Source organism: Bacillus sp. RIT 809, from assembly GCF_016892495.1.
Classification (GTDB): domain Bacteria; phylum Bacillota; class Bacilli; order Bacillales; family Bacillaceae_G; genus Bacillus_A; species Bacillus_A cereus_U.
This window is the reverse complement of the sequence record NZ_JAFEMR010000011.1, coordinates 1-57,671: the sequence shown is the minus strand read 5'-3', so window position 1 is coordinate 57,671 and position 57,671 is coordinate 1. Positions and strand designations below refer to the sequence as shown.

Genomic DNA, 57,671 nt, shown 5'->3' with positions numbered 1-57,671 from the left:
TAAATTGAAGTCCCGGTGAAATCACATGACCAAACAAAAGACTGGTTAAGCTTTAATACTCAAGATTTCAAGGTGAAGACAAAGGTAAGATATAATCACCATTTTATATTTGACGTAAATGTAAAAATGAAAATTGGAATTACAGAAAGACTTTTCCCATTCGATGTAAGACAGGACAGAGTACAACTGCAAAAAAACATTGAAACGAAACTAAACAGCGATTTCAGGCGCCTAATAAAGAAAATACAGGCCGCTAAAATTGACCCTATTGGACTTGGTGTGTATGCAAGAGCCTATACGTATCCAGAGTGGAAAAAGGCCCGAGATCAATGGGGGAAAACCTTTTCTAAAGCTGATGTAAACGTTAAGGTAAGTGTGACAATTGAAGGGATGGGGACGATTAAGTAATGTTAAGCCAATGATATTCTATTTTGAAAAGAGGTTAATTTATTTTGCACAAAATAAAACCCTAGTTTCCTAGGATAATGGGTATAACATCCCGATTTAATCGAGCGTGTATATAATTAATCAAAACAGTTAAATAGTAAATATTTACCGAAAATAGAGCAGCTAACAAAAGCTAACTGCTCATTCATAATAAATTTAGGGTTCTGTTGCAAAGTTTTCTAATTGAAGCTACACTCTAGAAATAAGTAGCGAGGAGAATCACAAATGCGATATTTTAAAGGGAAACAGTTCAAACAAGATATTATTTTGGTAGCGGTCGGCTACTATTGTCGTTTTGCTTTAAGCTATCGTGATGTCTCTGAAATTCTGAAAGAACGTGGTGTTTCGACCATCTCACAACCATTATGTGCTGGGTTCATGAATATGGGAGCCTGATTTATCAAATTTGGAAGAAGAAAACGAAAAATACCCACATGTCTTGGAAACTAGATGAAACCTATATAAAAGTCAAAGGGAAATGGTGTTATTTATATCGTGCGATTGATATAGAAGGGCACACATTGGATATTCAACTTCGTAAAAAACGAGATTATCAGGCCGCTTATGCTTTTATGAAAAGACTAGTGAAAATGTTTGGAGAACCAACGGTTCTCACTACAAATAAGGCGCCCGTATTACTTTGTACGTTCAAGAAATTACGATAAAAGGAATCGAAACCGTTCATGTACTATACAAACAAAGGCGAAGTCTTCAAACAGACTCCGCCTTTTCGGTGTATCATGAATTACAACAATTACTAGTATCCTCATAATATTTCCTCATACATTCATGCCTCTGTTTATTTCTTGAAAAACTTTGCAACAGAACCTTTATAAAATATGTATTTATTTTTATTAGATAATAATATTAAATGATAATATTTCACATTGTTAAAAAATATATCTTATTACACTATGATTCCCCTCGATTCTCATGCAATTATGCATATGCAAATATAGGGAAACGGTATGTGAAATATTATTATGTTATAGTATTAAAGCTTTTTATGTGTCTAATTTTCCCATTAAATTAGAATAATTACATTTTGAAGATAAATATTAAATTATAATTTTTATATTTGAGAAGAATAAATTATATTAAAATAATTACATACCAATCTAATTATTTTAATATAAGGTAATGATTATATAATTATCGAAATGTTGTGATTTACTTTGCGAAAACATAATGTTTTAATAAGGGCACAAGATGTTAGTTACATTTTAGGACATATAAAATCAAGATTACCTTCGTATATGTCTTTTATGTAACTGCTTAGGGAATACGTTTATAGTAGGGCAATATGTACAAATATTTCTAATCTATATTTAGATTCCTATAATATTCATCTTTGAAACGATATATAACGATTAATAGTTGTAAGGCTGGATTTCATATAAATAAAAATTAAACCTTTAAAATTTAGTCCAACTATTTTATCAAAAAACACCAATTAATAGGAGGAGTTACCATGAAAAAAACGTTAGTCGCAGGGTTATTAGTTACAGCAGTATCTACAAGTTGCTTCTTACCTGTAAATACTTTTGCAGAAAGTAAAACAACTTATTCACAACTAACAAGTAGTCAAAATCAAGTTGCTATGAATAGGTTATCAGATTCGATTAAGACATTAGGATCACAGACGCCATTAATTCAAGGATATGGGCTAATCATATTAAAGCAACCAAACCTTGAAGTAACTGCTATACCTGGAATAACAACTGATCAAGGTACTGCAAGAAACCATGTTAAAGAATGGCTGGATAAATATAATCCAAAACTATTCAATGTAAATCAAGATCTGCAGGATTTTGGGACAAGATTTACAAATTATTATGATATATTGGTTGAACTAGCTGGAAAAGTGAATGACGATTCGCAAACAAAAGAAGACTTTGTAAGTATTTTTAATGCACTTCAAGATCAAATGCAAGCAATTCAGTATGATATGAAAGGAACTTCAGTAGACTTAAACAATTATAAAAATGACTTGGTTGAAGATAGTAAGAGCTTTTCTAGTAAAGTTAGCAGAGCGATTGAACTGTATAAGAGTTCAGGCGGAGACATTGAAAAATTCAGAACGGAAATTAGACAACTTGATGAAAACATTCAAGATGATTATACAAAACTTCTAGCTCTACCAAAAGAAAATGTAAAAGGTTCTATAAATATTGGAAAGACGGTTATTGATATTTGGATAGACGCAGGTAAGGATCAAACTTTAGACACGTCTAATTTGGAAGTGATTTATAACCAAGTTGGACAAGTCCAAAATGATGAAGTAACAAAACTGAATAATGATGTTCGTCAGAAGCAACAACAAAAAATTCTATTGCTACAAAAATTATCGAAAATTGAAGTGCAAGCAACTCAAATGACACTTATTGATCTACAGTTAAATAACTTTACAAGAGTAGTTAAAAAGCAAATTGAGAGTTTTGACAAGCTAGTAAGTAGTTGGGACATCTTTAATGACACAATGATTCAAATGAAGAGAAGTCTTAGTACTGATGCGAAAATAGATTCTAATGCATTACAAGCACAATTAAAAGAACTCAAAACGTTTACGGATGAATTGAATAAACAAACAACGGAATATGAAAATAGTGTTACAAACATAAAAGTAACAGAGGCAAAATAGTAGAATGAAGAAAAATATTAATAATATAATATAAGGAGATATGAATATTATGAAAAAACCTTATAAAGTAATGGCTTTATCTACATTAATTGCAACAATCGCAGCGGGTAGTATTACGCCATCATATGCCTCGGCAGCGGAAAATACAACAAAATCAGCACCTATTTATGCAGATGCAGAAAATAACTACCCTGAGTATTCACTTGGACCAGAAGGGCTTAAAGATGCGATAGAGAAAACTGGATCCAATATGTTGGTAATGGACCTGTATGCTTTAACTATTGTTAAACAAGCAAATGTTAATTTTGATGGTGTAACTGTAATTAACAATGATTTACAAACAAGCATTAAGGACAACCACGATGCTTCTAGAAAAAATGCAAAGCAATGGTTAGATGGTTTGAAACCGCAAATAATCCAGACGAATCAAAATATTATCAATTATAATACACAATTTCAAAATTATTATGATGTTTTGGTAGAAGCTGCAAATAATAAAGACAAAGAAACACTAAAAGCTGTTCTTACAAGTTTAGATGATAGTATTTCAGAGAATAAAGGTGCAGTTGACAAGTTAGTGCAAGATTTGAAAGCCTTTCGCGGCAAATTAGAACTGGATACACAAAATTTAAAAACTGATGCTAACAAAATCACAGATATTTTATCTGGTCAAGACGCTGGAATTCCATTGATGCAGAAACAAATCGAAACAAATCAAACAGTAATTGATGAAAATAACAAAGTTTATATTGGATCGACGGTTGCAACTACTCTCGGTGCATACTTAACTGCTACAATTGTCTTTGCGCCTATTGGTGCAGGTGCATTAGGAGGAGGGGTATACGGAGTTATTACATCAAAGCAGCAGATACAAGCAGCACAAGAAGAGATTAAAAAGCTAACAGAAAATATTTCAACCGCGAAACAACAGGTAGTTAAGTTAACGGTCTTGAAAAATAATACTAATAATTTAACAGAAACAATTGATGCAGCTATTACTGCCCTTGAAAATGTAAAGAATCAGTGGCAGACAATGGGGGCAAAATATAAATCATTGAATGACAATGTTGACAGAATTAACCCAGACAAGCTTGCTGCTATTATAAAAGCAGATCTGAAGATAGCTAAAGGTAGCTGGGAACAGGTTAACAAGTATGCTGAAAATATTCAAAAGGCTGAGATTTCATTCGTAGAAGAGAAAAAATAATATTACTTCGAGAAATTGCCGAAGTAATGAAAAATATAATATACTGACTTTCCCTTTTGAAGAACACATAATGTGAGTCTCCTGTTCAAGTTTGAGCAGGAGATTTCCTATATAGTTATGAAACTTGATAAAGATTATAGAATAAGAAAGTATGAAAACCCCTATTTTAATATGTTGTTTTATTTGCAATGATCGTAATTCATTTGAAGTAAAGAATAGAAGCTTATGAATTTAATAAAATACGTGATACATTTGAGAGAATAGGTGAAAAGGTGAATAAAAAATTGTATAAGAAAGTTATTTTATCAACAATCATTACTGGAATCGCCGCGAGTAATGTAATCCCTCTCCATACTTTTGCAGCAGAACAAACTGTGAAAAATAGTGTGTCCCAACAGCAAGAAGATAGTAAGAGCTATTCTCTTGGTCCTGATAAATATAAAGAAGTAATGGAGAAAATGGGGGCAAGTATCCTTACAATTGATTCATATGCTCTAACAATCATTAATCAACAACTGACAGATTTAAGTAAAATAAGTTCTATAAATGGTGATTTACAAGCAAACATGATTCAGCATCAAAATGATGCGCAAACGAATGCAATATATTGGTTTGATGATCTAAAGCCTCATATGATGAAAACGAATCAGAATATTGTAAGTTATAATGATACCTTTCAAGCGAGTTATAATCAATTACTAGCTGCTTTGGATCAAAAAGATACAGTGACATTTAAAAATGAACTGGAGAAATTATATAATAATATTTTGAAAGATAGTCAAGAAGTGGATGGACTACTAGAAAAGTTGAAAACATTCCGAAATAAAATGGCCGAAGATACAAGAAGTTTTAAAGCTGATTCAAATCAATTGATCTCTATTTTAGAAAGTACGAACGCCGGTATTCCACTTCTAGAACAACAAATTAGTAATTATAATAATATAATTAAAGAAAACTATGATAAACGTGGTGGCTATATAGCTGCAGCTGTATTAATGCCTCCAGTTGGTATACCATTGATTGTCACTGCTGACAAGAATATCGCATCTGCACAACAAGAAATAGAACAATTAAAGTCCAGAATTTCTGGAGCAGAGGCAGAATTAGTTATTTTGACAGATGCCAAAAATAAAACGGAACTTATGACTGCAACAATTGATACAGCTATTGATGCGCTACAAAATATATCGAATCAGTGGCATACAATAGGATCAAAATATGATTCTTTACTAAAAAATGTTGATAACATTAACCCAGACAGGCTTGCTTTATTAAAAATAGATCTGAAGATAGCGAAGGATAGCTGGCAGGACCTTAAAAATTATGCAGATAAATTATATGAAGGTGCTAAGATTGTACAAAACGGACCGATTGTACAAATAGGACAACCAATAGAAGGTACTGTACAAAAAGGACAGGATTGCTCCTGAATACATGTAAATGATATTAAGAACATACAACCTTGTATTTGTTGGTAAGGTTGTATGTTTCTTTTATAGAGATGTACTACTTCAGGTACCGTCAATATTTTTGTGTAAATAAAGAATTCCTTTTCTTGCAGAGGAGAGGGTTCTTTATTTTTTATCTTCAAACATAGCTGTTAGTTCTAATCGAGCTTGATCTAAACCTAAGTGACAACGAGTTGTGAAACAAGGAATCTTTCTACCAATTCTTCATTAGGAAATTGTTATTTGCGCTTCTTTCCCCTACTTTTTTCTTGTTATATAAAAACTATATAGTAAACATGAAATTGAAAAAGTTAGACGGAACATCCTTTTAGAGGCTGAATTTCCCTTCAATTAATTCCTACATAATATAAGTAAAAAAGAGATAAGAACACTATTATTAGTGCAGTATCTCTTTTCGAATATGTATTGCATATCCCATTTAAAATTACCACATATTTTACTGGGACTTACAGATTGCTCTTCAACAAAAATTATACCTCATTTTTTGTGAAAATAGACTCCATCTTTTCGGCGTACAACGAATTACAGAATATATTAACGGTTTCATAAAATTGGACCTCAATTTTCTCATATCTTTATGTGTTACAAAACTTTGCAACAGAACCTCATTTTTCGCTTTACTGATTTCAAACTTTTTTAGTTGATAGACGTGAGACTACTATTTTAGTAAGGTGACAAAAAATGTCGAAAAATAGCTGAAATTGTCTAATTTCGATTGCTATACGACCTGTTCGATGTTAAGTTCGTAGTAATAAGAAAAAAAGGAAATGGGTTCGTTCCATTCCCATATCCTACCTTTCATAATTATTTAGTATGAACACGGATGGAGATTTCTTTCTTCGGGTATGTTTTATATTTATCAAACTATAGGAAGATTTACGAGCACTTATTTCTTAATTTTCAAAAAATGAAACCGACAGGAAATCGAAGTCAATTACATTCATTCAGCGAAAGGACTTTAATGGAACGAATTGAAAAGGAAAGGATGATTTATATGCAGAAAAGGAATAACTTTATGTTCCAAAAACCGATGAAAGTACTTGCGACATCTGCTATTTTGACAACTACATTATTTTCACCTATCATGACAAATGGCTTGACTGTTCATGCTGAAACAATTGCTGCACAGACTACAAACCAATATGAACAGAGGGAGTTTGAACTTCCGGGTACAGGAAGTTTTAGTAGTGAAGCAAAAAGAGAAAGAAGAAGTGAGCAAAAAACATATATGCCAACAGGAATCTATGTAAAACCGAATGAACAAATTACGATTGAAGTATCGGGAACGCAAAAGGTTAGAGCGATTATTGGGACGCATCAATATGATAAACAATGGGGAAAAGAAGTTAATCTTTCTCCTGGTTCTAATACCATCTCCTCTCCAAACGGTGGTTTATTAGGATTTGATAACTCTCAAGATACAGGAACAGTTAAGGTGAAAGTAACACAAGGCGGAAGCCCTGTTCCATTCTTTGAACTAGGGAAGCATACGAAAGAAGACTGGATTACGATGATGAAAATGTATCCAGATGCACATGCGGTACAATTGAAATCGGAAAAAGCAGTACTTACTGTTACTCGTGATAGTGCTCAGAAATATATTGTGGATCAAGATCCTGTTCCTCTACTAGAAAAATATGATGAAATGATTCGAGCACAAGATAAGATATCAGGGTTATCTGAAACAGACCCGAATCCTTTACATCGTTCGACTCGCCGCATTTGGGCTTTTGTAGAAAATCCTAACAAACCAGATTGGGGCATGTATGCCTCTCTTGATGGAGCCGTATTTACTACTGCTGGTAACGCAATCGAAAGTGCTTTAGATGTAAATAAATTTGGATGGGGACAAATGCATGAGGCGGGACATGCAAGGCAACAATCCCCATGGACGTGGAGCGATTTTAGAGGTATGGGGGAAGTAACTGTTAATCTATATTCTTTAGCTGCACAAAAGCGATTATTCCCAGATCAGCCAACACGTTTAGAAAAAAATAAGGATTACGAAAAAGCCTTTACATACTTAAAACAAACAGATAAAGACTATAAAAATATTGATGACTTATTTGTGAAACTTGTAATGATTTGGCAACTTCAATTAGCATATGGTGAAGATTTTTATCCAAATCTTCATAAACTATATCGAGAGTTACCAGAGGATCTACTTCCAAAAACGGATGAAGAGAAAATACAAGCATTTATTTACAATACATCAAAAGTAGCGAAACAAAATTTACTTCCATTTTTTGATCAATGGGGGCTGAAAGCATCACAAGAAACGAGACAAAAAATAGAAGCTTTGAACTATCCGATATTAACCGCACCTATTTGGCAGGCCACTGATTCTAAACCTGTAATTGTAGAAAAAAACGGAGAAACTCCAGATATGGAACCGAAATTAACAGTACCTGTTGGAGCAACAATGAATGTAAGTGATCAATTCGACCCAATGTCAGGAGTGTCTGCTACTGATAAAGAAGACGGCGACATTACTGATAAAGTAACAGTTGACGGTAAAGTAGATACATCTAAACCAGGTACTTACGAGTTAACTTATACAGCTAAAGACTCTAAAGGTCATAAAGTAACTGCGAAACAAACAGTAACGGTTAAAGAGAAAGAAGAAACAAAAGATGAAGCGCCAGTACTAAAAGTACCTTCAGAAACGACAATTACTGAAGGAGATAAATTCTATCCAATGAAAGATGTAAATGCTACGGATACAGAAGATGGTGATATTACGTCGGAAGTAAAATATGAAGGTAATGTAGATACAAATACACCTGGCACTTACACGATTACATACACAGTTAAAGATTCTGCAGGTCATTTGGCAACTCAAACACAAACTATAACAGTTAAAGAAAAACCTGCTGAAGACAAAGAGCCAGAGTTAACAGTACCGGAGGAAACAGTATTAACAGTTGGTGATCAATTCGACCCAATGAGTGGGGTTAAAGCTATCGATAAAGAAGATGATGATCTTACTTCTAAAGTAACATATAGCGGAGACCAAGGTACTGATAAAGAGGGTACTTACAAAATTAAGTATGTTGTGGAGGATTCTAAAGGTCATCGAGTAATTAAATTACGTACTGTAATTGTTAAAGCGGCAGAAAAACCTTCGGAAGACCAAGCTCCGGTGTTAAAAGTACTATTTACAACTACGTTACATGTAGGAGATACGTTTGACCCAATGTCAGGAGTGTCTGCTACCGATAAAGAAGATGGCAATTTAACAAGCAAAGTCAAATATAAAGGTAATGTAGATACTACTAAACCGGGTAAATACATTGTAGAGTATTCGGTTGTCGATTCTAAAGGGGTTAATGCAATAGCTACACAGACTGTAATTGTAGAAGAAAGCGGAGAAACTCCAGATATGGAACCGAAATTAACCGTACCTGTTGGAGCAACAATGAATGTAGGTGAACAATTCGACCGAATGGCAGGAGTATCCGCTACTGATAAAGAAGACGGAGACCTTACTTCTAAAGTAACAGTTGAAGGTAAAGTAGATACTACTAAACCGGGTACGTATGTTTTAACTTACACAGTTAAAGATTCTGCAGGTCATTTGGCAACTCAAACACAAACTGTAACAGTTAAAGAAAAAGAAAAACCTGTTGAAGATCAAGAGCCTGGGTTAACTGTACCTGCTGAAGTGAATATGAATGTAGGAGACAAATTCGATCCAATGTCTGGGGTTAAAGCTATTGATAAAGAAGATGGCGATATTACTGATAAAGTAATACAATTTGCTGAAGTAGATACATCTAAAACTGGTACTTACGAAGTAAAATTCCTTGTTCGTGACTCCGGTGGTAATGAGGTAACTACAATACAAAAAGTGGTTGTGAAAGATAAAGACAATGGTACTGGTTCTGATAACGGAAGTAATGGTTCAGGCAACAATAACGATTCTGATAATGGTAATAACAATACCAATAACGGTAATAGCCCTGATAATGGCAGTACTGGTACTAACAACAGCAATGGCTCTGATACTGGTAACAGTAATATCTCAATCAATAGTACTTCTGATAAAAAAGAAGATACATATAAAGAGCTTCCAAAAACGGGTGCAAGTACAAATAACAGTGCAGCATTGGGCATATTGATGGTTCTTGCAGGTATGGTAATTACTTTTGGTCGCAAATTTAAAAAGGTACTAAAATAATTGTGACTCAGTGCAGTGAATAAAAAGACATCTTCAAATAATGAAGATGTCTTTTTATCAATTTCAGGTGGGAAAGGAATCTTGGTAAGTATGAGCTATTTCATTAAAATGGAAGAAATTTATCCAAAGTGGAAAAATAGAGAAATAACAGGGGGTACAATTTATCGTTTCCTGACAGAATACTCCTTCCTCAAGCGTGTGAAGGGCGTAAGCCGTATACTGTAGATGTCCTATAACAAAGCGAGGTGCAACCTATGTTAGTAAATAAAGCATATAAATTTCGTATCTATCCAAATAAGAAACAAGAAATAGTAATTGCTAAAACGATTGGTTGCAGTCGGTTTGTATAGCCAGAAATCATGAGTATATAACTTTTTTCCCTTCGATTATCTATGCTTTAAAGGTCTAAAGAAAAATCTAAAATCTTCATTTTCTTTTCAAACAAGGGTAATCTCGCCACACCTTCCTCAATTAACTCTTTGATGCAAATTTCTGTTTTTGATCCGTTTTTTACAGTGAAAATCTTCATTGCCATATACATTCTCATTTGTTATCTTTTTGTTACCTTCAAATGAGTCATCTATATGTTAAAATATTTATATTCCTCCTAATCAATTTATCCGATTAGGCGAGCCCTAAAGAGCCCCTATCTCCTTAGGGCTCTTTTCATTAAACCTATCATTCTATCTCATTTCTTTTCTCTATAAAGCAAATAGAACTCTTATGATAAAACTTCGTACGCTTACATACCCACGGATCATCGTCATCCTCAACATCATTGGCCAAGAATATTTCCACTTTCGCAATCTCTTTAAGTTCTTCTAGATATACCCTCCAAAAAATTACTAATCCTAACAAAGGTAATATTGCTGAAAATATCATTAATTTGGTTCTGTTGCAGTTACAATAGCTCTAACTCGAATATGAAATATCCTTAGGCAGTTCTCATATGGGGGCATTTTCAACGTGACATATAATAATTTCATGTACCGAATTTATTAATAAACAAATCAAAGATCTTCACCAAGGGATTCTTTCCTTCTTTTGAATTGAATATGTAACGATAGTTCTATATTCTTGTTTTGGTATCAATAGGATGCGTGTCTATGAAAAATCATAAAAAAGAAGTTGTCTCTAAAAAATCGTTTTTCAACGAATTTTTGAGACAACTTCTTTTCTCATATATTGTATTAGTAAACACATATTGCAAGTTAAATTTGAGAATAAAATAAAATTAAGAATGTTATTATTTTGTAGAATTTCCTACATACGCTGAAATATCAACATTTAATGCTTCCGCTAGGCGCATACCATATTCGCGGTCTGCGCGGAAGAAATTGCAAATTGCAAGTAATTTCGTTTGCTCATTCACATCTTTTAAATCGCTTGTTAAGTTTGCGATTAAATTATCTTGTTCCTCTTTAGAGAATGAATGGTAACGCTCACCAGCTTGCTGGAAGTCGTTTGGTTTATCAATTTTTTCACGAGATACATAGCCTTCAAGTTTCATATTCGAATCACGGTAAGCTGAATCTTCAACAGGATTTTCAGCATGACGACTTGGCTCGTAGTTAATTGTTGATGGGTTTTGATTGATTTGCATTGCACCATCACGTTGTTGATTACGAACAGCTGCGTATGGGCAGTTTACAGGAATTTGCAAATAATTTGCACCAAGGCGGTAACGCTGTGTATCTGGGTAAGAGAATAAACGACCTTGTAATAGTTTATCTTCAGATGGTTCAATACCAGGTACAGTTGCACTTGGCGTAAATGCCGCTTGCTCTACTTCCGCAAAGAAGTTTTGTGGATTGCGATTTAAAGTCATTGTCCCTACTTCAATTAATGGGAAGAGATCTTCTGACCATACTTTTGTTGGATCTAGTGGATCGAACTCTAAAGAATCCATTTCATCTAATTGCATAACCTGTACGTGTAGATCCCATTTTGGATAGTTTCCTTTTTCAATCGCTTCGAATAAATCACGAGTCGCATGGTTGAAATCTTTACCTTGTACTTCTTCCACTTCTTTTGCACTTAAATTGCGGACATCTTGCTGTGGTTTCCAATGATATTTAATGTAAACAATTTTCCCTTCCGCATTAATCCATTTAAATGAATGTACGCCGAAACCTTCCATTTCACGATAGTTTGCCGGTGTACCATAATCAGAAAATACCCATGTCAGCATATGTGTAGATTCTGGAGTTAACGTCATGAAATCCCAGTAACGATCTGGTGTTTGAATATTTGTATCAGGTGCTGGCTTTAAAGAATGCACCATGTCAGGGAATTTAATTGCATCACGAATGAAGAAAACAGGTAAATGGTTACCTACGATATCGTAGTTTCCTTCTTCTGTATAAAATTTAACAGCGAACCCGCGTGGATCACGAGCTGTTTCTGGAGAACCTTGACCATGAATAACCGTTGAGAAACGAACGAATACAGGTGTTTCAGTTCCTTCATTTTGTAAAAATGCTGCTTTCGTATATTGCTTCATACTGTTTTTTGTTACGAACATACCATGAGCACCTGCACCACGTGCATGTACAACACGCTCTGGAATACGTTCACGATCAAAATGAGCAAGCTTTTCTATTAAATGATAATCTTCTAATAATACTGGTCCACGTTGACCAGCTGTACGAGAATTTTGGTTATCTCCTACAGGAGAACCTTGATTTGTTGTTAAGCGATTATTCGGATTCATAAAGGAAAACCTCCTATTTATATTCAATAATAATTATTTAATTGTAAACATTATAATTTAATATATATTTAGTTTTATTACTTGTCAATAATTTAAAATCGTTTTTTTTTATTTTTTTGAGATAGGGTCCGCGAAACAATCTATAAATATATCTTGTATATTTAGCATAGCCAGTCTAAAATACTCTGCAATAAATCCAATTGGACAATAAACAAAAGAGTCATAACCTACTTTATATATAAACCTCTCGTCAAGTCTTGTACATCTGATCAAATCCATGAATCTGGTGTATTCCCTATACTTCGCCAACCAATTAGTAATCTTCTAAACTTGAGCATACAAATCACACATCTTTTCTGGAATTTTAGTTTCCTTATATTTCCGGATGTTAATCCGTAATGAGCATTCGTTCATCATCTGTAGGATTATTTAAAAATCCCTCTTTTGATAACTATATGTTCAATTAAGTAATTATTACACATTATGTAGTATATCTATTAAGTTATAATCATTATAAAATGATAATTTATAAAAGTAAATATTTTGTCGAAAAATTTCATTAAAAATCCAATATCAATTCTTTTTTTATAAAAATTATAAAAAAAGAATTGATATTGGATTGAGATTATATTAATATCTTTCGAGGATAGTATGTACTATTCACTAACTAATGAAGGATGTAAAAAAGAAGATATTTATTAAAATATACTTTTAAATAAACTTTGAATATATGGCTGTGTTAGGAGTGATTTGTTTGAAAAATAGATTGAAAGAGCTTTATTTATGTTCGTTTACAATTATTGCAATGGGTTTTTTTGAAATAATTTATGATCATACTGCAGCTGAGCTTACTGAAGGGTTTTATTTGGGGAATTTAAAGATACTTACGGGAGTATTGTTTTTAATTTTTGCTTTAGTTTCTCAAACTAAACATAAAACTAATGGCAAACAGTTAGAAAGAGAACTATCAAAGGAATATGATGAAAGGGTTGATTTAATAAATGGAAAAGCTGCACATTTTACCATAAGTATTCTTATGGTTATGATTATTCTTATGATGTTTCTTTCGAAATGGATAATAATTCCGATTAATACTGGGCTATTTCTCATTATGATATGCTGTCTAATTACGAATACATTAGCTAAAAAATATTATAATAGTTTTCTTTAATTAGAAGATTTCTATGAAGAATAGAATAAAAGAGTTACGTTTAAATGAAAAATTCCCTAGCGTACGATATTCGCCTTTAGGTTGGGAAGATATCAATTTCTTAGGAGAATAAAAGTTTGAGGGATTACATTCAACAAGTTTACATTCCTTACGTCCCTTGAATATTAAAGAGCCGATTTACTCTTGACGGGGTAAAATCTGGCTCTTTTCTTGTCTGACTTTTCTTACCGTGGGGTTTTTCTGAAATAAATGTTAATTGTGAGGAGAGGATGGCGGTGTTTGGGAAATGCCGAGATATAGGGAGTTTATTATTAATTCTTTCTTTGCTGATCATAGCTTGTGTATTACAGGCTTTGGAAGAGGATAATGGGGAATGATGGATGCAATTATAGAAATTTGCATAAAATTTATTATGATTTATTGTATAGGCTGTTTTGGTGGTAGTTTGTTATGGAAAATGAAAACAGATTGAAAGGAAAGGAGATTCAATATGAGCCTTTCACCTCAAAAAAAGATGTTGCAGCGGGTTGAAGAAAAGGAAATGCCATACTGTAATGATGATCCATTGGCTATTGCAAAAGGGATTAGAAATGGATTCCTAATGGTAATGCCATTTTGGTTATTTGTATCGTATTTAGTTGTATAAAAACTACATAACTACGAAAAGATGAAAGAAATGATTGTTTCGAATGGAATTACTGATATTCAAACGAAAAATCAGGCACAGGAACTCGCAATGGAAATGACAAAACAAGCGCTTCATGAAGGCGTTTGTTGTACAAGGTGAGAAGAAGGACGGCTTTTTAGAATATATCACTAGCCATTTGGAAAAGGATTATCATTCTTATCATGCTTTTCAAATCATGTTAGCGTGTAAAGAATCGACGCCTGCTCTTTGTTCTTATCCTTTCTGGATTGTGTATGAGAGCAATAGAGAGGTGAGATAACAAAATGAGTTTAATCATTCCACATTATTTACTTGTAGGCGGATGTTCGAAAGACAAAGTGTTACAGACACATAAAAAAGCGAAAGAAATATTTAATCCGAAGGGTAAAACGAATAAATTGGTAAGTCAGTTGAGAAACGTTTCCTTTTTTGTACTTTGTGACGGCAGCCATCATAGATGGAAAAATGAAGATGAATATATGAAAGCGAAAACGGCATATATTCGTTACCTTGTAGAGTCTGATATTCAGTTTGTAGAAATGGCAACACAAGAATTGATTTCTTGAAAGTATGCAAAAGACCCCAAAAAGCTAGAACAACATACTTATCATGTAGAAAGAAAAAAAAAGCGTATCATTAGTCAGCTGATCGATTGCGGATTTTACAAGGATGGAAGAAGACAACTCTATGAATTAGAGCCTTCAGAACTAGAAAAGCATCTAAAAAAAATTAAAAAGGAGCGAGTAATTCTTCATAGTTGATGCAAAGGAAGTGAGGCTGTGGCATCTAATAAGTTTGAAAAAGAACTGGAGAAAGCCACGTTGAAATTAGTAAAAAAACATTGGCGATTCTTTCTCTTACTGGCCGGTATTCTATTTGTTTGGATCGCAAGACAAGAAGTTATAAACAGGTTGCTTCAGATAGAGTCAATTGTGAAAAGGATTGTACATGTGGGTCTTCTCCTACTATTTACCGGGATTGCATTTTGGATAATCAGAAACGTTGCTTTATGCAAGCTTGAAAAGAAAAAATATAAATACGTTTTGATTATTCCTCATATGTCCGATGATACAAAAGTAGATCAATTAGGAGATATGATTCGGCAAGTACATGGTGAGGAGAGAAATCCACTAAAGCAGTTGTGAAAGGGATGCGATTGGTATCGGTTACTTATGTATCAGCCGGAAGATGTAGAAGGAAAGAGTCAAAAGGATCGATTTTATTTAGGCGGACCAGAAGAGAACTTGGAATATCTAGTCAAAGCGTTTCGAAGTGTATATAAAAACGCGGAAATTATAGAACAAACGATGGAAAACATTTCGTTTTCACGTAATAAATTGTTTGGTGGTGCGGTTGACGGGAGAATGAGATTAAAGACGAAAAAGTCCTATCACTTACTTAATATAAAACTGATAAACTAGGGATACCGCCCCATGTCCATCAACTTAAGAATCTTTATTATCCCCACGTTATTCTTTCTAAAAAGCTAAATAGAAAGGATGATGTTTTTTACTAGATTCTTAAGTTGATGGACATATATAGTGACTCCTAGGAGTTGATACATATGGAAAACAAGAGCTCATGTATATGCAATTTCAAAAAAATCAAACTACCAGAAGCTTAAATCTTATATCAAACCCATAGCCGATTATCAACAAGAGTAAAGGAGCGGTGAGTATGACAACAATTTTAGTATTAGAAGATGAGATAACAATTCGTAGTTTTATTACATTAAATATGAAGCGTGCTGGTTTCAATGTTTTAGAAACCGATACAGGTGAAAAAGCTCTTGAACTTTTAGAAAATCATAATGTTGATATTGTAATACTTGATGTTATGTTACCAGGAATAGATGGTTTTGGGGTATGCAAAAGAATACGAAAAAACAATGAAAAGATTGGTATTATTATATTAACGGCACGTGTTCAAGAGAAAGATCAGGTACACGGTTTGACAATTGGAGCAGATGATTATATTAAAAAACCATTTAGTATAATTGAATTAGTAGCACGTGTACAATCATTGCTAAGAAGAGTAAAAGAAAATAAAATGGATATGAAATGGATTCATTCGGGACCATTTCAATTAAATCTTCTGCAAGGAGAATTATATAAGGATGAGATAGTAATTGATTTAACTCCAACAGAGCATATTATTTTACGATGTTTAATGGAAAATTCTATTAAACCCATTTCACGTGATGAACTCTTAAATAAAATATGGGGCATAAGTTGTGTAGGTAACACAAAAGTAATAGATGTGAATATCAGTCGTCTGCGTCAGAAGATTGAACCTAGTCCTTCTGAGCCTCAGTTTCTCCTTACGGTACGAGGTAAAGGATATAAATGGAAAGAAGGCAAACGATGAGGCGGAAAATTAGTTTGTACTTTATCGTTTCCTGACAGAATACTCCTTCCTCAAGCGTGTGAAGGGCGTTAGCCCAACGGTAGGTGGGAGATGAATGCCAATAGGCGTAAGCCTACGTTTTTTTGTATACTGTAGATATCCTATAACAAATCGAGGTGCAACCTATGTTAGTAAATAAAGCATATAAATTTCGTATCTACCCAAATAAGAAACAAGAAATAGTAATTGCTAAAACGATTGGTTGCTAGAGAGATGAAAAAAAGGAAAAAACTATTGAATTTATGGAAAACGATTACATTATTAGTGTGTACAGTTGTAATTTTTTCTTTACTCGTAACAGATATTTTAATTAGCCATAATGTTGAACAGGCGACAGAAGATAGTCAGGCTGAGAAGGCAAAAACGATTGCACGTATTGTGGCGAATGATTCTATTGTAATTGATGGGTTGGCGGGGAAGGTAGATACCTCCTTGATTCAGGTGTATACAAATAAGCTATTAAAGAGTACAGATGTTCAATTTATTGTAGTTATGGATATGAATGGAATCCGGAAATCTCACCCCAATCCTCAAAAAATAGGACAACATTTTATTGGAGGAGATGAAGGGCCTGTATTGAAGGGCGAAGAACATGAATCGTTAGCAAAAGGAACTTTAGGAGTTTCTATGCGAGTATTCGTACCTATTTTTGCTGACACAGGTGAGCAACTTGGTGCGGTCGCTGTTGGCATTTCAGCTGATAATGTGAAAGAGAGAGTGAAAGAAAGTAGACATATCATCTATATCGGTGTTGGTGTTGGAATATTAGTTGGAATTATAGGAGCGATATTGCTAGCTAGACATATAAAGAAAATTTTATTTGGTCTTGAGCCACATAGGATAGCGAAAATTTTAGAAGAAAGAAATACGATGCTACAATCTGTAAAAGAAGGTATTGTTGCTGTAGATACAGAGGCGAGAATAACTTTAATTAATAATGAGGCAAAACGAATACTTAAGAAAATTGGATTTACAGAAGATTTTATCGGTAAAGATGTTGAATTGTATACGCCGAATTCACGTATAAAAGAAGTGTTGCAAACAGGAGAGGTACAATTAAACGAAGAACAAAATATTCTTGGAATCACGATTGTTACAAACCGTGTTCCTTTATACGTAAAAGGAGAAATAGTTGGCGTGATTGCAACATTTCGTGATAAAACAGAGATTAGAAAATTGGCAGAGGAACTAACCGGTATCAGGCTATATGCGGAAGCATTACGGGCACAGTCCCATGAATTTATGAATAAAATGCATGTTGTATTAGGACTTACACATATGAAACAGTATGAAGAATTGCAGAAATATGTAAGTAGTATGGTGTCAGAGCATCAATATGAAATTGGTGGGGTTATGAAAAGTATTAAAAGTCCGGTATTTGCTGGTTTTTTACTAGGTAAGCTTAGTTATGCTAGAGAGAAAAATATAAAGTTAATTATAAGTGAAGGTTCGGACTTACCAGACATATATGATGAGAGGATCATTCATGAACTTATTACGATTGTCGGAAATTTGATTAATAATGCATTAGACGCAGTGATGAATTGTGAGAAGAAGAAGGTTGAAGTTGGAATACAATATGGGGATACATTAATCATTACAGTACAAGATACAGGGAAAGGCATACAAGAAAATGAAATAGCTGCATTATTTATAAAAGGTTATTCCACAAAGGGTGATAATCGGGGGTATGGTTTGCATCTTGTAAAGGAAAGCATACAGCGAATAAATGGGGAAATTCATATTCATTCATTGGTAGGAGAGGGAACAACGATAACAATTGAAATACCTAATAGTAGGGATGAGAGATAAAGATGATTAAAGTTTTAATTGTAGAAGATGATCCGATGGTAGCGATGTTAAATACGCATTACTTAGAGCAAGTGGGAGGGTTTGAACTTATTCATGCAGCTAAATCAGTAAAAGGGGCGATAGAAGTATTAGAGAGATCACGAGTAGATTTAGTATTACTTGATATTTTTATGCCTGAAGAGACTGGATTTGAGCTTATAATGTATATTCGCAATCAAGAGAAAGAAATTGATATTATGATGATTTCAGCTGTACATGATATGGGAAGTATTAAAAAAGCATTACAATATGGCGTAGTAGATTATTTAATTAAACCATTTACATTTGAACGATTTAAAGAGGCTTTAACTGTATATCGAGAAAAACTTACTTTCATGAAAGAACAACAAAAAATTAGTCAATCAGAACTAGATTCACTAATTTTACAAAAAGAAAAAAGAGAGTCCCTTGTTACTAAAGAACTTCCAAAAGGATTAACAAAGCAAACGTTGCAACTCATTTGGCAGAAAATCGAATCGCTTAATGGACAAGCATTTACAACAGATGAAATGGCGCAATTAGTAGGGGTTTCGAGAGTTTCAATTCGAAAGTATGTAATGTTTTTGACTGAAATCGGAGTATTAGAGAATGAAATGATGTATCAACATGTGGGAAGACCTGTGAGTAAATTGAGATGTATTGACCAAAATAAAATAGGTTTTTACGTATAAGCGACTTATTATAAGTCGCTTATATTTTTTTTAAATTACAAAAGTAGTTATAAAACTTACAAATACTATTTTTACTATTGAAATCATTTTAATATTATTGTTCAGATGAATTAAAGGAAGTAGAAATGCAAGCAAAAAAAGAGAATAAGGGTGTCTGGAACATACCGGGTTATATTGACGAAATATAACATAAATTAAATCGAAAAGATGCTGCAGCATAAATTCTGTAAAAGGAGAATATTTAAATTATTAATATAATAAAAATATATCTGTTCACAAGGAGATGTTTAGTTTGTTGAATTATGAAAAAAACGCAGAAGTTTTAAAAGCATTAGCTCATCCAATTCGAATTAAAATTTTGAAAGAATTAATTACAAGAGGGGCATGTAATGTAACTCAAATTGTAGATATTCTTGGTATCCCACAATCTACTGTTTCGCAGCATTTATCGAAGATGAAATCTCAAAAATTAATTATGAATGATAGAAAAGGGTTAGAGGTTTACTATAGTGCTCAAAACAAAACTATTAATTCCATTTTCGAAATATTATTAGATTAGAAACTATTAATTGTAAGTGAAAATTAGTAATCTTTGCACCAGAACCTCTTAAGTCAACCAAGGATTCTTGGCGAGTCGATGAGACGTATGTGAAAGTTAAAGGTCAATGGATGTACCTATATCGTGCTGTTGATTCAAAAGGAAATACAATTGATTTTCATGTTTCAAATCCTCGTGTTATAACCGTCGATAAAAATCCTGCTTTTCCTAATTCACTTAGTGCTCAATAAGTTAGATGTCCACTGTTGCGGGTAAATCGTTTGAGAAACGCCTCCGTTTCAGCTGTACCAAGCCGTAAGGATGTAGCATACTTAATCATTTGATCATATTGTTGTTCAATTAAATTCCAATTGATTGGTCGAGTTAAAACTGGCTGCAAGTTGGAATTTGAGTCTTGCATACCTACATCTGAACGATACAATTTTTGTGCATGAATAGCTTTGAACCTTGGCATCGGTTGGAATCCTAGCAAATGACAAAAAGCAAAAGCAACTTCACTTTGTCCATGTGTATCTACATAATTCTTCTCTACTTCCATATTTGTACAATGCCGTAGCAATCCTTCAATCATAGTATGTCCAAGTTTTATAGACTTTTTGCAACAGAACCCTTTAATTAGTGGTTTAGGAGAAAACGAGTGACTTTTGATAGGTTCAATAAAATAAAGGGAATGGATGTAAATTAATAGTTAAAAGTTTACATTGTAATAAGGAAGAATTCTAAAATATAAATAAGAACTGTTCGTGTTTTAATTAATAATTAAAATTATGTAAAAAAATTGATTATCCTGTCAACCAAATTGAAAGTTAATCGTTATAAATATAGTAGGAGGGAAAAGATGCGAGATGATGTTTTTCAAAAACGATTAAAGCAGTACCTAGCTTTTATTTTTAACTATTTATTAAAACTTGGAATATCTAGAGAGGATGCAGAAGATATTGTACAAGAAACAGCTTTAAAATATATTCAAAACTTAGAAGGTATTCCCGCTGAAAAAGTAAAAAGTTGGCTGTTTAGAGTAGCTATAAACAGAAGTTATGATATTTTGAGAAGGGAAAAAAGAAAAGATAAGTTTTTAATTGAATTATGTATCTTAGAAAATCTTGAACCTGATTTACCTGAGGATTGTCTATTACAGGAAGAACAGAGTGGTGAAATACAAAAAACATTAGATTTGCTTCCTAAAAGGTATAGAGAATTTTTAATTCTAAAATATGTAGTAGGATTACGGTATGAAGATATATCCATTTTATTTGAAGTTACTACTGGAACTGTTAAAACAACGGTATTTCGAGCTAAACAACATTTTATTAATATATATAGGAGGGAACAAAATGAACATAAAGAATGATGAGAATCAATCTGAACTTTTTTTAGATGATAAGGAATTCGAAAAAACAATGCATAAAGGTAGAAGAAAAGCGATTATAAAAAATGTAGTTATTACGGGAAGTGTACTAATTGCATTATATAGTGGACTGACTATAGGGACCAATTATTGGTTATCTGAGCGTCTGACAAAGGAAGAGAATGCTACAGGAGTATGGTTATCTATTACTGAACCTAATATTGAGCAAAATGCATCATTTTATAATTGGAATTCTTTTTCCGTTGACGCAACTCACACGTATTCGAAAAAAATAGGAGAGCGTATCATACCTTGGGAATCGTCAACAGGACATTATAATCTTATTCGTTCAGAAAAAGGACCTTCTAATTGGATAAATCATTATAACGAAAAAAGAAAAGGCTGGGAAATGTATAACAGTCAGAATGGACAAAGAGAGCTTATATTTTATCATCCGAAAGTTCAATATAAGCAAGTTCCTAATGATTTGAATTTACTTGATGACATAGGATCAAATAAATATGTTGAATATGCGCTATCTTTTGATCGCCCGTATTCAATTAGTGAGGTTCAAAAATTTTTAGATAAACAAAATACAGAATGGCTTTGGATAGACACAGAATCAGATGAAGAGATACATAGTATCAATCAGCAGGAGCTTAAAGAAGAAGGAGGATCTTTTAATCGTGGAAATATATATGGTTATCCGTATAATTCACAAAACGACTGGCAATCTCCTGAATTTTTTATAGATACATTAAAATCCCCGGAGTTTTATGGAGAATATGCTGATAAAGCAAAAGAAATATTAACAAAATTAAAAAAGGATAATCCTACATTAAACCCAGAAAAGGTGAAGATTGTTGGAGCAGTAGTAACTGGTACTCCTGATGAATTAAAGAAATATCAAAATAAAGAATTTATTAAATCTGCTTCTCTCGGGGCCACAATAGACAAATATTAATGATTAGATTTGTATTTTGAAAGTAGAATGAAAGGTTCTGGTGCGAGAACTATAATACATTGTAAAAAGGATAGGAGGTTCCTAATGGAATCTTCTGTTAAACAGTTAACACGAGTAGTTTCTTGATGAAGACATTCTGATTTTGGACAGACTGACTCTGCAAATCAACTTGTTCTTTTTTGATAGACCATTTTCGTTTAGTTTGAAGTTTTTGCACCAGAACTCAAGATTATATGATATAGGAACTGCTCTACTAGAGAACAGGAACTTTGGTTCACTTGAGATATAAAAGAAACTTATAACGCTGGAAATTTCATAGAACGTTTTAATAATTTTAATAGTGTCTTTTTAAATAATTAGAAGGAGACAAGTAAGGAAGGTGATTAATATTGTTATTTTATATAGGATTGATAGTTGGAAAGTTAGCGGGATATAGTAGTAAAAAATTAGGTTTTAATGGATCTAACATTCCAGGGAAAATTCTGAATTACTTATATAAGAATGCATTACAAAAATTAGCGACACAGGTGGAAACCGTGGTTTTGATTACCGGTACAAATGGAAAAACAACAACTTGTAATTTAGTTTCTTCCATTTTTAAATCCAATAAAAGTGAATATATCAGTAATATAGAAGGATCTAACTTATTAGAGGGAATCACTTCTGCTTTTATAAAAAAAAGCAATATACGCGGGAAAATACAAGGTGTGAAAGTAGCAGTTCTCGAAGTCGATGAATTGACAATGACCGAAGTTCTGAAACAAATACAGCCTCAATTGATCGTTGTAACAAATATCTTTCGAGATCAGCTGGATCGTTATGGAGAAATCAATACGCTGATTTCAAAAGTACAAACCGCTATTCATTCTAGCGATGCTCACTTGCTATTAAATGGTGATGATCCATATAGTAGACATTTTACTAAAGAAAAGCATAAAACCATGTATTTTGGTTTAAAGAAAAATGTAGGGAATTTTCATAAAAGTAATATTAGAGATGCCGTCTATTGTTGTTGTGGCCGGCTATTAAAATATATATATACTCACTATGGACACCTTGGAAAATATTATTGTTCGTGCTCCATGAGTAGTCCCGTATTAGATGTTGAGGTTACTTCAATTCAATCACAAAATAACTTAACGATTACTATACAAAATCAATCCTATACTTCCAATTTGAAGGGTGAATACAATGCATATAATATGCTAACGGCTATAAAAACTGGAGAATTTTTAGGTTTTAGTTATGAACAAATTCACAAAGGATTAAGAGAATATCGCACGAGCAATGGACGTATGCAACAGTTTCTCATTGCACAAAATATATACCATCTAAACTTAGCTAAAAATCCACAAGGGATGAACTGTACGATAGATTATTGCATACAAAATAAAAATATTACACAATATGTTTTTATTTTAAATGACTTGCTTGCTGATGGGAAAGATATCTCTTGGATTTGGGATGTAGATTATGAACTATTAGCAAACTCCAATGTAAGCCATATAATTTGTGCAGGAACACGTGCCCATGACCTTGCAGTGCGTTTAAAATACGCGGGGATTTCTGTGAATAGGATAAAAGTTATCTCAAATATTTCCGCTGCCATACAGAATAGCATTGCAGCAGGGAATGAAACGTCCGTAATTAGTAATTACACAGGGTTAAATACTGCCCGGCAATATTTAAGCACGAAGGGAACGGTGTCCCCATCATAAATAAGATGGCATCTATATATACGTTTGGTTTAATTATTTAACTGAGCGTATATATATTTCAAATACACCGAATAGAGAGTTGACACTAAAAATAAAGATATAAATTGGGTACTTTCCTTAGAATTTATATATAAGGCCCGATTACGTTTTTAACATCTGGAGGTACTATGAAAAAATTGATCATCTATCATTACTTCCCCAATACGCTTAATTTATATGGCGATCGCGGGAATGTAGCCATTCTACAAAAGCAATTAGAATGGAGAGGAATAGAAGCCGATATTCATTATGTGGAACAAGTAAAAGATTATCCTGTATCTCAGGCTGATCTAATCTTTATTGGGGGAGGGAGTGACAATGAACAACAAATAGTTCAAGAACAATTGCTTTCAATTCGAAAAGAATTGAAAGCAGCAATAGAGGATGGTTTAGCAGCACTTTGTATTTGTGGAGGATATCAACTATTAGGAGATTATTATGAAACTGCAAACAGTGATATCATAAAAGGCCTAGGAATATTACCATTTTATACATCATGTAAGGACACGGGTTCAGTGGGTCGATTAGTAGGGAATGTAAGAGTACAATCTGAAAAATTCGGAAGAATAGTGGGTTTTGAAAATCATAGTGGCCAAACATTCCATTCTTTTGACTGTCTCGGTCAAGTTCTACAGGGATATGGGAATAATGTAACAGAAAAAAAGGAAGGACTTCTGTACAAAAATCTGATAGGTACGTATTTACATGGGCCATTTTTAAGTAGTAATATTCATGTATCAGACTGGTTAATATTGCAAGCACTAAATAGAAAATATGGACTTACAGAATTAGAGACATTAGAATGTACTTTGGAAAAGACAGCATCCGATTTCTCATGGGATAAGAGGTAAGGTTCGGTTTGAGTGCAAATATAATCGAATTTGAAAAGAGAGCGACAGATGCTGTTAGGAATCCACTGTTATGCAATGAGACCGAAGAGCGTATTGATAAGTTGTATGTGATTTCGAACAGACTTCTCCCCTTGAAGAGTTTGTCCCTTCTTGATCATATGCATAGTTTCAATACCAGAAAACGTTGTTGACGCGGTTTGGAAAGGCTGAAATCCAAGGGTTTTGTTGCAAAGTTAAAAAAAATATAAAATAAGTCGATACAACCATTAATAGGGTTTAAGCAAGCAAAAACGGAGTCTTGCGAAAGACTTCGTTTTGTTTGTAAAGTGCATGAAGGGGCTCGATCCCATCGCGATCAAATTAAGAAAACAGATCAATCCCAAAACGAAAAAATGAGCTGACTTCTCAAAGCAAACTCAACAACATGATTGGATTTGCCTTGAATTTTTTGCGAGTGTCTCAAAAAAGAGCGAATTCCTACCGTGCCCCTAGTAGCGTTGAAAGCACACAAGATCAAATGGGAAAGAATAAGGTTGAAACCCCTTCTAAATCTAAAGAAAACGCATTAAGCCGTATGCTATCAGATTATCAAAAGAAGATAGAAACGAATGAATTAGAAAGTGTGAAAGGGAAATTCAAAAAAGTATCAGATGGAGATACATATGTAGTGATCCTGGATAAAGACTCCTTATCTAAATCAAATATTGTAGATAAAAGTGAACGTCAAATAAAGGTCAGAGCTCTCCTACTAGACACCGTTGAGTCGGTTAAGCAGTACAAGCATATGGTAGGAAAGCCTCTAATTTCGCTAAATCATTATTAGAAGGAAAAAATGTTGAAATTATATTCGGTAAAGGTGATAAAAAAGATCATTTTGGACGGTACTTAGGTTACATAATTTGTGACGGAAAGTTAGTCCAAGAAGAAATCATTAAAGAAGGTCTTGGAATTATTTCTTATGTGAAAAAGCCAAATACAACATTTTTAGATGAATTAAAGGAAGTAGAAATGCAAGTAAAAAAAGAGAATAAGGGCGTCTGGAGCATACCGGGTTATGTTGACGAATCAAAATATAAATTAAATCGAAAAAATGCTGCAGCATAATCTCTGTAAAAGCAGGAAAATGAAATTTCACTTACCAAACTTTTAATAAAGTTTAATTAAAACTAATTAACAAGGGGATGTAGAACGTGACTAATTATGTAGAAAATGCAGAAATTTTAAAAACATTAGCTCATCCAATGCGTATTACAATTTTGAAAGAATTAATTACAAGAGGAACATGTAATGTAAATCAACTTGTAGATATTCTGGGTATCCCTCAATCTACTGTTTCCCAACATTTATCGAAAATGAAATCTCAAAAATTAATTATGAATGTTAGAAGAGGATTAGAAGTTTACTATAGTGCTCCTAATAAACAAGTAAATGCAATTGTGGAATTATTACTAGATAATAATTCTGTTAATTACTAGTTGAATCTACGATACGTTGGAACTTAGATTCGTTCGAGGATGTGGTTGTAGTATACAGGGTAAAATAATAAAGTTTTTCCCCGTACACTATTATGAAACTGAAAATGAAAGGGATGCTACTACCTTTCATTTGCTCAGTCTGTTAATATGCCGGCTGAAGCAACAGGATACAAATATGCAGTACTATATAAAAATAAATTTATAAGTATTGTTTCGAAATTTGAACTTGGATGGGTGTTTTTGCCCATCCCCTCGAAAAGGGGGAATAAGGGGTTCAACCGCGATATATACGTTATCTTAGCCAAGAAAATTAAAATATGAATTTAAAAGGGCCCTTACGTTGAATACATATATTCAACGTAAGGGCGAATTATTTTTGGTTTGAAATAAAGCTTGATTAAAAACAACTTAGGGATCTGTGTAGCCGTTTTCCTTAACGTACAGAAAATTGGCTTGTTGGTTCGTTACTCGTTAAAAATGTTTGTAAAGCTTCTGGAGGTTATATCAACTTGCATTTTATTTGCTAGAATACCATTTAGCTAACCACTCATTCCATTTATCTTTTTGAATAGTAATGGCAAATATAGTGTTTTTATCAGGCTTGTCAGTAAGACATACGGATGTATCATGAACAGATAAATATTGTCCGTGGTTATTTTTTAAAGAGAAGGTTTCAAATCCATAATTAACAAGTGTCCATACTTGTCCATAAGCACGAAACCCTGTAACGCCCACCTCACCATTTGCAGATGTAAGATAGGTTGCATTTGCTTCTATGTACACCTTATTAGATCCTTTTTCAATTGGAATAATTGTAAATATGCTCCTATCTTCTGGGATCCAATTAGATGAAGCAGAAATATTCGTACTATCCTCCCATGTCCGCAAGACGTTATCCCTGTTTCTAATTTTCACAGAAATAGAAGAACATTCTTCATTTTTATGCTGTGTAACGACAGCAAGCTTATGTCTCTTTATCTCAGCAAGTTCATCAGCGCTATAACTAAAAATCCCAGATTCTTTTACTGGATTTGAAGTTAGCGTTGCCAGTTTTCGTTTCTCTTCCGGTAGTGCATGAAAAAGTTTCTCTAGGTCAAAAAAAGCACTACCTGGTTTTATATTTGGAAACTCTTGTCTAATATATTTTAGAGCTAAAGGACCATTCATTTGACCACGATTGTCACTTTTTAAGTAATATGTTTGCCAATTCGTAAGCGCAATACCAGTATTCCCTTCATCTAATTGTTTTTGTGTAATATAATACACATCACGTTCATATAGATCTGAGGCATCTGGATTTAAGTCCACTATGATACCAGCTTGCTTAATCAAAAGTTGTTGACCATGTTTTATCGTTTTATATTCAACTTTCCCATCATTATAGAAAAGTTTAACTCTCTTAGAAAAGTTTTGGTTTTTATAATAATCATACACACTAATACCAAATTCTCCTTTATTAAAAGTAGGAGCTTTGTAAGCACGGTTTTCATTGTTAGCTAGATAATCATTTTTAGCACTTTGTTCGGATAAAAAAATAACAAAAGGCTCTTTTAGAAACGTATCATAGGTATCTCCAAATGTTGTAAGAATCGTTTCTCTTGTATCAACGTCTGCTTTTGCTTTATGTTTTATAAAGGGGTTGAAACTGAATACAATCCCCATCGCTATTCCTACAGGGGGGATTTTTTTTATATATCTCTTTATCTTTTCCTTCATGGATTTGCTCCTTACTTTCTGATTTATACTGTTTTCAACGTATTTACATTCATATCAGTAAGTTTATCTTAATTTAAATCCCTTTCAAAAGTCTTTCATAAATGTTACAAAACCATTTCATTGCTTCTCATACAAACACTTCTGTACTTTTGTAAGTAATTTCTTAAACTTAGACATAACGATAAGAATAAAAGGATTGATACATAAGTAAACCACCGATCATATAGTCTAAAAATACACTTTTGCGAAGAGCTTAACACCATGAATCTCAAAAACATAAGTGTGAGATTATTACTCGTACAGTTATTTTCTCTAGTACTGGAACTATTTATATCTTCCTCAAGGATGCTGTTCTTACCTGGGTTTGTTGAAGATAGTTTCGGTTTACTTGGAATTTGCATTACTACACCTTTATTATTATTTATTGGTGTAATTATGACATATCTTAAGAAAAGGCCTTTGTATAATAAGAACGAGACAAACTATTCCTTTTAGTTAGTATTGATTAAAATAAAAATTTTGTTTTGGTGATACTTAAAAATCTTCGGTTAATGAGCATGGGGCCAAGCTAAAAAATATAGAATACCGTAAAAAATTCGGAATTTTATACGATATTAATGTAAGACTTTTGTAACATTTATGAAAGACTTTTGAAAGGGATTTATACTAAGATAAACTTCGGAACGTTAAATGCAGTTTAACAAATAGAAAAAAATAGGGTAGCACAAAGTGAGGAGCACAATTATGAATGGAAAAGCAAAAAAAAGTATGCGAAAAATCCTTCCTGTAGGGATTGCAATGGGGATTTTATTCAGCGCCAGCCCCGTAACAGAATATAAAGTGAAAGCAGATGTTGATACGTTCGCAACGGTTGTTACAACATTTGGAAGTATCTATGACGCGTTTCTTGCAGAGCCATTTGGGAAATGGTTAGAAGAAATAGATGCAAAGAACAGTTATGCAGCTCGTCTTGAAAACGTTGCTTATAAAGCTCCTACTTTTAACAAAGGGGAATTTGGTATTAGTGTGTTTGATTATAATAAAGATCAAAATTTTAGCAAGAAGATTAAACTTGTTTATGCCAATGGGAAAGTTGAAAATAAAACAATCAAGCATGGACAACAAATTCGTATTAAGGACGCTGGTACAATAGTAGACTTAACTCCTGATGAACCAGAACTATCTAAACATGATATTTTGTATATTACACAAAAACAATTAGATGAAGGAAATACGGGGGTTTCACTTACGAATTTCAAAACCTATTATCTAAAAAGTGACAATAGCGGTGGTAAAAATGTTTTAGCAGCTGAATTTGAACGTCAAGAATTCCCAGGATATTTTCTTACTAATGGTTCTGGTTTACGTGATATTCGTTATGTTAATGAAGATCTTTTTAGTAAACTACCAGAAGGAAAACGAATATTAGCAACAATTACTTCAGAGCCAGTTGGCAAAGATGTTCTTTCGAATTATGCTACGAATGATCCTGAAGCTCGTGAGGATCTGAAGAAACGTATACTTGATGTTTACACAAACCATAAAGACGGGGAATATTCTCCTATTTCTATAAAAATTGTAAATGATGGAATAAACCTGCAAGCAGGGGATTATGTCCATGAAGCAGGTGACGGGGATTCAAATTCAGGGACTGCTTTTACAATTACACCGATTAAAAATGGATCTAATAAGGTTATTATATCATCTGTCTTTAATGGGAAAGTAAGATATCTTACTTCTAAATCAGGAGATGGCAGTCAATGGATTTATACTCATGATGGAGATATCAGTTCTGATGAAATATGGGATCTTGTTGTTCGAAAAGACGGTCAGTTTTCTTTAAAAAATAATAAAGGGCAATATTTATACGTTCCTAGAAGTGGTAAAAGTGCACCAGCGAGGACTACTGGTGATATTAATGAAGCTAGTAAACTCACAGCTCGCCTTGCAGCACATGAGTGGAATAATTGGTTGATTGATTGGCATCCTCGTAAGAAAAATGAGACAAAGGTACATGAAGGAAAGACATATGACGGGTTAGAGTTCAAATTTGATGCAAAAGATAACTCTATATGGACTGCATACAATTCTGGAAAATTGATAACAAATAGTTGGATAAAAAGAGATAATTCTCATTATTATGCGGATTCTTCAGGAACTCTTTTAAAGGGCTGGCAAGAAATTGAGGGGAATACGTATTATTTTAATCCAAATAGTAATCACAGGACTTCAGGAGGCGGAACTGTCGACATTGATGGGAAGTACTATAACTTCAATGATGACGGTGTTCTACAGAAATCAGCATGGCAAGATCTATACTATTCCGATGCTTCAGGAGCGTTTATTAAAGAAGGCGTGAAAGAAATTGATAATAAAATTTATTATTTTAAAGATTACAAGCCTACTACAAATGTACTACGTTTAGAAGATCAAGGTGTCACTCTTCGTTTTTCCGACGAAGGTGTGCTTCTGATTGCTTATGGATTGGATGGAAAAGCTCTAAACAAAACAGTTAATGTTACTTTGGACAATAAAACATTATCATTTAGGAAAGATGGTGGACTTCAGCCACTAGGGATCAGCAAAATAGGTAATACAGTGAATTATTTTAGTTTAGAAGATGGAATTAACTATTCCGGTTGGAAGGAATTTGATGGAAAAAAATATTATTTTAGAGATGGAAAATCTTCTACTGTGAATGGTACAGAAACGATTGACGGAAAAACATATTTATTTAATGACTGGGGACATGCTACTCAGATAGGTTTTGTAAAAACTAACGGTAAAACATACTATTATAATGATAAAGGCGAAATGCAAACAGGCTGGCAAAAAATCAATGATAAATGGCATAGCTTCGAGGATTCTGGAGAAGCTACGGTAGGAAAATTCACAGCTTGGGCACGCTCCGATTCACAGTTTGGATGGTTCGATTACTATGCTAAAGACAATGGCGAGATTTATGTAAACGAAACTGTTTCTCTTCCGACAAAAGATGGATATAAAAAACATATCTTTGATAGTTATGGACATTTTAAGATAGACTGGAACAGTTAAGATCATACAAAAACTATAAATAGGTGTTAAAAAATATAAAATAAAGCAAGAAATTATAAGACTGCAAGGCATTTTTTTCAGAAGGCTTTGCAGTCTGTTTATATTATCGCGCACGGTAATATAAAAATCGAAAACAATCTACAATCTTCTTTCTTTTTAAATCGTTAAGGCTTTTTCTGCCACATATAATGGTGAAAACTAAGGGGGAAAGTGAATGCAGATTGCTTTTGTTCTGCATAGTAACAATTTATATATTAAAAATGAAATGTAAATAGATTTATAATGAATTGGTGTAAAATACGCATAAATCTAGGTGGAGCATTATGAGTCAAATAAACTTACATATAAAATTATCTCTCATACAATTATTTCTATTAGTATTGAACTTATTCATATTTTCTTCAATCATGCCACTTTTATCTTGGTTTATTGAGAGTGCTTTTGGATGGTTAGGCATTTTGGCTACCACGCCTTTATTGCTAATTATCGGTTGAATAATTCCACAGCTTAAAAAAGTGAAGGGTTTTGCATAACAAGAACAAGGCAGGGTGTTCCCTTTATTGCATCCATTGTTTCACTATGTATTATGTTATTACCTACTATGGAATTATCGATTGTAATAGCTCTTATAGTTAATGGTCTCATGGTTATCATAACAATTGTATTTTTAGTGCAATATTTCTATAGACTGGATTAAAAATATAGGTTTATAAAGCTTATTAGCCTAACATTTTTAAGTATCTTGCTGTTACAATATTTGTCTTACTTGTAGGGCTATTGACAGGGTTGCTAGTGATCTTACTTGTAAAAGAGAACAGAGAAATGGAAAAAGTAAAGTATATTTATCAATAACAAGAAAAAAGGCTTTTGTAGATAGCTTGTTTGTTTTCTTCTATCCTTACAGAACTGTCATCCTTGTGTAAGGTTATTAGATAGTTTATTTAATGTTAAAATGTAATAATTAACTTATAAAAATTGATAATGATTTTTTAGAAATTATAGACGAGTGTTGTTCACGATTATAATAACAACTAAAAAATGATTGAGAAAAATTCAACATATACATAATAAGTGGAGGTAAATATAGTGGCTTTAAAAGTATTACTTATCGTTATTGGTGTAGCATTAATTTTATCGGGTGTATATAAAATGAAGAAGTATGATGCATTCGTAGGAAAAACTCAAACCAGAAAAAATCTTTTCAACTTGCTAATTAATGGTCAGAGTTCTGGAATAGGACAATTATTAAGTGGGATTATGTGTATCGTTTTAGCAATCGTAGCCTTTATAATTAAATAATTTGCAAATAAGGGAGCTAAGATATAGAATCTAGCTCCTTTTATTATGATAAACTCTTTAGGAAAAAACAAATATTGTATCATTTTTGGAGATTGATTTGCAACGTAATATATGCAATGTCGTGCCGCTTTAAAAATCAAGCCCAAGGCAAGTGTTGCATATATGTTGATTTTTGCAACACCTGCCTTGGGGATATTTTATGTTGTAGCGTACAGAGAATAAGTTGAAATGTGTCCAAACGTACAATTTTTTTTTTGGGATATGGTGAGGATATCACGGAAAAGTGGGGCGCGTCTCGCACTACGATTTATCACCCAAAGTGACAGCTACACTACTAGGGGTATCGCCAGCATTTCGGAAAAAAACCACGCTAAGAGTATGCAAGATTTTATACAGTTTTTGGGCTAATACAGTAACAAACAAGAGCCCTGAACCCACGCCAGGACAAGAATGTATAAAAAGATGAATAGGGTTATAGAAAAAGAAAAAGGCGAATCCCTACTTTCAAAGGGAATTCGCCTTTTTCTTGCTACCGATAATATTGCGTTATGTTAACTTTCTATGAATATCATATTCAACCAAAATTACCCTTATTGATGGTACAATTAAAGTCTTGGAGGGGTATTATGGGATTTATTGTGGATATTGTATTTTATTTTGGATTTTATTTTGGATTACTGTTTCTTATAATTGGTACCGCATTAGTTTTATTTATTATGGCTGCATTACCAAAAATCTGGAGTAAAAATCTATCATTCGTAATGATCGGTTTAGGGATAAATATACTTACTATTCCGTTGTCTTTTTTTATAGGTGGGATGGCAACAGATTCTCCTGATAGTACTAGGTTAGATTTTTGGAAAGGATTTTTCTTTATTCAAAAAATACCGCTCTTTTTACTGATTTTTTTATTATTTTTAACTGTGGTGTTGTGGTTTATTCGTAAGAACAAGAAAATAGTAAACATGTAGAATTTTAAAACGACTTCCAATAACGATAATTATGGAAATATTTTATTTTAAATTCACAGCAAGTACATACTTTTTTTGTAAAATATAGTTACAATCGGAAAGGGGTGGGTGTACTGGTTAAATACAAGTCTTATATTGCTACAGGTTGTGTTAGCATAGGAATCTTGGTTACAGGTATCATTGGATGGAATGGAAAAACAGAAGCTATACAAGTTAATAAAAACGCATCATCTTTTGAAGTTAAAGAGCATGACCAAGGTATACATTGGATTTATGATTTATATGGTATAGAAAATCAGATAGGTTTTATTAAGCAACCTATAGTTGTAAATCAGAGTAAAACATATGATTGGTTTTTGTGGGGAACTGAGAAACTAAAATCTGATCAATCGCTTAAGATTACGGCTATTCATCCAAATACAAAACAAGAAATTCAAATCGCAGACATAAAACATATAAACCAGTATGATCAATCTATCCACTCTTTTTATGAAAAAACTAACATATTACCGTTAAGTAATTCTGTTAGCAAAAACAGTATAAAGTTTATTTCACATCAAGCGATAAATATGAAATTCCCTAAAAGTGGGACATGGAATCTTAATGTTTTAATTGGAGATAAGAAACTTCCTCCAATTTCTATTGAAGTAACAAATCAAGAAGAAATATTAACTCCTTTAAAATAGATATTTAATTGTTTATAAAAATCCCTTCAAAATTAAAATGAAGGGATTTTTATATAGAATTCTAGATACATTGAATACCGATAACGATAATTATGTAAATAAGCTGTCCATATGGACAGCTTATTGTATTTTTGGCTTAGCGTGGTTTTTTTCCGAAATGCTGGCGGTACCCCTACTATAAGTGTTTGGCACTTGTAAGCATAAATCAGTGACCATAGATATATTCCTTCAAGGATGGAATTTTTTTTTGATAATAATTGCTTAACAGGGGCACGGCAACGATTCTTTCTTTTTGGGGCCATTCAAAAAACAGATAGAATTCAAAGAACATATTGCATTCTATCTGTTTTTTCTTTTTTCACATAAAGAACATTGAGGCTGCTTATACTCTTATCAGTCAGATGGTTTACTAAAACATCATCATAACAGAAATAAAAACTTTTTTATATTTTACTAATATACAAATACTTTTGATGAGTTTTCCTCTAACAAACTAGAATTATAATTAGGTGCTAGTACGATGTTTGTATATGTTCCTGTACCCGAAAGGTATTTGTACCTATGTTTTAACCCCGATGGAATAAAAACAGATGCTGGACTTTCAATTATTTGCAATTCTCCTTCAATTTCAACTTCACATATGAGACCTGTACCATCTATTCTATTCCCCCAAAAAATAAAGGCACTATCACAATGATGTGCATGAGTATCTACATGTCCTTCTAAGTTCTCATCCATATGGGCGTCGTAAAATACACGCTGTATTACATAAAATGAAGCACGTTCATCAGTTCTATAATCCATCTGTACCCAACGCTCTCCTGGACCATCACGATGATATAAAAGCTCAGATGCTCCTTTTACAAATGGTTTACTAACTCGGAGAGACTTTGAAAGCCGAGGCCCTTTTCTTTCTATATGTTTTTGTTGTATGTTCCTTACTCTTCCTATCATTTCAGGTTGAATGCCCTCGTATGCTGAGTAATTATGCTGAACAGCTTGTATATGATAGGATGCAGTATGAGTAAATATATTCTTTCCAATAATCGGTCTCCAATGATCTACTTGACAACCAGTAGCTAATTGGAGAGAGTGCGTTAATTCAGAAATCATCTGTAGTTTAAAGCATTGTAGATTACGCTTTTGAGATAAAAATACTGATAAATTTAGCAAATCAACAATCCCAGCACGTTCACCTATTCCGCACAATGTAGCATCAATGACAGATGCCCCTGAATCGATTGCAGCAAGAGCATTTGCCATGGCTAATCCTAAATCATTATGAAGATGAACTTCAATCTCACAAGGGAATGTCTCAACAGATTTCTTCACGATTGTCGCACACTGACCTGGCTCCCAAATTCCTACAGTGTCTGCTAAACTGATTCGATCTGCTCCAGCTATATGTGCAATCTGTCCAATGTAGGCGATATCTTCCCATTCCGTTCGTGAAGCATCTTCAATAGTAAAACGGATTTTCATTCCTAAAGATTTTGCTTCTTCAATAGCATGTTTCACCTGATTAATAACATAATCTTTTGATCGATTGGTATACTTTGTTTGTAAAGAAATAGGATTAATAGACGCCCAGATTCCTATCCAATCGGCACCAGCACGATAAGCCGCATGAACTTCTTCTTTTTTCGCCCGAGCATGCATAAGTATTTCGGCGTGCTTTGCAGATGCTGCAACTTCTCGGCAAATCTCTTCTTCTTCTTCAGAGATGCCAGGGTGTCCAACTTCGATAAGACTTACTCCAAAATCCTCTAACATGTGAAGTAATGTAATTTTGTCTTCCTTGGAGAAACGAATACCACATTGTTGTTCTCCTTCACGCAAGGTAGCATCTAATATTGTTAAACCCTTTTTCATTCCTGTTTGCCTTCTTTCGCTTCTATAAAGTTTAATGTTTGTTCGAATAGGGTATTACGATTCTTTTCATAAACAGCCCAGTGTGTAGCATCAGGGATTACTACTTCTTTTTTTTGTTTTGTACTTGTTAATTTTGACATCATATTTCGGTCTGCAAATATGTCATCTTCCCCGTAAATGACAAGTAATGGAGTGGTAATCTTAGATACATCATATAGGGGCTGATTTTTCCAAATATAAAATAAATCTTCAAGTGGACCGACTGGTCGACGAATCGTTTGATTATTTTTCTTACTCATAGAATCTGAATCAATAAAAACTTGTTTTACGGCATCCATTGCTTCGTTTGTAACAATTTTTTTATTTCCCATCATCATATGCCAATGATGCATTCCTTTATCAAAGTCCACCATTTGATAAGCTGGTGCTTCAGGATTAAACTGATTAGGTTGTAGTGGGTTTTCGAAAGGCTGTGTCATCATAGGAAGTGTGAACCCATGCATATATCCATATAAAATAAGTTTATTAATATCTTGAGAATGGGATATTGCATAATTTCCAGCCACAACACCTCCATATGACCATCCAACAATATGAATTTTTTTTACGTTTCTCTTCTTTTTAATCCAATTTACAATTGTTTCTAGATCCTTAGTTGCATCATTCAAATGAATAACCGGACGGTTTTGGGCAGGAGGATCTGACATTTCTTTAGGGCGAGAAGAACGACCAAACCCTCTGAAATCCATAGCCCAAGTATCATACCCTTTTCTGGCATACTCATCCATCCATGAAAATTTTGGTACATCAAATGCTTGAGCTGTAGGTACACTAAATGGTTCTAAAAATAAAATGATTTCATCAGATGTATACTGTTTTTTATTATTTAAGTTTTTATGAAGCAAAAATAAATTTTCTTCTCCTTGCTGAATTTCTAATTCTTGTTTTACCACTTTAGAAGTTTGATCATTTTGAGAGGTTTCTTTGATATTAGAACAACTAGACATAAGTATTATCAAAAAAATCCCTACTAAACTAATATGTGTCCATTTTATCTTCATTTAGAATATTCCTTTCATTTCATAGAAATGATAGCTATGATTCCAGCCGCAATAATTAATCCGGCTGGTAACCCTTTTGTAAATAATACGGCAATAAGAGTACCTATTAAGACACCTAACAATATCATAGGATTCATAGGTAGAACTCCTACACCTTTTCCTCCTATATATGACACAGTAAAACCTGCTAGAATGGATCCTAATCCGATAGGAGAGGTAATTAATTTTATTACGTGTTCACTTGTAATCTTTCCAGATGTAATTGGTACTAAAAGGAATAGCATCAGAAAGAAAATACCAATTGTAAAAGAATATTGTTGAATAAGATGTAATAAAGTTTTTTGTCCAACAGCAAGTAAAACTCCTAATAAACAAGCCGCACCAGCTAGCGCATAATCCTTAACAAGTAGAGCGAGTGTAACAATAATCCCCAGTAACAAAAAAGGAAGCATATTCTCTTACCTCATCTATAATGTTGTATAATCCCAACTATCATTTTCAGGTACAGACACATGTACCATATTTTGATTTGCAAGGTTAATTTGTATTAAATTTGGACTTATTACAGGTTTTAAGTCTTCTCGATTTATTATAAATTTAAATGCTTCAAAGCTTGCTAGAATGCCTACGATATTCGCAACGGGAGACAGCACAGCCCATGGACGATCTTCTTGTACATAATTATTTGCCCATTTCTCATCCGCACCATGCTTGACGGAATGAAGAGCACGTCCATCTTTTAATTTATGAATTTTATTTTGCATTTCTGGTGTTAGCTCTTGTTGATAAGACGGATATCCTAACGCGATTTCATAAGGCGTAGAGTCAGGAGTTAAAGACATGACGCCACCTCTAAAGGGAGGTGTAACTGCAATCCAAATAGAAGGAATCCCTAATTTTTGAGCTGTACGATGGATAATTACTCTCGCTACTAAATTATCAGTTGCATCTATAATGACATCTGTATTCGTTAGAAGTTCTAATGCATTGTCCTCGGTAACAAATTCTTTCGTTATCTCTATTTGTAATAATGGATTAATGTCTTGCAAAACTTCTAAAGCAACATCTGCCTTCGGCTGTCCTAATTTACTGTTGGAACTTAGCATTTGTCGATTGATATTGCTTGCTTCAAATACATCTTGATCAATAACATGTAAAGAACCCACACCCATTCGCGCCAATTGGATGAGTGTAATTCCTCCTACGCCCCCTGCTCCAACTACAGTAACTCGAGAATTTTTTAATTTCTCCTGCTCTGCTACAGAGATAACACCAATATTTCGCGTAAAACTTTCTTCATATATATTTTGCATATCATTATTTTTTGTTAACAAGTTATATTCCTCCTTACAGTGTTTTATAATCCCATCCACCCTTTGGGACTTCTTTTACTTGAACCGGGATATGACTATCTAAATCCATTACAATGCCTTTAGGCGCTCTAGCTAGAGGTTCACGACCAGTTAAAACTTGTATTGCTTCATGAAAGCTAAATAGTGACAATAGATGAGCACGCATCGGTGTGATAATCCAGCCTGCTTTTCCATCACAAAAATCTTGCGCCCACTCTTTTGGTGCGCCTTTCTCCACAGAATACCAAGCTCGACTTTTCTTTATATCAGCAATTTGTTGTCTTAATTCTTGATTTGTTAATTTGCATCCGACACTTGAGATGTTTAATGCTTCTTCATAAGGAATTCCGGTTGGGAAAAATGTAGAAACAAATCCTCGTGTTGGGGGGCTACCTGACATCCCCACACTTGGTATGCCTAATTCTCTAGCTGTTCTATGTATAATAACTCTTGAAGGCATATCATCTACGGCTTCTACTACAATATCATGCCCTTTTATAAGCTCGATTACATTATCTTCATCTACTCTTGTTTGTATAAAGTTTGTTGATATATAGGGATGTATATCTTTTACAACCTGTTCTGCAACTTTTGCTTTTGGTTCACCTACAACACTAGAAAGCGCTAACATTTGTCTGTTAATATTAGAAACTTCAAATTCATCGGGATCAACACCGGTAATATGCCCTATTCCCATTCGCGAAAACAGAATTGCTTCATATCCACCTACTCCCCCTAGTCCAAAAATAATGACCTTCTTATTTCGAAGACATTCTTGTTCCTGTTCAGAATACACACCAATATTTTTCTTAACCATTTCCCAATAATATGAATCCATATCCATTTTGAAGTCTCCTTTATATGTAGTAACCATTTCAAAAAATAATTCCTCTATCTAAAAATAGTCTAGAAGTATGTCATTTTTGTGTGCTATTTGTAAAAAAATTAAAAAACTTTCAATTCTTAGTTTTTTAACAAATATTGCTGATGAACAAGAGGTTAAACTATATTTGGATTGCGCTGATAGTGTTTTACGGAAATACAGATTTACTTTATCGAGCGTTTTATAACCTTGTTGAAAATGGTATTAAATACAATATCGACGGTGGTAAGGTAATGATTAAAGTTAAATCGGATAAAAAGCAGGTAATGGTTGAAATTAAAGACACGGGAATTGGTATCCCCGATGAGGAAAAAAAGAATATATTTGAGCCGTTTTACCGAGTGGATAAATCACGCTCTCGTGAATGGGGTGGCTCAGGCTTGGGACTTTCCATTGTGCAAAATATCATAACCAAGCACAATGGAAACATCGTAGTTACGGATAATGAGAACGGCGGTACTTGTTTCGAAATTACACTTGGTAAAATAAAATAAGAAAATGAAAAAGGCTTTGAATGGTTGTTGAACCTGTTTATTTAAAGCCTTTTTTTGTGAATTTTTAAGAAGTGTTTCTCTTAACAAGGATTTAACATGGATTTTTATATACTGGTAACATCAAATAGAAAGGATGCAGGCAAGCAGGCTCAATTGTAATATTATAGAATCTATCTATCGTATGGTAGAGGTTAAAAACATTCTAGGAGGAATTTAATATGAAGAAAAAATTAACAATCGCTACACTTGTGCTAGGGTTATCTGTTGTTGGAGGATCTGCATATGCTGCGAGCAACAACGACATGTGGGAAAATACTAAGTCCAGTGAAACTGTCAACTTAGAAGAAATGGCTAAAGAAAAAGGGATCACGTTAGATGAACTAACTGCTCAGCTTGAAAAAGAAGGAAAGCTGACAAAAGCTGCTGAAACAACTGTGGCTACCGAAATAGCGGCAGATTCAAAATCCAGTGAAACTGTCAACTTAGAAGAAATGGCTAAAGAAAAAGGGGTCACGTTAGATGAACTGATTGCTCAGCTTGAAAAAGAAGGAAAGCTGACAAAAGCTGCTGAAACAACAGAGGCCAAGCAAGTAGAAACAAGCAATAAATAATATATAGAGTAACTGGAGCTGTCACAAAAGTAAACTTCTGCTAAGAGGGAGCTTTTGAAACAGCTCTGTTGTTCGTGAGAAGAGAAAAAAATATGGAGATCAAGAGTACAAACTAACCGTTATCGGTATTTATAATGCGGGGTATGATGATTTCTTTGAATAGCAAGAAAGTGGAATCCATCTTATATGAGGTGGTCTTTTTTATTCGTAAGGTGTCATATACAATTATACCATGTGCCAAGATCGAGCTGCATAGTATCAAAAATTCAGACCCAATAGGTTCTATTTGTCATGTACATTTTTATCATGTATGGGTTAGTCTAGTGAAAAAATAATTAATATTCATCTACAGTTGGCTGTAATGAGTTCTTAAGTTGATGGATATGGGGTCCTACCACATTAAGCAATGAAGAAAAAGAAAAAATAGTTACACTTACATTATAGCAAGGCTCTACACGCCTCCCTATAGATACGACAATTTTTAGGGAATCTTGGCGAATAATTAATGAATACTTATAAGAATAAACACCAACAAACAGCCTAATAATTGATTGTAGTTATGTAAAAAATACACAACTACAATCAATAATATTGTATCCATGTAATACTAATTATCAAGCGTTAAAATTAGAATTCATCCTCCAAAATTAGATTTCCGGCATCATTATCTTTTGTTAATCTTTGCTTCAAATAATTTTCTTTCGTAGTCCGATCATTTTTATGACCAACTGCAGCTGCGATGACATGAGGTGGTAATCCCTTGTAATCATACAAGTACTGTACATAAAAATGTCTAAAGAAGTGGGGAGTAATTCGGATATTCTCTGTAAAGGGTAGCTGTGTCTCCTTAATGATTTTAGAAATATATTGTGACAAGTAATTATCTCTATAAGCAGTATGATTCTTAGTTTGAAATACCGTTCCACCATTTCTATTCCCAATGTCTATAGGTAATCTTCTTCGAGTTCGAAATGCGGCAATCCGATTAAAAATCTCCTTATTAATAGAAACAATCCGTTCACTATCTCCCTTTGTATCAACTGTTAAATAGTAACGTTCACGTATAGCGTCATACTCAAGATCTTCCCACTTTGCATGTGCCACCTCTGCAACACGTAACCCTGTAGTAGCAAGGACTGATAAAAAAGCATAGTTAATTTCATTATCCTTGTAGTAGTTTAGCAGCTGCTTCACTTCCTCATATGATAACTCACGCCTTGGTTTATATTGTTTATTCACCGCCGTGCTTAGAATCTCTACATGAAGAGGCTCCTGGATATATTGGATTTCGTATAGCCATTTCAAATAAGAACGGATTACACCAAGTTTCCGACTAATCGTAGATGCCTTGTATTTTTCTTTTGATTGATAGGAGATGGCGTCCTGGGATAACCATTTTTGATAGTTACGGATATGGCGCTTCCTTAGATTCCTCCAGACTTGGCCAACTTTATAGTCCTTTACATCTTGCTGCAGAAATTCAGTACTTTGTTTGATAAAGAAGTAAAACTGGCTTAAATCACGCGCATATAGAGTTCTTGATTCATCCTTTATACGTTTTTCTTGATCAAAATGTGTTTGCCGATTTAAATAGTAATACAATATTTCTTCATCTGAAAATCCCTCATATGTATATGAATCTTCTCTTTCGTTATTTTCCTTTTTAACTTCAGCTTCATTTAAATAATCTTGATTCCATAACGCAATTATGTTGGCAAAATTTTGTTTTTGTTTCTCTATGTTTTCTAAATAAATTTCACTATGAATTGTATTCAATTCAAATTTCATTGTTACTCAACTCCATATTAATTCCTTTTATATCTAATATTATAACCTAATTACATTCAAAGTTATTTACATAGTAAGATTAAATTTTATAAAAATGAAAGTATTAAATAACCATAGAAAATCTCCCATTTTCTATACTTATTATCTAATTTTTTTTAAAAATTATCTTTTATATAATTTCTAATTATATAAAAGATAATTTAATTAGAAAGTGAATTTTAATTTCATATATTTTTAAAAGTAAATTAAGTTATGATTGTGTTATAATTAATTTACATTATATTTTTTATTAATTTAACTTTACATAATAAAATTATTGATTTCACATAACAGAAGTTTACACATAGGAGGAAAAGGTATGTTTGAAAGACAGGAAATAAATATGAATACGAATGAAGTAAAAGCTTATTTAGGAATTAGTAGCTTCATTTTTAGTACTCTTATGAAACAAGGACAATTAAATCCCATTAATCGAGAGACCTGGCGTTTAGATGGTAGCTTTTTATTTAAACGAGAAGACATAGAAAAGCTCAAAGAAGATCGTGAAACAGAAGGAATTACCTTATATCAGGCAGCTAAAGATTATAATGTGAGCATGTATCAACTTGAAAAGTGGATAGAAGAAGGAAAATTGACTTGTACTATACAGAAACATCGTAATCGTGAGACTAAATTTGTAAATGAGGAAGAAATACACGGATTGGTACAGCAATTGGATCAGGCCAATACGCTGTATACATTCTCACAAAAATATAATGTAGTATTGTTCCAAAAATTTATGGAAGGTAATAAATTAGCACGCATTATATCCATTCCGAAGCGCGGGGATATTGTGCTTATTGATGAGTTTGGAAACAATATGACACTAGAAGATTCAATTAAAATGGGGTATAAGCCTGCATATATTTTATCCGATAAACCAAGAAGTCATCACCAAAAGTTTGTAAAGTTTCGTTTTCCTAAATCAAATCAATTGCGAAGTAACATTTTTCACTTAATTGACTTAGTACTACAGTATGCATCACCAAGAAATATTAAGGTTTCTGAGGAAGATGGTTTTTGGTACTTTGATGTACGTCAATCCATTATTCAATTACCAATGCAAATGCAGGTAGAATGGATTGATTGTTTAACCCCATATATAATAGAAGGAAAATTAACAAGACGTGTTAATAATAGCGTGTATTTAGATAGCAGTAGTGTTACTAAGGCAGTAACGATAACAAGCAGTGAATACCATGCAATCACAAACATTGTAAAAGAAACGAACAGTTCTATTGAAGAATTTATTGCATCCGCTATTCGTGAAAAGATTTATGATTATCAAACGTCAGACAACTAAATTATAAAAATAAAGAAAAGACGCTTTAAAGGGGTCACCATACATGCCCATCAACTTAAGAACGGAGACAAAATGAACTTTAGTTCATATGAACTAAAAACCTCTTAAAATGCTTTTTGTCCTTAAAAATGAGCATGCCATATAAGCCTAAGTAGGTATCATTTTCAAAGATTATGCAGCTTTCTTTTGTTTTTCAAATCGATTATACTCATAGAGGTTCTGGTGCAAAAAGATGATAAATAAAAAAGAATCAAGGATTCCTAACGGAATCACCTGTTAAGCAGTTAATCCAAACAGCTGGTTAATAAAAATATTCTGATTTTGGACAGACTGGTCCTGCAAATCAATTTGTTCTTTTTTGACCATATGCATGGCTTCAACCCCACTCAATATAGAGGCTGATGTTTTGTATGATTTAAATCCCAACATAGAGCGTATACGTTTTTTAATAAAACGATGATCTTGTTCTACTATGTTATTTAAATATTTTATCCTTCGGATTTGGGTGCCTATTGGTATCCTTTTTTCTTTCTTCAACTGTTCGATAGCAATTGGATAGGCCGGGTTTTTGTCTACTGTAATCACACCGGGCTCTGAAACATGAAAAGACTGCAAAGCTTTCTTGAAAAAATGCTTTGCAGCCCTATGATCTCTTGTTTTGCTTAAATGAAAATCAATTGTATTTCCTTCAGAATCAACGGCACGATATAAATACATCCATTGTCCTTTTACTTTTATATATGTTTCGTCCACTCTCCATGAGTTATTTGTTTGTTTGAGATGACGTCGAATTTGTTTATCAAACTCCGGCCCATATTGATGTACCCAGCGCATAATAGTTGTATGAGCCAGGAATAACCCTCGTTCCTCCATCATTTCCACCAAATCACGAAAGCTTAAGTTGTACCGTAGGTACCAACGTACGGTTAACAAGATGATGTTTCCCCTTAAATAAATTCTCCTTTTCCATACTGATCACACACCTTTTATAGAGTAGTACTATCAGTATTTCCAAGTTTGATAGACCATTTTCATATACTTCAAAGTTTTTGCACCAGAACCCAAAATATTATAATTTTTTGAAAAATATGCAATTTTACATTAATAATAACAAAATAATATTTTTTCTGTATAATTCCTTAATAAGATACATCTTTATTATACGTAGTATTGAGAGGAGAAATAAAAATGAAGAAATCCGTCGTTACATTACTAGCAACCGGAATGGTTTTAGGTGCTCCATTTTCAACTGCCTTTGCAGCAGAACAAGTATCGCAGCAAGAAGCTTTGGACAAAATGGAAGTCGTTCAAAAAAAGTGGAATGATGAACAAGGAAATCCATCTTTCCTTTCAGGAAAATTATCTGGTAAAAAAGTAGATTCAGAAAAGGCGGTAAAATCGTTCCTTGAAGAAAATAAAGAATTATTTAAAATCAACCCACAAACTGACTTAACACTGAAAGAAGTAAAGTCAGATGATTTAGGAATGAAACATTATGTGTACATTCAATCTATTAATAAAGTTCCAGTTGATGGTGCACGTTTCATTGTTCATACAGATCGTGATGGCAAAGTAACAACGGTAAACGGAGACGTACATCCCGCTGCCGCTGAACGTTTGAAAGGAAATACAAAGGCAAAGATTTCAAACGAAACTGCCCTTTCAAATGCATGGAAACATATTAATCTAGCAAAAAAAGATACATTTGTAGAAACAAATGGGACTCCGTTAGAACAAATGAAAGAAACCGTAAAATCTACAAATGAAAAGGCAGATTTAGTTGTTTATGAAAAAGACGGGAATTATTACTTAGCTTATAAAGTACAATTACAATTCATTAAACCTTATGGAGCAAACTGGAAAATCTATGTAAACGCAGAAGATGGAACAATTGTAAATTCATATAATGCAGTTACAGATGCAGATACTCCGCAAAAAGGCTATGGCAACGGCGTATTAGGGGATCGAAAAAGCCTGAATACAACTTATAGCAGTCAATATGGAAAATACTATTTAAAAGACACAACAAAGCCGATGAACGGTGGCGTTATTGAGACAAATACAACTAATCATGGCACTGATTGGCAAAATCCAAGTAATTACTATTTATTCGATACAGATAATGCTTGGATAGATAAGAGCCAAGCTCCTGCAGTTGATGCTCATTTTAATGCAGGAAAAGTATATGATTATTATAAAAATGTTCATAACCGTAACAGTTTTGATGGAAAAGGTGCAACGATTCGTTCTGGAATTAATTTCGGAACCAACTACAATAATGCATTCTGGAATGGACAACAAATGGTATATGGTGATGGCGATGGTGTTCAATTCGCACCGCTGTCAGGTTCTCTTGATGTTGTTGCACACGAACTAACACATGCGGTAACTGACAAGTCAGCTGAGCTTGAATACCTAAATCAATCCGGGGCACTAAACGAATCTTTTTCTGATGTATTTGGATATTTCGTTGATCCAGCCAACTGGGATTTAGGAGAAGCTGTAACTACGCCAAAAGTTGCAGGAGATGCACTTCGCAGCTTATCAAATCCTGAAAAGTATGGCCAACCTGCTCATATGAATGACTATCAATATTTACCACCAACAGAAGAAGGAGATAATGGCGGCGTACATATCAATAGCGGTATTCCAAATAAAGCTGCTTATTTAACAATCAATGCTATTGGTAAGGAAAAAGCAGAAAAAATCTACTACCGTGCTTTAACAACGTACCTTACGCCAACAAGTGATTTCAGCAAGGCACGTGCTGCTTTATTACAATCTGTTGCTGATTACGATGGCGTTAATAGCGCGACATATCAAGCTGTGCAAAAAGCTTGGAATGACGTAGGAGTAAAATAATAGTTTCATTGATAGAAAAGTGTAAAAGGACACGCTTATAACGCCCCCAAAACAAAAAAACGAATTGAATTCACATAAATAACTGTGGGAAAATTAAAAATTTTGTTTAGGGGGTACTTCAAGACCTTAGCTTGATGGGCTGTGTTGTGACCCCTAATATGTAAAATTGCATAGAATTACTAGTCCAGATTAGCATATAATGTAATAGAACTGCTCAGATTTTTTTCTTTAATCGTTAGATTCGAACCTAACGTCCTATCACATTTACAAAATGTGTAAACCTAGAAACTGTGGAAAGGCATCCGGAAGGATGTCTTTTTCTTTGGTTCTGGTGCAAAAAACTTTGAAGTATATGAAAATGGTCTATCAAACTTGGACATACTGATAGTACTACTCTATAAAAGGTGTGTGATCAGTATGGAAAAGGAAAATATATTTAAATGGAAGCATTATCAGCCGGAATTAATTTTATTAACGGTAAGGTGGTGCCTACGGTACAATTTGAGCTTCCGTAACCTGGTTGGTGGAAATGATGGAGGAAAGAGGCTTATCCACAGCTCACACTACAATTATGCGATGGGTTCATCAATATGGACCTCAATTAGAAGAGAAAATACGGCATCATCTTAAATCAACAAACGATTCATGGAGAGTCGATGAATCCTTTATTAAAGTGAAAAGGCAATGGATGTATTTATATCGTGCCGTTGATTCAGAAGGGAATACCCTTGATTTTTATCTAAGTAAATCAAGGGATAAACAAGCAGCCAAGCGCTTTTTCAAGAAATCCTTGGCTTTTTTGTACATTTCTAAACCTCGTGTGATAACAGTAGATAAAAACCCTGCCTATCCTGTAGCGATTCAAGCGTTGAAAGAAGAGAAACATATGCCCGAAGGCAAAAGATAAGGCAAGTCAGATATCTCAATAATATAGTGGAACAAGATCATCATTTTATTAAGAAACGTGTGCGTCATATGTTAGGGTTTAAGTCATTTAAAACTGCAACTTCTATATTGAGTGGTGTTGAAGCCATGCATATGATAAAAAAGGGACAGATTGATTTACGGATCCAGTCTGTCCAAAATCAAAAAGAGTACATCCACCAAGTGTTTGGACTTATAGCATAAAATACAATTCCACTAAAAATATATGTGCTATATGCTCTTTTATTTTATCTTTGCACCAGAACCAAAAAACGTTAGGCTTACGCCTACTGACGGAAAACGATAAAGGTCCCTATATTTTTATATTCAGAAAGGATAAGATTTTACGGGCTTTCTATATAAGTTTATAATTATTTAGTTTACATAATCTTTATTATCGGCAGTTGTATAGATTTTCTGAGTTACGTTTCAAAAAGACAAGTAGTGATGTGTTATTGAGATGCGATTAGGGTATTTTAAAGTAACGTTAAATATGTTAGTTAATTATTTTTTACTATTTGCTGTGAAAGTCGCATTAGTTGCTAATGGCAATTTATCAGGCGTTTCTATCTTAGTTCCTTATCCTTATGGTACATTAGTTTCTATTTAAAAATAATTAACTATCTCAAAACAAAGAGTATTCTTTTATTTTGAGACGACAAAAAGAAAAACAGACATTTGACATCGTTGTTCAATTGTAACCTCTCCCCTACTTATCGGTAGACCATTAACGAAGATTAAACCACTAAGAAGTTGAAACTGCTAAGAAGTTAAGACTGTTAAGAAGTTAAGACCGTTAAGAAGTTAAGACTGCTAAGAAGTTAAGACTGCTAAGAAGTTAAACCGCTAAAAAAGCTTAAACCACTAAAAAATCTCAAACTGCTAAATCTTCAAACTGCTTTTTTATATAGAAACATATAAGTATAGCCTCTAATGGCAAAATTAGGTGAAATCTAAACACCTAAGGAAATGTAAACTGCCTTACATCACTAGCTTTTATCTTAGCTACAGAGAGTCAGAGACATATAGATATCAAACTGCAAAGGAGGGATGAATCGGAAATATATAGATGTCAAACATGAAAGGAGGAATGTAAGATGGAAAGAGAGTTAGTAAACATGTTGTTTGGTGTTGTGTTAGCGTACTGCTGTGCTGTGTATGTGTGGAATGACATCACTTCAAGGTTTTAACGATTAAATAGAAGGAGTCGTAACTTATGTTACGACTCCTCTCTGTTTGAGACGAGATAAACCTAAACTTATGATCATAATATTCATGAGTAAGGTCTTAAAATAAAAAAAGACGCTATGTATAGCGTCTTTTAAAAAAATCTTAGTTTTCAAATGGATTATTATTTTACATAAACTTTATCATTTGAATTTAGTGATTTAGAAAACTATTGTATAGGACCTAATAACCCCATAATTTCTTCAGCTTTAGGATTTTGGATGCTATAGTAAATTTCTAATCCCTGACGATTTCCCTTTAAAACCTTCCCTCTCATTTTTGATAAATGTTGGGATACTGTCGATTGTGGAATATTTAAAATTTCGGTCATTTGGGTTACATTTAGTGTTTTATGTTTAGAAAGCTCACTGATCAGTTTTAAACGCATTGGGTGTGCCATAACTTTTAAAAGCTCTACATCCTCTTCTAAAATCGTGTTATCTACATGATGGTTCGCAAATCTCGTCATAGTTTTTTCTCTCCCTTATTTGTTTTCTCTAATTTAGCGTAACTTCCGTATTACATAATATTAGTATGTTTGAATGTTTAATATGAATGAAACTACCTAAAGGATACAATTTTAGTTTGTGTATGTAGTGGAGTTAATGTGTGGTTTGTATGAAGTTTTAAATTGTAAATATGCCATTTGAACACCTCACATTCACAGTAAACAAAAATAATTAATTTTTTTAATCATTTACTTTTATAGGGATACGAATACATTGTCTCGAATAAAGAATTATGGGTTCTGGTGCAAATATATGAAGAAGAACATGGATGATAGTAGATTCCTAACGGAATCGTATTTTATGCTATAAGTCCAAACACTCGGTGGACGAACTCTTTCTGATTTTGGACAGACTGATTCTGTAAATCAATTTTCCCCTTTTTTATCATATGCATGGCTTCAACACCACCCAATATAGAAATTGCTGTTTTAAATGACTTGAATCCCAACATAGAACGCACACGTTTCTTAATAAAACGGTGATCTTGTTCCACTATATTATTGAGATATCTAACTTGCCTTAGTTGTATGCCTTCAGGCATATGTTTCTCTTCTTTCAACTCTTGAATCGCTACAGGATAGGCAAGGTTCTTATCTACTGTTATTACGCGAGGTTTAGAAACGTACGAAAAAGCGCTTGGCTGCTTGTTTATCTCTTGATTTACTTAGATAAAAATCAATTGTATTACCTTCTGAATCGACTGCACGATATAAAATCCAATGCCCTTTTACTTTAATATAAGTTTCATCGACTCTCCACGAGTCGTTTGTTGATTTAAGATGATGTCGTAATTTCTCTTCTAATTGAGGTCCATATTGATGAACCCAACGCATAATCGTTGTGTGAGCAATTGATAATCCCCTTTCCTCCATCATTTCCACCAGGTTACGAAAGCTCAAATTGTACCGTAGGTACCACCTTACTGTTAATAAGATTAGTTCAGGCTGATAATGCTTCCATTTGAACAAATTTTCCTTTTCCATACTGATCACACACCTTTTATAGATTAGTAATTGATACTTAATGTGGAAATGGTAACTCGCGAAAAAATGTCGAATTTAACAGAAAATTGTATATTTTTGTTGTTTTATTTTTATTTTCATGCTAGACTTATAATTACAAAGAAGGAGTATACAAAAACCCTTAGCGATATAATTGTCTGAATTTTTAGTTTTGTTTGTTGGTTTGCTTTACATCATTGACATGTGTGTATGCATTTTTTCCTCCACTCTTTCTTTGCTGTGCCCTTTAGAAAAAAACAACTTGTCCTTATCCAAGTTGTTTTTTTTCTGTAAAGATTTCATTTATTGTTTATGATAGTTGAGGTAGTAATTCAAAAAAGTACCTATCAGGGACATAGTTTTTAAGGCGAGTTTTTGGAAAGCATTTTTATGAAAAATTGGCAGGAATCATTTAAAAATTAAAATAACCCCTCTTTTCTGTGTACCTCGACACATTTAATTTGTATAATATAAAAACTAAGAAAATTAAAAAAATAAATACATATGCATGTTTACATAAATAGGGGTGAGAGAATATGTACAAACTGACCGAGATTATTGACGTAAAAGAAATACAAACCATGGCAGAACACTTTTATCTTTTAACACAGATTTCACATCAGCTGCTTGATTGCAACGGAGGAATCATATTTCATTACGGCACACCATCCTCTGATATACATTTACATACAAAAATTCATGTCCCTATTATATTCAATGAAAATACGATTGGTGATTTTGTAATTTTGTCGCCTAAAGATAGTATTGAATCTTGCACTATATACTTTAAATCCCTTGCAACGATTATAACGAATAAAGGAATGAATACATTACAGCAATTGCAGAAAGATCAATCTATCCCTGCTGAAAAATTATATACGATTTTACACAACATGCCCGTTATGGTTGATGCTTGTGATGAAGAAGGGAATATTGTCATATGGAACCGAGAGTGTGAACTTGTAACAGGTTATAGTGCCGCTGAAATTATTAACAATCCTTGCGCGTTAGAGCTACTTTATCCAGATGAAACGTATCGGAACCAGTTACTTCATGGATTTTCTGAACTCGGTAAAAACTTTCGTGATTGGGAAATGACACTTACTTGTAAAAACGGTGATGAAAAAACAATCCTGTGGTCAAACCTTTCAGAAGAATTCCCTGTTCCTGGATACAGTTACTGGGCAGTTGGTATTGATATTACGCATCGGAAACAGGTAGAAGAAAAACTTATAGAAAAATCTTCAGAGTTAGAATTAATTTTTAAAGCACTCCCAGACTTATGTTTTTTAACAAGACTTGACGGAGTAATCGTTGATTATAAAGCCGGCTGTCCATCAAGATTTTATGTACCTGTCGAACAATTTATGTATAAAAAATTTCAGGATGTGTTACCTTTAGATGTTGCACTGCAGCTACAAGAAGCATTTGCAAGGGTACAGCAGAATAATTCCATAGAAATTGTAGAATACTCCTTGCTCATGCATAATAGTATTTACTTTTTTGAAGCACGATGTTTACCGCTATTAACAGATAAAGTGATGGTTATGGTTCGCGATATTACAGAGCGGAAAAAGACAGAGGAACTATTAAATAGATCAGATAAATTAGCTACTGTCGGTCAACTCGCTGCAGGGGTTGCACATGAAGTGCGAAACCCACTTACTGTTATTAAAGGGTTTATACAATTATTAGAGATACAAATGAAAAATGAATCAAAATATTTTCAACTCATACTTTCTGAAATTGAGCGCATTGAATCTATTATTCACGAATTTTTATCTATCGCTAAACCTGAGGTGTGTTCTTTTGAACAAGAGAGCATCGATGTAATTTTAGAAAACGTTGTATCATTAATTAACACAAAGGCAATTATGACAAATATTCATGTCACATTCCAAACGGATCCTGACGTTGTATATATTGATTGTTGTAAAAAACAATTAAAACAAGTGTTTATCAATGTTTTACAAAATTCGATTGAAGCAATGCCACATGGGGGAGACATAATCATTACCACTAAGAAAGTAAGTAACAATGAGGTGGAAATTTGTATTTCAGATGAGGGGATTGGTATTCCAGAAGAAAGAATTGCAAAACTTGCTGAACCTTTTTATAGTACGAAAGAAAAAGGAACAGGTCTCGGTTTAATGATTAGTTACAAAATTATTGAAAGTCATCAGGGAAGAATTTGTATAACAAGTAAAGTTGGAGTAGGAACCTCGGTGTACATTTATTTACCGCTTTTGCAAGATGTTTAAATACTGACTTAAATGAAATTATGGCATGTTATTTTGAGATTACATGTGTACAAGCGGCCTTGTGGGTATACTCCCAAAATTTTCTCAACAAAAAAATCCCCGTAAAGCGTATACACTTTACGGGGAGAGCCTGTTTTCTATCTTATTATATACGTACAGCCGTACCGCTTACAGCAACCATTAACATACCATCACGAACAACTTCGTAGTCTACGTCAACACCAACGATGGCATTAGCACCTTTTTGTCTTGCAAGTTCTTTCATTTCGTCCATTGCAATATCACGTGCTTCTTTTAATTTACTTTCATAAGCACCGGCACGACCACCGACAACATCACGAACTGAAGCGAATAAATCGCGGACAATATTTGCACCCATAATAGCTTCACCATTTACAATATCAATATATTCACTAATTTCTTTCCCTTGAATTCCCTGCGTCGTTGTTACAATCATGATTGACACTCTCCTATAACTTATAATTTTTAATTGGCGTTTCTTATGTCTTTATTATGACATGGAAAAAGTAGCTAAACTATCTAATAACCTTACAGGAATGTGACATTTTTGTAAGGAAGATTTACTCATTTTCTATTCGGATTTCTGTAAAACATGACCATTTTCTAACCAATCTTGTCGGGATAGATATACTAATTCTGTAATTGTTCGCTTTCCATCAAACTCAAACGATAAAAAAGCCTTGCTGATTGCAAGACTCCTCTCCTCATTTCATCCAATTGTGTATCGACTATCCTCTGAAACAAGTAAGCTTGTATGATCAATTGTGACAACACATTTCCCTAACCTCCGCTTTACTTCCGATTGTAATTTCTTGTTTGCTTCTTCTAAAGAATGTGCTGGAATAATTGCTGATTGTAAGTCTGTTACCTTGCCATCATACATCACAGAAAAATCAATTTCATATCGATGTATCATGATTTCCCCACTTCCTTTCCAATAGTACGCTTACAACTCATCCTTACATGCTTTTTGTTTTCATATATTTTTACAATTACACTACGTTTCTTCACAAGCCTCGCTAACCCTGCCAAAATAACCTTTAAAAATTCCAATACTTAATAAAATATATGCAACAACCTTAAAAAAATCATTCTCAAACCCTTTTTTTTCGAAATTTCATTTAAGCTACTTAAAATCCCGAATAACAAACATAATCTCATTCGATACCAAATATATTAACGATTCATTAAAAATCGATTACAAACAAATCTGGAATGTGATTTTCTCTGGAATGGAAACTTTTTGTGCTGAAAATTATATAAATATTGTTATCCAACACACCCAATTGATAATCCTGGTAAAAAGGAGCTAAATTTTTATCACTACTCATATCTCTCCTCCAAAACAGTCTTGTTATTTAGAATAATAAGTCTAATTATGATGCAATTTGTAGGATTTTTATACTCTTTGTCGAATACATGTAAAAAGGGGGGAATATGGCATGCTGTTCACAGGATTCTTCATTAATCTATCTATTTTTTCTTTCCTAGCTAGTTCAGCTATTTTTATTCAAGTATTTATAAGGAAAGTGGATTACAAATTTATCCATTTATTTTGGGGCACATATTCAGGTATCATAGCTGCTATTTTGATGATTTTTAATTTTAAGCACATGGGATTGTTTTATGACTTGCGAGCCGTTCCTCTTATTATTTCGTTTATTTATTTTGGTCGTACAGCTGGCTGGATTACATTAATTTTTATTTTATTTATGCGTATTTTCTACCTTGGTGGTGATTGGGGACCAGCTTTGATAGCTGCTTTAGGAATTGCTACTATATATACTATATTCAAAACATATCTCAAAAATACCCATCCCTTTAAAAGCGTCTTTCTTTATCTAGCTGTTTATCTAGCCATAATTCATTGGGTATTTGGATTCTTTTTTCCTTCTATCTCACTTATACTTCTTGACATCCAAGGTACATTATTTATATCTTGCGGACTCTTAATTGGTGTTTTTCTTATGGAATCCTATCAAAATTTATATAACTTAACACAAGACCTAGCTAAAGCGAATGAAACTTTACTAGAATCAAAGCAAGTATTAAGGGATACCGTACATGAATTGCAAGGAGGTATTTTTAAATTTAAAAAAGAAAATGGGGATTTTATCCACACTTTATGTGATGGGCAGTTATTTTATCACCATGGGTTTCACTCCGAACAAGTGGTAGGAAAAAGTTTACTGACCATAGATTCTTCCATTGTTCCATTTCATTTACTTCCTCGACTACTAAAATATTATCAAGAGGCATGGGATGGTGAAGAAGTCAATTTCGAACTGCCATGGCCAACTGATGAGACTATTATCCTTTTCTCTCTTAGGCCTGTTATACGAGAAGGAACAGTTATTGAGGTAGTTGGTTCTACGGTTGATATAACGAAAAGAAAAAATGCGGAAGATGAACTAAAGGTGACGAAAGAACGTCTGGAGTCATTTGTAAATCATAACGTAGATGCTATCACTATATTTGATTTAGATGGACATATGATACAAGCGAATAAAGCTTACGAGAAGATATTTGGTTGGTCAGAAAAAGAAAGCTTGGGAAAAAAATTACCTTGCGTACCTGATTTTTTAATGAATGAAACTTTAGAGTTAATCAAAAATATTAGTAATACCAATATACAAGACCCTGTTATTACTAGGTTAGAAACAGTTAGACAACGAAAAGATAAAACTCTAATTGATGTAAACGTGACGGTTTCACCAATTCTAGATTTAAGGGGCAATATAATTGCTTTATCAGGAATTTGTAGAGACATTTCTGAAAGGAAACAAGCAGAAAGAGAACGCCGTCAATTACATCAACAATTAAGAGACAGTGAAATGAAATACCGTGCGCTCATCGAACAAGCAACTGACGCAGTATATGTAGTAGAGCTAAATGAGGATCAACTTCCAGCTCGATTTATTGAGGTAAATCCTGTTGCATGTAAAAGATTTGGATATAGTAGAGAAGAGCTTCTTTCGATGCCATTTCCTAGTAACGTTCCGCCAGATTCTCCGATAATCAAAAGAGTGATAGAAAAAATTAGAGAAGGGCAAACTGCTTTCACTTTGCAAGATGAATTTGTTTTTCCGACAGGAAGAACAATAACAACTGAATTTGGTGTCCGTGTTTTTAACCTGAATGGCAAAAATGTTTTCTTGAGTATCTCTCGAGATATCACAGAACGTTTAAAAACAGAAGAATTATTACGAAAATCGGAAAAACTTGCTGTAGTAGGTCAATTATCCACTGCAATTGCACATGAAATTAAAAATCCTTTAACAGCAATGAAAGGATTCATGCAGTTATTAAAATCAATGGAAAATAAGAACACTGAGCATTATATAGATATAGTGTTAGCAGAGATTGAACGTATAGATAGTATTACTAATGAATTTATGACATTAGCAAAACCTGAGGCATTAGAAATTAAAACTAATGACCTGAATGTATTAATGAAGCAAATTGTAATGTTACTTGAACCTCAAGCGATAATGAATTGCATACAAATTACAACTGAGTTTACATCTGATACTTCATTCATACTTTGTGAAGGGAATCAATTAAAGCAAGCTTTTATAAATATCTTAAAAAATGCAATTGAGGCAACTTCAATGGGAGGGGAAATCTTGATTCAAATCGAATATGTGCCTGATCAAAACCAGGTAAACATTCGATTTACTGATTATGGGTGTGGAATTGAACAGGAACGTGTACCTTACCTAGGAGAACCATTTTATAGTCTCAAAGAAAATGGTATCGGTTTAGGATTAATGATCTGTTATAAAATTATTGAGAAGCACCAAGGAAAGATACTTATTGAAAGTGAAGTAGGAAAAGGAACAACAGTTAATATAAATCTTCCTATATCTACTCTCAAAAAAGAAAACTCTTATTCATCTTTTTAGGTACATCCTAGAACCATGAAGTACAGTTATATAATTTATTAAATTTTCCCCTTTAGATTTAATTATCTAAAGGGTTATCTGTTTATGTTAAGAAAATCTCATATTGTACTCTCGCCATTTAGCAGCTTTACGAACTGTTTGAAGTAGGGACTTCTTGGGAGGTATAAACTTTCTAATAATCTTAAATATAGAAATTTCCCTATTTCTATAAGTGGATATTTCTATATATATCCCTACTTTCGTTATCAAAAATAGCGAAGATATTCCTGTTTCTTCAACTAATAGTTAGCAAAAACAAGTGAATCTGCAGGAGAAAAACAAATTTAAAAACCAACAGGGCAATAATACAACTCTATCAAAATTACAATAAAAGGAGCTAGTCTGTGAATAAATATTATATGAGTGCTATCTTAAGTATTGTACTTTCTGTTGTATTATTTATATTTAATTTCTATCAGACTAAAATAGGAGGAGTAATAGTTGCTTTAAGTATAGGAGCGAGTATTAAATTTCTAGCTGATGGTGTATTGAATGAAAGTAAACACAAAAAACACAATTGATTTTGAAGTAAACCGAAGATTAATCACCTTAATAAGATGATTAATCTTTTTTATAAAAACTTAAGGAATCCAAAATTAAAACCCACACATTTTGATCAAACTTTTTTCAAAATGTGTGGGTTTCCTCTATTTATAAATCAATATTTGTAGCAATACTTTGATCAAGCTATAATTCAAACCAACATAACCAGTCTTTTTATCTCATTCGTTGACGAACAAATACGAATCCACCTAAAGCTACCAACAACATTCCTACAATATATGAAATCATCTCCATTGATGTTCCACCTGTGTTAGGAAGCCATACTGATGTCTTAGTATTTTCTTTAGTTGGTGGAACTTTTGAATCTGTGCTCGGATCTTTTGGATCTACTCTTGGATCTTTTGGATCTACGCTCGGATCTTTTGGATCTACGCTTGGATCTTTTGGATCTACGCTCGGATCTTTTGGATCTACGCTCGGATCTTTTGGATCTACGTTCGGATCTTTTGGATCTTCCTTGATTTTTGTATTCGTAATGTCATAACCTTTTACTTCGGATTTATATCCATCCACTGGTTGTTCTTTTACTTCATACTTATACGCATTACCTTCGGCATCATATGCCGCTAAGTCTTTGAATGCATATTTCCAACCTGTTGCTTCACTTACTTCTTGCGTCGCAACTACTTGGCCATTTTGTAGTAAGTCTACTTTGATTGTTTTCGGACGATTTGTTGCGTTTCCGTCCTTCCACGTTTTCGTACCTTCTACTGTTGTTTGCGCTACTTTTGTATTTGTAATGTCATAACCTTTTACTTCGGATTTATATCCATCCACTGGTTGTTCTTTTACTTCATACTTGTACGCATTGCCTTCGGCATCGTATGCCGCTAAGTCTTTGAATCCATA

Annotated in this window: 46 protein-coding genes and 12 pseudogenes; 39 read left to right on the top strand and 19 right to left on the bottom strand. The window is 33.4% G+C overall.

Features of this window, described 5'->3' with window-relative positions; translation table 11 throughout:
• Nucleotides 1-3 precede the first annotated feature (3 nt).
• The 7 genes and pseudogenes from JTF23_RS13715 to JTF23_RS13680 all read left to right on the top strand — a co-directional run.
• Nucleotides 4-408 (top strand): annotated as a pseudogene (locus JTF23_RS13715) (Ger(x)C family spore germination C-terminal domain-containing protein); the annotation flags it as partial.
• A gap of 264 nt (nucleotides 409-672) precedes the next feature.
• Nucleotides 673-1,109 (top strand): annotated as a pseudogene (locus JTF23_RS13710) (IS6 family transposase); the annotation flags it as partial.
• A gap of 809 nt (nucleotides 1,110-1,918) precedes the next feature.
• On the top strand, nucleotides 1,919-3,088 hold the full coding sequence (nheA, locus tag JTF23_RS13705; RefSeq protein WP_204208982.1) for a non-hemolytic enterotoxin subunit A: 1,170 nt from the start codon (nucleotides 1,919-1,921) through the stop codon (nucleotides 3,086-3,088).
• Between the two features lie 49 nt (nucleotides 3,089-3,137).
• Nucleotides 3,138-4,295, top strand: coding sequence for a non-hemolytic enterotoxin subunit B (gene nheB, locus JTF23_RS13700; protein ID WP_204208981.1), 1,158 nt, complete (start codon nucleotides 3,138-3,140; stop codon nucleotides 4,293-4,295).
• A gap of 272 nt (nucleotides 4,296-4,567) precedes the next feature.
• The gene (nheC, locus tag JTF23_RS13695; protein ID WP_204208980.1) at nucleotides 4,568-5,725 is read left to right on the top strand and encodes a non-hemolytic enterotoxin subunit C; all 1,158 of its coding nucleotides are present in this window, start codon (nucleotides 4,568-4,570) and stop codon (nucleotides 5,723-5,725) included.
• 1,000 nt (nucleotides 5,726-6,725) lie between these two features.
• The gene (locus tag JTF23_RS13685; protein WP_204208979.1) at nucleotides 6,726-9,944 is read left to right on the top strand and encodes an immunoglobulin-like domain-containing protein; all 3,219 of its coding nucleotides are present in this window, start codon (nucleotides 6,726-6,728) and stop codon (nucleotides 9,942-9,944) included.
• A 254-nt stretch (nucleotides 9,945-10,198) separates the two neighbouring features.
• Nucleotides 10,199-10,291: pseudogene (locus JTF23_RS13680) on the top strand (helix-turn-helix domain-containing protein); the annotation flags it as partial.
• Nucleotides 10,292-10,341: 50 nt separating this feature from the next.
• On the opposite strand, the gene JTF23_RS13675 reads toward JTF23_RS13680, so the two are convergent.
• The 3 genes and pseudogenes from JTF23_RS13675 to JTF23_RS27805 form a co-directional block, all read right to left on the bottom strand.
• The gene (locus JTF23_RS13675; protein WP_002162343.1) at nucleotides 10,342-10,479 is read right to left on the bottom strand and encodes a hypothetical protein; all 138 of its coding nucleotides are present in this window, start codon (nucleotides 10,477-10,479) and stop codon (nucleotides 10,342-10,344) included.
• Nucleotides 10,480-11,190: 711 nt separating this feature from the next.
• Nucleotides 11,191-12,657 carry a catalase gene (locus JTF23_RS13670; protein ID WP_002130360.1) on the bottom strand — a complete coding sequence of 489 codons (1,467 nt, stop codon included), beginning with the start codon at nucleotides 12,655-12,657 and terminating at the stop codon, nucleotides 11,191-11,193.
• A 108-nt stretch (nucleotides 12,658-12,765) separates the two neighbouring features.
• Nucleotides 12,766-12,968, bottom strand: a pseudogene (locus tag JTF23_RS27805) (ferrochelatase); the annotation flags it as partial.
• A 443-nt stretch (nucleotides 12,969-13,411) separates the two neighbouring features.
• Between JTF23_RS27805 and JTF23_RS13665 the strand changes: the two are divergent.
• The 12 genes and pseudogenes from JTF23_RS13665 to JTF23_RS13610 all read left to right on the top strand — a co-directional run.
• Nucleotides 13,412-13,828 (top strand): DUF2178 domain-containing protein, encoded by a 417-nt coding sequence (locus JTF23_RS13665; protein ID WP_204208978.1) that lies wholly within the window; start codon nucleotides 13,412-13,414, stop codon nucleotides 13,826-13,828.
• Nucleotides 13,829-14,318: 490 nt separating this feature from the next.
• Entirely contained in the window at nucleotides 14,319-14,474 is a 156-nt protein-coding gene (locus JTF23_RS13660) for a hypothetical protein (RefSeq protein ID WP_204208977.1), read from the top strand.
• A 305-nt stretch (nucleotides 14,475-14,779) separates the two neighbouring features.
• Nucleotides 14,780-15,061, top strand: a complete 282-nt coding sequence (locus JTF23_RS13655) for a hypothetical protein (RefSeq protein ID WP_204208976.1) — start codon at nucleotides 14,780-14,782, stop codon at nucleotides 15,059-15,061.
• Nucleotides 15,062-15,127: 66 nt separating this feature from the next.
• Entirely contained in the window at nucleotides 15,128-15,256 is a 129-nt protein-coding gene (gene fbpA / locus JTF23_RS13650; protein ID WP_080021449.1) for a Fur-regulated basic protein FbpA, read from the top strand.
• An 18-nt stretch (nucleotides 15,257-15,274) separates the two neighbouring features.
• Nucleotides 15,275-15,640 (top strand): hypothetical protein, encoded by a 366-nt coding sequence (locus JTF23_RS13645; RefSeq protein ID WP_252188019.1) that lies wholly within the window; start codon nucleotides 15,275-15,277, stop codon nucleotides 15,638-15,640.
• Between the two features lie 27 nt (nucleotides 15,641-15,667).
• Nucleotides 15,668-15,916: a hypothetical protein gene (locus JTF23_RS13640; RefSeq protein WP_204208975.1), complete on the top strand. Its 249-nt coding sequence runs from the start codon at nucleotides 15,668-15,670 to the stop codon at nucleotides 15,914-15,916.
• Between the two features lie 256 nt (nucleotides 15,917-16,172).
• Nucleotides 16,173-16,862: a response regulator transcription factor gene (locus JTF23_RS13635; RefSeq protein WP_204208974.1), complete on the top strand. Its 690-nt coding sequence runs from the start codon at nucleotides 16,173-16,175 to the stop codon at nucleotides 16,860-16,862.
• A gap of 164 nt (nucleotides 16,863-17,026) precedes the next feature.
• Nucleotides 17,027-17,107: pseudogene (locus JTF23_RS13630) on the top strand (helix-turn-helix domain-containing protein); the annotation flags it as partial.
• 7 nt (nucleotides 17,108-17,114) lie between these two features.
• Nucleotides 17,115-18,713: a sensor histidine kinase gene (locus JTF23_RS13625; protein ID WP_204208973.1), complete on the top strand. Its 1,599-nt coding sequence runs from the start codon at nucleotides 17,115-17,117 to the stop codon at nucleotides 18,711-18,713.
• Nucleotides 18,714-18,715: 2 nt separating this feature from the next.
• Nucleotides 18,716-19,423, top strand: a complete 708-nt coding sequence (locus JTF23_RS13620) for a response regulator (RefSeq protein WP_204208972.1) — start codon at nucleotides 18,716-18,718, stop codon at nucleotides 19,421-19,423.
• A 292-nt stretch (nucleotides 19,424-19,715) separates the two neighbouring features.
• Entirely contained in the window at nucleotides 19,716-19,982 is a 267-nt protein-coding gene (locus JTF23_RS13615) for an ArsR/SmtB family transcription factor (protein ID WP_002130351.1), read from the top strand.
• Nucleotides 19,983-20,029: 47 nt separating this feature from the next.
• A pseudogene (locus tag JTF23_RS13610) lies at nucleotides 20,030-20,203 on the top strand (DDE-type integrase/transposase/recombinase); the annotation flags it as partial.
• A gap of 5 nt (nucleotides 20,204-20,208) precedes the next feature.
• Here JTF23_RS13610 and JTF23_RS13605 read toward each other — a convergent pair.
• Nucleotides 20,209-20,553, bottom strand: a pseudogene (locus tag JTF23_RS13605) (Tn3 family transposase); the annotation flags it as partial.
• 267 nt (nucleotides 20,554-20,820) lie between these two features.
• Between JTF23_RS13605 and JTF23_RS13600 the strand changes: the two are divergent.
• From JTF23_RS13600 to JTF23_RS13585, 4 genes are all read left to right on the top strand, one after another.
• Nucleotides 20,821-21,333, top strand: a complete 513-nt coding sequence (locus JTF23_RS13600; protein ID WP_002162331.1) for an RNA polymerase sigma factor — start codon at nucleotides 20,821-20,823, stop codon at nucleotides 21,331-21,333.
• Nucleotides 21,317-22,294: an anti sigma factor C-terminal domain-containing protein gene (locus JTF23_RS13595; RefSeq protein WP_204208971.1), complete on the top strand. Its 978-nt coding sequence runs from the start codon at nucleotides 21,317-21,319 to the stop codon at nucleotides 22,292-22,294. Before JTF23_RS13600 ends, JTF23_RS13595 begins: the two co-directional genes overlap by 17 nt.
• Before the next feature lie 389 nt (nucleotides 22,295-22,683).
• Entirely contained in the window at nucleotides 22,684-24,012 is a 1,329-nt protein-coding gene (locus tag JTF23_RS13590; protein ID WP_204208970.1) for a MurT ligase domain-containing protein, read from the top strand.
• A 167-nt stretch (nucleotides 24,013-24,179) separates the two neighbouring features.
• Entirely contained in the window at nucleotides 24,180-24,902 is a 723-nt protein-coding gene (locus tag JTF23_RS13585) for a type 1 glutamine amidotransferase (RefSeq protein WP_204208969.1), read from the top strand.
• Between the two features lie 68 nt (nucleotides 24,903-24,970).
• Here JTF23_RS13585 and JTF23_RS27800 read toward each other — a convergent pair.
• Nucleotides 24,971-25,117 (bottom strand): annotated as a pseudogene (locus JTF23_RS27800) (IS6 family transposase); the annotation flags it as partial.
• Between the two features lie 209 nt (nucleotides 25,118-25,326).
• Here JTF23_RS27800 and JTF23_RS13580 point away from each other — a divergent pair.
• The 3 genes and pseudogenes from JTF23_RS13580 to JTF23_RS13575 all read left to right on the top strand — a co-directional run bounded on the left by JTF23_RS13580 (nucleotide 25,327) and on the right by JTF23_RS13575 (nucleotide 26,377).
• Nucleotides 25,327-25,725, top strand: a complete 399-nt coding sequence (locus JTF23_RS13580; RefSeq protein WP_252188018.1) for a hypothetical protein — start codon at nucleotides 25,327-25,329, stop codon at nucleotides 25,723-25,725.
• Between the two features lie 11 nt (nucleotides 25,726-25,736).
• Nucleotides 25,737-26,006: pseudogene (locus tag JTF23_RS27795) on the top strand (thermonuclease family protein); the annotation flags it as partial.
• Between the two features lie 86 nt (nucleotides 26,007-26,092).
• Complete coding sequence (locus JTF23_RS13575) at nucleotides 26,093-26,377, top strand: ArsR/SmtB family transcription factor (RefSeq protein ID WP_000186505.1); 285 nt, start codon at nucleotides 26,093-26,095, stop codon at nucleotides 26,375-26,377.
• Nucleotides 26,378-26,893: 516 nt separating this feature from the next.
• On the opposite strand, the gene JTF23_RS13570 is transcribed toward JTF23_RS13575, so the two are convergent.
• Nucleotides 26,894-28,093 carry a hypothetical protein gene (locus tag JTF23_RS13570; RefSeq protein ID WP_204208968.1) on the bottom strand — a complete coding sequence of 400 codons (1,200 nt, stop codon included), beginning with the start codon at nucleotides 28,091-28,093 and terminating at the stop codon, nucleotides 26,894-26,896.
• Nucleotides 28,094-28,837: 744 nt separating this feature from the next.
• On the opposite strand from JTF23_RS13570, the gene JTF23_RS13565 reads away from it, so the two are divergent.
• The 4 genes from JTF23_RS13565 to JTF23_RS13550 all read left to right on the top strand — a co-directional run bounded on the left by JTF23_RS13565 (nucleotide 28,838) and on the right by JTF23_RS13550 (nucleotide 34,106).
• Nucleotides 28,838-31,150 (top strand): cell wall-binding protein, encoded by a 2,313-nt coding sequence (locus tag JTF23_RS13565; protein WP_204208967.1) that lies wholly within the window; start codon nucleotides 28,838-28,840, stop codon nucleotides 31,148-31,150.
• A 1,086-nt stretch (nucleotides 31,151-32,236) separates the two neighbouring features.
• Nucleotides 32,237-32,449 carry a hypothetical protein gene (locus tag JTF23_RS13560; RefSeq protein ID WP_204208966.1) on the top strand — a complete coding sequence of 71 codons (213 nt, stop codon included), beginning with the start codon at nucleotides 32,237-32,239 and terminating at the stop codon, nucleotides 32,447-32,449.
• 596 nt (nucleotides 32,450-33,045) lie between these two features.
• Nucleotides 33,046-33,420: a hypothetical protein gene (locus JTF23_RS13555; protein ID WP_142273949.1), complete on the top strand. Its 375-nt coding sequence runs from the start codon at nucleotides 33,046-33,048 to the stop codon at nucleotides 33,418-33,420.
• Nucleotides 33,421-33,524: 104 nt separating this feature from the next.
• Entirely contained in the window at nucleotides 33,525-34,106 is a 582-nt protein-coding gene (locus JTF23_RS13550) for a hypothetical protein (RefSeq protein WP_307839173.1), read from the top strand.
• Nucleotides 34,107-34,559: 453 nt separating this feature from the next.
• Here JTF23_RS13550 and JTF23_RS13545 read toward each other — a convergent pair whose 3' ends face one another.
• The 5 genes from JTF23_RS13545 to JTF23_RS13525 are packed head-to-tail and all read right to left on the bottom strand — an operon-like array spanning nucleotide 34,560 to nucleotide 39,235.
• A complete protein-coding gene (locus JTF23_RS13545) occupies nucleotides 34,560-35,978 on the bottom strand; it encodes a homocitrate synthase/isopropylmalate synthase family protein (protein ID WP_204208965.1) in 1,419 nt (472 codons plus the stop codon).
• On the bottom strand, nucleotides 35,975-37,039 hold the full coding sequence (locus tag JTF23_RS13540; protein WP_033728703.1) for an alpha/beta hydrolase: 1,065 nt from the start codon (nucleotides 37,037-37,039) through the stop codon (nucleotides 35,975-35,977). The genes JTF23_RS13545 and JTF23_RS13540 overlap by 4 nt, the downstream gene beginning before the upstream one ends.
• A gap of 14 nt (nucleotides 37,040-37,053) precedes the next feature.
• Nucleotides 37,054-37,491, bottom strand: a complete 438-nt coding sequence (locus JTF23_RS13535) for a DUF441 family protein (protein WP_002107138.1) — start codon at nucleotides 37,489-37,491, stop codon at nucleotides 37,054-37,056.
• Between the two features lie 15 nt (nucleotides 37,492-37,506).
• Complete coding sequence (locus JTF23_RS13530; RefSeq protein WP_002107139.1) at nucleotides 37,507-38,373, bottom strand: HesA/MoeB/ThiF family protein; 867 nt, start codon at nucleotides 38,371-38,373, stop codon at nucleotides 37,507-37,509.
• A gap of 13 nt (nucleotides 38,374-38,386) precedes the next feature.
• Nucleotides 38,387-39,235 (bottom strand): HesA/MoeB/ThiF family protein, encoded by an 849-nt coding sequence (locus tag JTF23_RS13525; RefSeq protein ID WP_002107140.1) that lies wholly within the window; start codon nucleotides 39,233-39,235, stop codon nucleotides 38,387-38,389.
• Between the two features lie 143 nt (nucleotides 39,236-39,378).
• On the opposite strand from JTF23_RS13525, the gene JTF23_RS13520 reads away from it, so the two are divergent.
• Together JTF23_RS13520 and JTF23_RS13515 are read left to right on the top strand one after the other, a co-directional pair.
• Entirely contained in the window at nucleotides 39,379-39,768 is a 390-nt protein-coding gene (locus JTF23_RS13520) for a sensor histidine kinase (RefSeq protein WP_080013796.1), read from the top strand.
• A 218-nt stretch (nucleotides 39,769-39,986) separates the two neighbouring features.
• Nucleotides 39,987-40,379, top strand: a complete 393-nt coding sequence (locus tag JTF23_RS13515; RefSeq protein WP_105588319.1) for a hypothetical protein — start codon at nucleotides 39,987-39,989, stop codon at nucleotides 40,377-40,379.
• 627 nt (nucleotides 40,380-41,006) lie between these two features.
• Here the strand turns inward: JTF23_RS13515 and JTF23_RS13510 are convergent.
• Nucleotides 41,007-42,167, bottom strand: a complete 1,161-nt coding sequence (locus tag JTF23_RS13510) for a tyrosine-type recombinase/integrase (protein WP_204208964.1) — start codon at nucleotides 42,165-42,167, stop codon at nucleotides 41,007-41,009.
• Nucleotides 42,168-42,525: 358 nt separating this feature from the next.
• On the opposite strand from JTF23_RS13510, the gene JTF23_RS13505 reads away from it, so the two are divergent.
• Complete coding sequence (locus JTF23_RS13505) at nucleotides 42,526-43,509, top strand: DNA-binding protein (protein WP_204208963.1); 984 nt, start codon at nucleotides 42,526-42,528, stop codon at nucleotides 43,507-43,509.
• A 276-nt stretch (nucleotides 43,510-43,785) separates the two neighbouring features.
• Here JTF23_RS13505 and JTF23_RS13500 read toward each other — a convergent pair.
• Nucleotides 43,786-44,479: pseudogene (locus JTF23_RS13500) on the bottom strand (IS6 family transposase).
• A gap of 218 nt (nucleotides 44,480-44,697) precedes the next feature.
• Here JTF23_RS13500 and JTF23_RS13495 point away from each other — a divergent pair.
• From JTF23_RS13495 to JTF23_RS13485, 3 genes and pseudogenes are all read left to right on the top strand, one after another.
• Nucleotides 44,698-46,371 carry a M4 family metallopeptidase gene (locus JTF23_RS13495; RefSeq protein WP_204208962.1) on the top strand — a complete coding sequence of 558 codons (1,674 nt, stop codon included), beginning with the start codon at nucleotides 44,698-44,700 and terminating at the stop codon, nucleotides 46,369-46,371.
• Nucleotides 46,372-46,788: 417 nt separating this feature from the next.
• Nucleotides 46,789-47,499 (top strand): annotated as a pseudogene (locus tag JTF23_RS13490) (IS6 family transposase).
• Nucleotides 47,500-47,755: 256 nt separating this feature from the next.
• Nucleotides 47,756-47,905 (top strand): hypothetical protein, encoded by a 150-nt coding sequence (locus JTF23_RS13485; RefSeq protein WP_204208961.1) that lies wholly within the window; start codon nucleotides 47,756-47,758, stop codon nucleotides 47,903-47,905.
• Nucleotides 47,906-48,691: 786 nt separating this feature from the next.
• On the opposite strand, the gene pagR is transcribed toward JTF23_RS13485, so the two are convergent.
• Both pagR and JTF23_RS13475 read right to left on the bottom strand, forming a co-directional pair.
• On the bottom strand, nucleotides 48,692-48,991 hold the full coding sequence (gene pagR / locus JTF23_RS13480; RefSeq protein WP_000196513.1) for a transcriptional repressor PagR: 300 nt from the start codon (nucleotides 48,989-48,991) through the stop codon (nucleotides 48,692-48,694).
• Nucleotides 48,992-49,329: 338 nt separating this feature from the next.
• Nucleotides 49,330-50,014 (bottom strand): annotated as a pseudogene (locus tag JTF23_RS13475) (IS6 family transposase).
• 554 nt (nucleotides 50,015-50,568) lie between these two features.
• On the opposite strand from JTF23_RS13475, the gene JTF23_RS13470 reads away from it, so the two are divergent.
• Entirely contained in the window at nucleotides 50,569-52,293 is a 1,725-nt protein-coding gene (locus JTF23_RS13470) for a PAS domain-containing sensor histidine kinase (RefSeq protein ID WP_204208960.1), read from the top strand.
• Nucleotides 52,294-52,438: 145 nt separating this feature from the next.
• Here JTF23_RS13470 and JTF23_RS13465 read toward each other — a convergent pair whose 3' ends face one another.
• The 3 genes from JTF23_RS13465 to JTF23_RS13455 form a co-directional block, all read right to left on the bottom strand.
• The gene (locus JTF23_RS13465; protein ID WP_000637500.1) at nucleotides 52,439-52,750 is read right to left on the bottom strand and encodes a heavy metal-binding domain-containing protein; all 312 of its coding nucleotides are present in this window, start codon (nucleotides 52,748-52,750) and stop codon (nucleotides 52,439-52,441) included.
• A gap of 273 nt (nucleotides 52,751-53,023) precedes the next feature.
• Nucleotides 53,024-53,230, bottom strand: a complete 207-nt coding sequence (locus tag JTF23_RS13460; RefSeq protein WP_070129399.1) for a hypothetical protein — start codon at nucleotides 53,228-53,230, stop codon at nucleotides 53,024-53,026.
• Nucleotides 53,231-53,501: 271 nt separating this feature from the next.
• Nucleotides 53,502-53,645: a hypothetical protein gene (locus tag JTF23_RS13455; protein ID WP_002162238.1), complete on the bottom strand. Its 144-nt coding sequence runs from the start codon at nucleotides 53,643-53,645 to the stop codon at nucleotides 53,502-53,504.
• Nucleotides 53,646-53,756: 111 nt separating this feature from the next.
• Between JTF23_RS13455 and JTF23_RS13450 the strand changes: the two genes are divergently transcribed.
• Both JTF23_RS13450 and JTF23_RS13445 read left to right on the top strand, forming a co-directional pair.
• Nucleotides 53,757-56,219, top strand: coding sequence for a PAS domain S-box protein (locus JTF23_RS13450; protein ID WP_204208959.1), 2,463 nt, complete (start codon nucleotides 53,757-53,759; stop codon nucleotides 56,217-56,219).
• Nucleotides 56,220-56,602: 383 nt separating this feature from the next.
• The gene (locus JTF23_RS13445; protein ID WP_002107085.1) at nucleotides 56,603-56,779 is read left to right on the top strand and encodes a hypothetical protein; all 177 of its coding nucleotides are present in this window, start codon (nucleotides 56,603-56,605) and stop codon (nucleotides 56,777-56,779) included.
• A 196-nt stretch (nucleotides 56,780-56,975) separates the two neighbouring features.
• Here JTF23_RS13445 and JTF23_RS13440 read toward each other — a convergent pair.
• Nucleotides 56,976-57,671 (bottom strand): Cna B-type domain-containing protein (locus JTF23_RS13440; protein WP_204208958.1); only part of this gene is annotated, 696 nt, incomplete at its 5' end.

Coding starts and splice junctions, on each gene's coding strand:
- nheA (WP_204208982.1), top strand. CDS start 1,919: ATGAAAAAAACGTTAGTCGCAGGGTTATTAGTTACAGCAGTATCTACA.
- nheB (WP_204208981.1), top strand. CDS start 3,138: ATGAAAAAACCTTATAAAGTAATGGCTTTATCTACATTAATTGCAACA.
- JTF23_RS13685 (WP_204208979.1), top strand. CDS start 6,726: ATGGAACGAATTGAAAAGGAAAGGATGATTTATATGCAGAAAAGGAAT.
- JTF23_RS13675 (WP_002162343.1), bottom strand. CDS start 10,479: ATGGCAATGAAGATTTTCACTGTAAAAAACGGATCAAAAACAGAAATT.
- JTF23_RS13670 (WP_002130360.1), bottom strand. CDS start 12,657: ATGAATCCGAATAATCGCTTAACAACAAATCAAGGTTCTCCTGTAGGA.
- JTF23_RS13660 (WP_204208977.1), top strand. CDS start 14,319: ATGAGCCTTTCACCTCAAAAAAAGATGTTGCAGCGGGTTGAAGAAAAG.
- JTF23_RS13655 (WP_204208976.1), top strand. CDS start 14,780: ATGAGTTTAATCATTCCACATTATTTACTTGTAGGCGGATGTTCGAAA.
- JTF23_RS13640 (WP_204208975.1), top strand. CDS start 15,668: ATGTATCAGCCGGAAGATGTAGAAGGAAAGAGTCAAAAGGATCGATTT.
- JTF23_RS13635 (WP_204208974.1), top strand. CDS start 16,173: ATGACAACAATTTTAGTATTAGAAGATGAGATAACAATTCGTAGTTTT.
- JTF23_RS13625 (WP_204208973.1), top strand. CDS start 17,115: ATGAAAAAAAGGAAAAAACTATTGAATTTATGGAAAACGATTACATTA.
- JTF23_RS13620 (WP_204208972.1), top strand. CDS start 18,716: ATGATTAAAGTTTTAATTGTAGAAGATGATCCGATGGTAGCGATGTTA.
- JTF23_RS13600 (WP_002162331.1), top strand. CDS start 20,821: ATGCGAGATGATGTTTTTCAAAAACGATTAAAGCAGTACCTAGCTTTT.
- JTF23_RS13595 (WP_204208971.1), top strand. CDS start 21,317: ATGAACATAAAGAATGATGAGAATCAATCTGAACTTTTTTTAGATGAT.
- JTF23_RS13585 (WP_204208969.1), top strand. CDS start 24,180: ATGAAAAAATTGATCATCTATCATTACTTCCCCAATACGCTTAATTTA.
- JTF23_RS13580 (WP_252188018.1), top strand. CDS start 25,327: ATGATTGGATTTGCCTTGAATTTTTTGCGAGTGTCTCAAAAAAGAGCG.
- JTF23_RS13570 (WP_204208968.1), bottom strand. CDS start 28,093: ATGAAGGAAAAGATAAAGAGATATATAAAAAAAATCCCCCCTGTAGGA.
- JTF23_RS13565 (WP_204208967.1), top strand. CDS start 28,838: ATGAATGGAAAAGCAAAAAAAAGTATGCGAAAAATCCTTCCTGTAGGG.
- JTF23_RS13555 (WP_142273949.1), top strand. CDS start 33,046: ATGGTACAATTAAAGTCTTGGAGGGGTATTATGGGATTTATTGTGGAT.
- JTF23_RS13545 (WP_204208965.1), bottom strand. CDS start 35,978: ATGAAAAAGGGTTTAACAATATTAGATGCTACCTTGCGTGAAGGAGAA.
- JTF23_RS13540 (WP_033728703.1), bottom strand. CDS start 37,039: ATGAAGATAAAATGGACACATATTAGTTTAGTAGGGATTTTTTTGATA.
- JTF23_RS13535 (WP_002107138.1), bottom strand. CDS start 37,491: ATGCTTCCTTTTTTGTTACTGGGGATTATTGTTACACTCGCTCTACTT.
- JTF23_RS13525 (WP_002107140.1), bottom strand. CDS start 39,235: ATGGATATGGATTCATATTATTGGGAAATGGTTAAGAAAAATATTGGT.
- JTF23_RS13520 (WP_080013796.1), top strand. CDS start 39,379: ATGAACAAGAGGTTAAACTATATTTGGATTGCGCTGATAGTGTTTTAC.
- JTF23_RS13515 (WP_105588319.1), top strand. CDS start 39,987: ATGAAGAAAAAATTAACAATCGCTACACTTGTGCTAGGGTTATCTGTT.
- JTF23_RS13510 (WP_204208964.1), bottom strand. CDS start 42,167: ATGAAATTTGAATTGAATACAATTCATAGTGAAATTTATTTAGAAAAC.
- JTF23_RS13505 (WP_204208963.1), top strand. CDS start 42,526: ATGTTTGAAAGACAGGAAATAAATATGAATACGAATGAAGTAAAAGCT.
- JTF23_RS13495 (WP_204208962.1), top strand. CDS start 44,698: ATGAAGAAATCCGTCGTTACATTACTAGCAACCGGAATGGTTTTAGGT.
- JTF23_RS13485 (WP_204208961.1), top strand. CDS start 47,756: ATGCGATTAGGGTATTTTAAAGTAACGTTAAATATGTTAGTTAATTAT.
- pagR (WP_000196513.1), bottom strand. CDS start 48,991: ATGACGAGATTTGCGAACCATCATGTAGATAACACGATTTTAGAAGAG.
- JTF23_RS13470 (WP_204208960.1), top strand. CDS start 50,569: ATGTACAAACTGACCGAGATTATTGACGTAAAAGAAATACAAACCATG.
- JTF23_RS13465 (WP_000637500.1), bottom strand. CDS start 52,750: ATGATTGTAACAACGACGCAGGGAATTCAAGGGAAAGAAATTAGTGAA.
- JTF23_RS13460 (WP_070129399.1), bottom strand. CDS start 53,230: ATGATACATCGATATGAAATTGATTTTTCTGTGATGTATGATGGCAAG.
- JTF23_RS13455 (WP_002162238.1), bottom strand. CDS start 53,645: ATGAGTAGTGATAAAAATTTAGCTCCTTTTTACCAGGATTATCAATTG.
- JTF23_RS13450 (WP_204208959.1), top strand. CDS start 53,757: ATGCTGTTCACAGGATTCTTCATTAATCTATCTATTTTTTCTTTCCTA.